Annotated in this window: 60 protein-coding genes and 6 riboswitches (1 of these 66 only partly in view); of the genes, 22 read left to right on the top strand and 38 right to left on the bottom strand. The window is 42.6% G+C overall.

Annotated elements, in window-relative coordinates:
- Positions 1–446: 446 nt before the first annotated feature.
- Positions 447–1,193, bottom strand: a complete 747-nt coding sequence (locus tag MKY50_RS07615; RefSeq protein ID WP_076457774.1) for an SDR family NAD(P)-dependent oxidoreductase — start codon at positions 1,191–1,193, stop codon at positions 447–449.
- A gap of 168 nt (positions 1,194–1,361) precedes the next feature.
- On the opposite strand from MKY50_RS07615, the gene MKY50_RS07610 reads away from it, so the two are divergent.
- A complete protein-coding gene (locus MKY50_RS07610) occupies positions 1,362–1,718 on the top strand; it encodes a winged helix-turn-helix transcriptional regulator (protein ID WP_003245808.1) in 357 nt (118 codons plus the stop codon).
- Between the two features lie 580 nt (positions 1,719–2,298).
- Here MKY50_RS07610 and queF read toward each other — a convergent pair.
- From queF to MKY50_RS07585, 5 genes are all read right to left on the bottom strand, one after another.
- Entirely contained in the window at positions 2,299–2,796 is a 498-nt protein-coding gene (gene queF / locus MKY50_RS07605; RefSeq protein ID WP_003218613.1) for a preQ(1) synthase, read from the bottom strand.
- Positions 2,797–2,813: 17 nt separating this feature from the next.
- The gene (gene queE, locus MKY50_RS07600; RefSeq protein ID WP_003232460.1) at positions 2,814–3,545 is read right to left on the bottom strand and encodes a 7-carboxy-7-deazaguanine synthase QueE; all 732 of its coding nucleotides are present in this window, start codon (positions 3,543–3,545) and stop codon (positions 2,814–2,816) included.
- Positions 3,538–3,987: a 6-carboxytetrahydropterin synthase QueD gene (gene queD / locus MKY50_RS07595; RefSeq protein ID WP_003232462.1), complete on the bottom strand. Its 450-nt coding sequence runs from the start codon at positions 3,985–3,987 to the stop codon at positions 3,538–3,540. Before queD ends, queE begins: the two co-directional genes overlap by 8 nt.
- Positions 3,980–4,639 carry a 7-cyano-7-deazaguanine synthase QueC gene (queC, locus tag MKY50_RS07590; RefSeq protein WP_003245417.1) on the bottom strand — a complete coding sequence of 220 codons (660 nt, stop codon included), beginning with the start codon at positions 4,637–4,639 and terminating at the stop codon, positions 3,980–3,982. Before queC ends, queD begins: the two co-directional genes overlap by 8 nt.
- A 129-nt stretch (positions 4,640–4,768) precedes the next feature.
- Positions 4,769–4,813, bottom strand: a riboswitch (PreQ1 riboswitch).
- A gap of 138 nt (positions 4,814–4,951) precedes the next feature.
- A complete protein-coding gene (locus MKY50_RS07585) occupies positions 4,952–5,995 on the bottom strand; it encodes a YkvI family membrane protein (RefSeq protein ID WP_032721430.1) in 1,044 nt (347 codons plus the stop codon).
- Positions 5,996–6,361: 366 nt separating this feature from the next.
- Here MKY50_RS07585 and clpE point away from each other — a divergent pair, with 366 nt between their 5' ends.
- The 3 genes from clpE to motB all read left to right on the top strand — a co-directional run bounded on the left by clpE (position 6,362) and on the right by motB (position 10,413).
- Entirely contained in the window at positions 6,362–8,461 is a 2,100-nt protein-coding gene (gene clpE / locus MKY50_RS07580) for an ATP-dependent protease ATP-binding subunit ClpE (RefSeq protein ID WP_038427619.1), read from the top strand.
- 382 nt (positions 8,462–8,843) lie between these two features.
- A complete protein-coding gene (gene motA, locus MKY50_RS07575) occupies positions 8,844–9,656 on the top strand; it encodes a flagellar motor stator protein MotA (RefSeq protein ID WP_003238984.1) in 813 nt (270 codons plus the stop codon).
- Entirely contained in the window at positions 9,628–10,413 is a 786-nt protein-coding gene (gene motB / locus MKY50_RS07570) for a flagellar motor protein MotB (protein ID WP_003232473.1), read from the top strand. Before motA ends, motB begins: the two co-directional genes overlap by 29 nt.
- Before the next feature lie 39 nt (positions 10,414–10,452).
- Here the strand turns inward: motB and mhqR are convergent, their stop codons facing one another.
- Positions 10,453–10,890: a MarR family transcriptional regulator MhqR gene (gene mhqR / locus MKY50_RS07565; protein ID WP_003232475.1), complete on the bottom strand. Its 438-nt coding sequence runs from the start codon at positions 10,888–10,890 to the stop codon at positions 10,453–10,455.
- A gap of 192 nt (positions 10,891–11,082) precedes the next feature.
- On the opposite strand from mhqR, the gene kinD reads away from it, so the two are divergent.
- Positions 11,083–12,603, top strand: a complete 1,521-nt coding sequence (kinD, locus tag MKY50_RS07560; protein WP_080477770.1) for a sporulation kinase KinD — start codon at positions 11,083–11,085, stop codon at positions 12,601–12,603.
- Positions 12,604–12,630: 27 nt separating this feature from the next.
- Here kinD and MKY50_RS07555 read toward each other — a convergent pair whose 3' ends face one another.
- Both MKY50_RS07555 and spo0E read right to left on the bottom strand, forming a co-directional pair.
- Complete coding sequence (locus MKY50_RS07555) at positions 12,631–13,062, bottom strand: hypothetical protein (protein ID WP_015715788.1); 432 nt, start codon at positions 13,060–13,062, stop codon at positions 12,631–12,633.
- Positions 13,063–13,147: 85 nt separating this feature from the next.
- Entirely contained in the window at positions 13,148–13,405 is a 258-nt protein-coding gene (gene spo0E / locus MKY50_RS07550; RefSeq protein WP_003218598.1) for an aspartyl-phosphate phosphatase Spo0E, read from the bottom strand.
- 202 nt (positions 13,406–13,607) lie between these two features.
- On the opposite strand from spo0E, the gene MKY50_RS07545 reads away from it, so the two are divergent.
- Positions 13,608–13,928, top strand: coding sequence for a YkvA family protein (locus MKY50_RS07545; protein ID WP_003232481.1), 321 nt, complete (start codon positions 13,608–13,610; stop codon positions 13,926–13,928).
- Positions 13,929–13,968: 40 nt separating this feature from the next.
- On the opposite strand, the gene mtnD is transcribed toward MKY50_RS07545, so the two are convergent.
- The 5 genes from mtnD to mtnE form a co-directional block, all read right to left on the bottom strand.
- The gene (gene mtnD, locus MKY50_RS07540; protein ID WP_003232483.1) at positions 13,969–14,505 is read right to left on the bottom strand and encodes an acireductone dioxygenase; all 537 of its coding nucleotides are present in this window, start codon (positions 14,503–14,505) and stop codon (positions 13,969–13,971) included.
- A gap of 14 nt (positions 14,506–14,519) precedes the next feature.
- Positions 14,520–15,149: a methylthioribulose 1-phosphate dehydratase gene (locus MKY50_RS07535; RefSeq protein WP_003232485.1), complete on the bottom strand. Its 630-nt coding sequence runs from the start codon at positions 15,147–15,149 to the stop codon at positions 14,520–14,522.
- Positions 15,107–15,814, bottom strand: a complete 708-nt coding sequence (gene mtnX / locus MKY50_RS07530) for a 2-hydroxy-3-keto-5-methylthiopentenyl-1-phosphate phosphatase (protein WP_017695070.1) — start codon at positions 15,812–15,814, stop codon at positions 15,107–15,109. The genes MKY50_RS07535 and mtnX overlap by 43 nt, the downstream gene beginning before the upstream one ends.
- A complete protein-coding gene (gene mtnW / locus MKY50_RS07525; protein ID WP_033884236.1) occupies positions 15,811–17,028 on the bottom strand; it encodes a 2,3-diketo-5-methylthiopentyl-1-phosphate enolase in 1,218 nt (405 codons plus the stop codon). Before mtnW ends, mtnX begins: the two co-directional genes overlap by 4 nt.
- Before the next feature lie 84 nt (positions 17,029–17,112).
- Positions 17,113–17,213, bottom strand: a riboswitch (SAM riboswitch).
- 38 nt (positions 17,214–17,251) lie between these two features.
- The gene (gene mtnE, locus MKY50_RS07520; RefSeq protein WP_024572995.1) at positions 17,252–18,448 is read right to left on the bottom strand and encodes a methionine-glutamine aminotransferase; all 1,197 of its coding nucleotides are present in this window, start codon (positions 18,446–18,448) and stop codon (positions 17,252–17,254) included.
- A gap of 94 nt (positions 18,449–18,542) precedes the next feature.
- On the opposite strand from mtnE, the gene MKY50_RS07515 reads away from it, so the two are divergent.
- The 3 genes from MKY50_RS07515 (at position 18,543) to mtnA (ending at position 21,918) form a co-directional block, all read left to right on the top strand.
- The gene (locus MKY50_RS07515) at positions 18,543–19,322 is read left to right on the top strand and encodes a carbon-nitrogen family hydrolase (protein WP_003232495.1); all 780 of its coding nucleotides are present in this window, start codon (positions 18,543–18,545) and stop codon (positions 19,320–19,322) included.
- 83 nt (positions 19,323–19,405) lie between these two features.
- Positions 19,406–19,562: riboswitch (SAM riboswitch) on the top strand.
- A 93-nt stretch (positions 19,563–19,655) separates the two neighbouring features.
- Entirely contained in the window at positions 19,656–20,849 is a 1,194-nt protein-coding gene (gene mtnK, locus MKY50_RS07510) for an S-methyl-5-thioribose kinase (RefSeq protein ID WP_003244973.1), read from the top strand.
- 7 nt (positions 20,850–20,856) lie between these two features.
- Complete coding sequence (gene mtnA / locus MKY50_RS07505; protein WP_032721416.1) at positions 20,857–21,918, top strand: S-methyl-5-thioribose-1-phosphate isomerase; 1,062 nt, start codon at positions 20,857–20,859, stop codon at positions 21,916–21,918.
- A gap of 33 nt (positions 21,919–21,951) precedes the next feature.
- Here mtnA and MKY50_RS07500 read toward each other — a convergent pair whose 3' ends face one another.
- The 3 genes from MKY50_RS07500 to kinE form a co-directional block, all read right to left on the bottom strand.
- Positions 21,952–22,077: a hypothetical protein gene (locus MKY50_RS07500; protein WP_003232500.1), complete on the bottom strand. Its 126-nt coding sequence runs from the start codon at positions 22,075–22,077 to the stop codon at positions 21,952–21,954.
- An 89-nt stretch (positions 22,078–22,166) separates the two neighbouring features.
- Positions 22,167–22,664 (bottom strand): methylated-DNA--protein-cysteine methyltransferase, encoded by a 498-nt coding sequence (gene ogt / locus MKY50_RS07495; protein ID WP_029946306.1) that lies wholly within the window; start codon positions 22,662–22,664, stop codon positions 22,167–22,169.
- Complete coding sequence (gene kinE, locus MKY50_RS07490; protein WP_003232504.1) at positions 22,661–24,877, bottom strand: sporulation two-component system sensor histidine kinase KinE; 2,217 nt, start codon at positions 24,875–24,877, stop codon at positions 22,661–22,663. The genes ogt and kinE overlap by 4 nt, the downstream gene beginning before the upstream one ends.
- A gap of 252 nt (positions 24,878–25,129) precedes the next feature.
- Here kinE and MKY50_RS07485 point away from each other — a divergent pair, with 252 nt between their 5' ends.
- Positions 25,130–26,152: an acyltransferase family protein gene (locus tag MKY50_RS07485; protein WP_003245573.1), complete on the top strand. Its 1,023-nt coding sequence runs from the start codon at positions 25,130–25,132 to the stop codon at positions 26,150–26,152.
- Positions 26,153–26,192: 40 nt separating this feature from the next.
- Here the strand turns inward: MKY50_RS07485 and MKY50_RS07480 are convergent, their stop codons facing one another.
- From MKY50_RS07480 to htpX, 4 genes are all read right to left on the bottom strand, one after another.
- On the bottom strand, positions 26,193–26,375 hold the full coding sequence (locus MKY50_RS07480) for a hypothetical protein (protein ID WP_029317708.1): 183 nt from the start codon (positions 26,373–26,375) through the stop codon (positions 26,193–26,195).
- A gap of 2 nt (positions 26,376–26,377) precedes the next feature.
- On the bottom strand, positions 26,378–26,533 hold the full coding sequence (locus MKY50_RS07475) for a hypothetical protein (protein WP_003232510.1): 156 nt from the start codon (positions 26,531–26,533) through the stop codon (positions 26,378–26,380).
- A gap of 144 nt (positions 26,534–26,677) precedes the next feature.
- On the bottom strand, positions 26,678–28,027 hold the full coding sequence (gene ktrD, locus MKY50_RS07470; RefSeq protein WP_003244672.1) for a Ktr system potassium transporter KtrD: 1,350 nt from the start codon (positions 28,025–28,027) through the stop codon (positions 26,678–26,680).
- 173 nt (positions 28,028–28,200) lie between these two features.
- Complete coding sequence (htpX, locus tag MKY50_RS07465) at positions 28,201–29,097, bottom strand: protease HtpX (protein WP_029317707.1); 897 nt, start codon at positions 29,095–29,097, stop codon at positions 28,201–28,203.
- A 170-nt stretch (positions 29,098–29,267) separates the two neighbouring features.
- Here htpX and htpK point away from each other — a divergent pair, with 170 nt between their 5' ends.
- Positions 29,268–29,969 carry a transcriptional regulator HtpK gene (gene htpK, locus MKY50_RS07460; RefSeq protein ID WP_015252224.1) on the top strand — a complete coding sequence of 234 codons (702 nt, stop codon included), beginning with the start codon at positions 29,268–29,270 and terminating at the stop codon, positions 29,967–29,969.
- 130 nt (positions 29,970–30,099) lie between these two features.
- On the top strand, positions 30,100–30,294 hold the full coding sequence (gene sspD, locus MKY50_RS07455) for an acid-soluble spore protein SspD (RefSeq protein WP_003218568.1): 195 nt from the start codon (positions 30,100–30,102) through the stop codon (positions 30,292–30,294).
- 10 nt (positions 30,295–30,304) lie between these two features.
- Here the strand turns inward: sspD and rsgI are convergent, their stop codons facing one another.
- The 4 genes from rsgI to MKY50_RS07435 all read right to left on the bottom strand — a co-directional run bounded on the left by rsgI (position 30,305) and on the right by MKY50_RS07435 (position 34,182).
- Positions 30,305–31,450, bottom strand: a complete 1,146-nt coding sequence (rsgI, locus tag MKY50_RS07450) for an anti-sigma-I factor RsgI (RefSeq protein ID WP_015252225.1) — start codon at positions 31,448–31,450, stop codon at positions 30,305–30,307.
- Positions 31,447–32,202 carry an RNA polymerase sigma factor SigI gene (sigI, locus tag MKY50_RS07445; RefSeq protein WP_003245855.1) on the bottom strand — a complete coding sequence of 252 codons (756 nt, stop codon included), beginning with the start codon at positions 32,200–32,202 and terminating at the stop codon, positions 31,447–31,449. The genes rsgI and sigI overlap by 4 nt, the downstream gene beginning before the upstream one ends.
- Positions 32,203–32,465: 263 nt before the next feature.
- On the bottom strand, positions 32,466–33,260 hold the full coding sequence (locus MKY50_RS07440; RefSeq protein ID WP_445662040.1) for a TerC family protein: 795 nt from the start codon (positions 33,258–33,260) through the stop codon (positions 32,466–32,468).
- Between the two features lie 105 nt (positions 33,261–33,365).
- A riboswitch (yybP-ykoY riboswitch) is annotated at positions 33,366–33,469 on the bottom strand.
- Between the two features lie 47 nt (positions 33,470–33,516).
- Entirely contained in the window at positions 33,517–34,182 is a 666-nt protein-coding gene (locus MKY50_RS07435; protein ID WP_024572507.1) for a DedA family protein, read from the bottom strand.
- A 180-nt stretch (positions 34,183–34,362) separates the two neighbouring features.
- Between MKY50_RS07435 and MKY50_RS07430 the strand changes: the two genes are divergently transcribed.
- The 3 genes from MKY50_RS07430 (at position 34,363) to MKY50_RS07420 (ending at position 39,576) form a co-directional block, all read left to right on the top strand.
- The gene (locus tag MKY50_RS07430; protein ID WP_341116429.1) at positions 34,363–36,765 is read left to right on the top strand and encodes an EAL domain-containing protein; all 2,403 of its coding nucleotides are present in this window, start codon (positions 34,363–34,365) and stop codon (positions 36,763–36,765) included.
- A gap of 87 nt (positions 36,766–36,852) precedes the next feature.
- The gene (ku, locus tag MKY50_RS07425; RefSeq protein WP_003245346.1) at positions 36,853–37,737 is read left to right on the top strand and encodes a non-homologous end joining protein Ku; all 885 of its coding nucleotides are present in this window, start codon (positions 36,853–36,855) and stop codon (positions 37,735–37,737) included.
- Between the two features lie 3 nt (positions 37,738–37,740).
- Positions 37,741–39,576, top strand: a complete 1,836-nt coding sequence (locus tag MKY50_RS07420) for a DNA ligase D (RefSeq protein ID WP_038427615.1) — start codon at positions 37,741–37,743, stop codon at positions 39,574–39,576.
- Positions 39,577–39,601: 25 nt separating this feature from the next.
- Here MKY50_RS07420 and MKY50_RS07415 read toward each other — a convergent pair whose 3' ends face one another.
- Both MKY50_RS07415 and MKY50_RS07410 read right to left on the bottom strand, forming a co-directional pair.
- Positions 39,602–40,615 carry a glycosyltransferase family 2 protein gene (locus MKY50_RS07415; protein WP_015252230.1) on the bottom strand — a complete coding sequence of 338 codons (1,014 nt, stop codon included), beginning with the start codon at positions 40,613–40,615 and terminating at the stop codon, positions 39,602–39,604.
- 12 nt (positions 40,616–40,627) lie between these two features.
- Entirely contained in the window at positions 40,628–42,322 is a 1,695-nt protein-coding gene (locus tag MKY50_RS07410; protein WP_014479610.1) for a DUF6044 family protein, read from the bottom strand.
- A 192-nt stretch (positions 42,323–42,514) separates the two neighbouring features.
- Between MKY50_RS07410 and MKY50_RS07405 the strand changes: the two genes are divergently transcribed.
- Positions 42,515–43,327 (top strand): metallophosphoesterase, encoded by an 813-nt coding sequence (locus tag MKY50_RS07405; RefSeq protein WP_003245342.1) that lies wholly within the window; start codon positions 42,515–42,517, stop codon positions 43,325–43,327.
- Between the two features lie 27 nt (positions 43,328–43,354).
- Here the strand turns inward: MKY50_RS07405 and MKY50_RS07400 are convergent, their stop codons facing one another.
- A complete protein-coding gene (locus MKY50_RS07400) occupies positions 43,355–43,906 on the bottom strand; it encodes a YkoP family protein (protein ID WP_069323056.1) in 552 nt (183 codons plus the stop codon).
- Positions 43,907–43,997: 91 nt separating this feature from the next.
- On the opposite strand from MKY50_RS07400, the gene MKY50_RS07395 reads away from it, so the two are divergent.
- Positions 43,998–45,119 carry an MGDG synthase family glycosyltransferase gene (locus MKY50_RS07395; RefSeq protein WP_069322546.1) on the top strand — a complete coding sequence of 374 codons (1,122 nt, stop codon included), beginning with the start codon at positions 43,998–44,000 and terminating at the stop codon, positions 45,117–45,119.
- Between the two features lie 14 nt (positions 45,120–45,133).
- Here the strand turns inward: MKY50_RS07395 and MKY50_RS07390 are convergent, their stop codons facing one another.
- The 3 genes from MKY50_RS07390 to MKY50_RS07380 form a co-directional block, all read right to left on the bottom strand.
- Complete coding sequence (locus tag MKY50_RS07390; protein ID WP_003232536.1) at positions 45,134–45,598, bottom strand: MarR family winged helix-turn-helix transcriptional regulator; 465 nt, start codon at positions 45,596–45,598, stop codon at positions 45,134–45,136.
- A 132-nt stretch (positions 45,599–45,730) separates the two neighbouring features.
- Positions 45,731–45,913, bottom strand: a complete 183-nt coding sequence (gene ykoL / locus MKY50_RS07385; RefSeq protein WP_015252233.1) for a stress response protein YkoL — start codon at positions 45,911–45,913, stop codon at positions 45,731–45,733.
- Between the two features lie 87 nt (positions 45,914–46,000).
- Positions 46,001–46,156 carry a hypothetical protein gene (locus MKY50_RS07380; RefSeq protein ID WP_015252234.1) on the bottom strand — a complete coding sequence of 52 codons (156 nt, stop codon included), beginning with the start codon at positions 46,154–46,156 and terminating at the stop codon, positions 46,001–46,003.
- A 194-nt stretch (positions 46,157–46,350) separates the two neighbouring features.
- Here MKY50_RS07380 and tnrA point away from each other — a divergent pair, with 194 nt between their 5' ends.
- Entirely contained in the window at positions 46,351–46,683 is a 333-nt protein-coding gene (gene tnrA, locus MKY50_RS07375; RefSeq protein WP_003232541.1) for a MerR family transcriptional regulator TnrA, read from the top strand.
- A 42-nt stretch (positions 46,684–46,725) separates the two neighbouring features.
- On the opposite strand, the gene mgtE is transcribed toward tnrA, so the two are convergent.
- The 7 genes from mgtE to ykoG form a co-directional block, all read right to left on the bottom strand.
- A complete protein-coding gene (mgtE, locus tag MKY50_RS07370; RefSeq protein WP_003232543.1) occupies positions 46,726–48,081 on the bottom strand; it encodes a magnesium transporter in 1,356 nt (451 codons plus the stop codon).
- Positions 48,082–48,098: 17 nt separating this feature from the next.
- Positions 48,099–48,221, bottom strand: coding sequence for a hypothetical protein (locus MKY50_RS07365; RefSeq protein ID WP_009967087.1), 123 nt, complete (start codon positions 48,219–48,221; stop codon positions 48,099–48,101).
- A 91-nt stretch (positions 48,222–48,312) separates the two neighbouring features.
- Positions 48,313–48,478, bottom strand: a riboswitch (M-box (ykoK) riboswitch).
- 107 nt (positions 48,479–48,585) lie between these two features.
- Positions 48,586–48,723, bottom strand: a complete 138-nt coding sequence (locus MKY50_RS07360) for a transcriptional regulator SplA domain-containing protein (protein WP_003218541.1) — start codon at positions 48,721–48,723, stop codon at positions 48,586–48,588.
- An 82-nt stretch (positions 48,724–48,805) separates the two neighbouring features.
- Positions 48,806–49,318, bottom strand: coding sequence for a PepSY domain-containing protein (locus MKY50_RS07355; protein ID WP_230488548.1), 513 nt, complete (start codon positions 49,316–49,318; stop codon positions 48,806–48,808).
- Positions 49,319–49,409: 91 nt separating this feature from the next.
- Positions 49,410–50,090 (bottom strand): PepSY domain-containing protein, encoded by a 681-nt coding sequence (locus MKY50_RS07350; protein ID WP_230488549.1) that lies wholly within the window; start codon positions 50,088–50,090, stop codon positions 49,410–49,412.
- Positions 50,087–51,451 (bottom strand): two-component system sensor histidine kinase YkoH, encoded by a 1,365-nt coding sequence (gene ykoH, locus MKY50_RS07345; protein ID WP_151262147.1) that lies wholly within the window; start codon positions 51,449–51,451, stop codon positions 50,087–50,089. Before ykoH ends, MKY50_RS07350 begins: the two co-directional genes overlap by 4 nt.
- A 3-nt stretch (positions 51,452–51,454) precedes the next feature.
- Positions 51,455–52,141: a two-component system response regulator YkoG gene (ykoG, locus tag MKY50_RS07340; protein WP_341116421.1), complete on the bottom strand. Its 687-nt coding sequence runs from the start codon at positions 52,139–52,141 to the stop codon at positions 51,455–51,457.
- 101 nt (positions 52,142–52,242) lie between these two features.
- A riboswitch (TPP riboswitch) is annotated at positions 52,243–52,355 on the top strand.
- Between the two features lie 95 nt (positions 52,356–52,450).
- Between ykoG and thiU the strand changes: the two genes are divergently transcribed.
- The 4 genes in view from thiU to thiX are tightly spaced (at most 1 nt apart) and all read left to right on the top strand, a layout consistent with a single transcriptional unit that may run on beyond the window.
- Positions 52,451–53,053 carry an HMP/thiamine ABC transporter substrate-binding protein ThiU gene (gene thiU, locus MKY50_RS07335; protein WP_033884990.1) on the top strand — a complete coding sequence of 201 codons (603 nt, stop codon included), beginning with the start codon at positions 52,451–52,453 and terminating at the stop codon, positions 53,051–53,053.
- Between the two features lies 1 nt (position 53,054).
- Positions 53,055–53,654, top strand: a complete 600-nt coding sequence (locus tag MKY50_RS07330; protein WP_029946399.1) for an ECF transporter S component — start codon at positions 53,055–53,057, stop codon at positions 53,652–53,654.
- The gene (locus MKY50_RS07325; RefSeq protein ID WP_341116416.1) at positions 53,641–55,284 is read left to right on the top strand and encodes an ABC transporter ATP-binding protein; all 1,644 of its coding nucleotides are present in this window, start codon (positions 53,641–53,643) and stop codon (positions 55,282–55,284) included. The genes MKY50_RS07330 and MKY50_RS07325 overlap by 14 nt, the downstream gene beginning before the upstream one ends.
- Positions 55,259–55,841, top strand: the 5' portion of a protein-coding gene (gene thiX / locus MKY50_RS07320; protein WP_213385246.1) for a CbiQ family ECF transporter T component. 182 nt of this gene lie beyond the right edge of the window; 583 of the gene's 765 nt are visible here — the first part of the coding sequence; it begins with the start codon at positions 55,259–55,261; its stop codon lies off the right edge, out of view. The genes MKY50_RS07325 and thiX overlap by 26 nt, the downstream gene beginning before the upstream one ends.

The following is a 55,841-nucleotide window of genomic DNA, read 5'->3' as shown; positions in this document are numbered from 1 at the left end:
TATTGGTATGTATATGTAATATAACTTGTCGCGGTACTAGTCTATAAAAAAACGTTCAGGTGTGAGATCACGAGATAGCTTGTGTGGGATGCCCCACAAAAAAAGAAAGCAACCTACAACATATTTTCCTATGTGGTTATTCAGGACATAAGGATTCCTTTAAATATTTTTAAAAGTATTAGAATACAAGGACAGGGATATTATTATTTTTTATTAAAAGTCAAGAGCCCCCGTTACTTTAAGTACATTTATTCACAGTGTAATCTTTTTTACAGGTCATTTAGTGGTAGCCCCAGGAAAATGCGAATTTACAACGTTAATCAAATTCAAACATAAAAAAGTCGAATTCCCTGTCCTTTAAGGAAAACGACTTTTTTATACGACTTCTTCAAGTAAATCCCCATTAACCTTTTTTGGGGACTATTTGTAATCTCTGCGCAGTGAAATTATACCTGTGCTAGCCCGCCATCTACGAACAATTCAACACCCGTCAAGTAACTGCTTTCGTCTGAAGCAAGGAAAGATACAGCGTTTGCTACTTCTTCAGGTGTCCCAACTTTTCCAGCTGGAACAGTATTTCTGCTATTTTCCAGTACCTCTTCAAGTGCATCACCAAAAAGCTCATCGTAGGCAGGTGTAAGAATACCTCCTGGACTAACCACATTTACACGGATTTCAGTACCTTTTAGGTCAAGAATCCAGTTGCGAACCAGTGCTCTTAATGCTGCTTTAGATGCTCCATATACACTAAACGCTGGGTTGGCAATTGATCCAGCAGTAGAGCCCGTTACAATAATAGAACCTACTTTGTCCGGGAATAGTGATAATGCTTTTTGAACAGTAAAGATGGTTCCTTTAACGTTAATGTCGAACGTTCTATCAACCTGCTCTTCAGTAATTTCACCTAATGGAAGGAAGTTTCCGATGCCTGCATTAGCAAAAAGAATGTCCAACTTACCTTTTTCCTGCTTTATAATGTCATATAGTTTGTCTAAGTCTTCAAGCTTAGAAATATCACCTTGAACGCCGCTTACGTTCTTGCCAATTTGGTTAACAGCTTTATCAAGTTCGTTTTGTCTACGTCCCGTAATATAAACATATGCACCTTCGTTTACAAATTTTTGTGCTGTAGCAAGACCAATCCCACTTGTTCCACCCGTTACAAGCGCTATTTTACCTTCAAATTTACCCATACTTAACACTCCTTTAGAATTAATTTTATTTTATGTCTAGTACCTTTAAGTACTTGAAGAACAACTTACAAGATATAGTATCCTTCAGTAAGCACATTATCGGAAGTACCCACTTTTTTGTGATATAGTAACTAAAAAGTAATAAATGTGGAATGGAGAGCTTTAGACATGAAAAAATTTAGCTGTGGGTTTGAAGTGACAAAGGAAGTTATTGGCGGAAAATGGAAAGGACTTGTATTATACTTTTTAATGAATGGACCAAAGAGAACGAGTGAATTAAAGCGCATTATCCCAAATATAACTCAGAAAATGCTGATTCAAACACTTAGAGAGCTTGAAGCCAGTGGACTTGTGAGCAGAAAGATGTATAATCAAGTACCGCCGAAGGTTGAATATTCATCCACTGAACTTGGAGAATCTCTTAAACCTATCTTGCAGGAGCTCTGTCAATGGGGAGGCTATTATGCGGAGCAAGAGTATGCAGAAGGTGAATATGAAATTGTACAACCAGAACAACTAAGTTAGGATTGATGTAGCTGCTGAAGTAAATGCTAAACAACTTCAATACCATCACCTAACAGATGAAGAACAGTCAGAAATAAATGAGATATTCAATTTTGAAAGTGAAGTTTTTATAAGAAGTGTCATGGACTATATTCAGGAGAACTTTGATGAAATTCAAAAAAGAGCTGTTTCAAATGTTAAAGAGAAGGTTCAGAAACTTAGCCAAAAAATAAATGAAGATATTGATAATAATATTTAATGCCTATGATCTCTAGATAGGCATTTTTTCTTTCGGATAAAAAAGAAAAGACGTACAAATTGTACGCCTTAATCTGCTTCTGTACTATCAATTTTTCACTGCATAAAAGTCACAGTTCAGGTTGCACCTCAGGTCACACTTTTTAATACAATTCCCATAGTAGAGCCAATTTCAGGTGTGACTTTTCCCACTTTTATTGAGCTTAGTGCGGGTCACACTCCGGTCACTTCGGGTCACACTTCGCTGTGACTAGGTCACATTTCCGCTGAAAATCAGCACTGAATGTTCGGATTTTACTGTGACTCCACTTCGTTTCACACTCCATATCACACAACGGAATAATTAACGATTATCAATTGTCTCCGGATACAAATCATGGTTCATCATACGGTATTCGGCCATTTTCTCATACTTCGTGCCAGGCTTTCCGTAGTTTGTGTACGGGTCAATGGAAATTCCGCCTCTTGGCGTGAATTTGCCCCATACTTCAATGTAGCGCGGGTCCATTAATTCAATCAAGTCATTCATGATGATATTCATGCAGTCCTCGTGGAAGTCACCATGGTTTCTGAAGCTGAATAGATACAGCTTTAATGATTTGCTTTCAACCATTTTTTCATCAGGAATGTAGCTGATGTAGATTGTCGCAAAGTCAGGCTGGCCTGTTTTAGGACATAAAGATGTGAATTCCGGGCAATTGAATTTTACAAAGTAATCACGGTTTACATGTTTATTCGGGAAGGATTCCAGCACGTCCGGTGCATATTCGAACAAATAATTTGTACCTTGATTGCCTAGCAATGTTACACCTTCTAATTCTGATTCTTTTCTTGTCGTCATGTTCATCTTCCTTTCTATTATACTCCGCGTTTGTTGCCCCATAACAGGGTGTGCAGCTGCGGGAGCACTCTGACGAGATTCAGCTCCGCATCGACAGCTACCTTATCAACAAGCGCTTCATATTTTCCAAGCAAATGTGCAATCAGTGACTGATCATCTGTCGTATGCACGTCATCATTTCCGACTTGTAAATAAAACGGGATTCCCGGATACCGCTTGTGCACAGTTTTGGCAAATTCCAGATCTTCATCATTAAAGATGACAACCTTCAAGCTGACAGCATGCTGTCTATCATTCTCTTGAAGTGAAGTTAAAATGTGGTCAAGCTTTTGAAAGTTCGTTACCATTTTTGAGCTTGGCGGTTTTGGAGAAATTGTCAGGTCATCAATCAGCGTAAACCAATCCTGATAAACGGTCCCTTGAGTTTCAAGCGCTGCACGGATGTTATTTTCCTTCAACAGTTCAATAAAAGCATCCAGCTGTTTTAACAGAGCCGGGTTGCCGCCTGAGATCGTCACATGAGAAAACGCATCTCCCCCAATGTCCTTAAGCTCCGCAAAAATCTCCTCCGCCGTCATCCAGCGAATATCTTTTTTAGCAGACCCATCCCAAGTGAAAGCGGAGTCACACCAGCTGCAGGAATAATCGCAGCCGGCTGTCCGGACGAACATCGTTTTCTGTCCGATCACCATGCCTTCTCCTTGAATCGTCGGGCCGAAAATTTCTAATACAGGAATTCCTTTAGCCATTCAAACCACCCTTTTTCGGACGGTAGACACAGTAGCTTGTCGGTGTTTCACGGACAAACACCTGTACACAGGTCGGCTTATTCTCCAAAGTGTCTAAATAAGCCTGTACGTTGTCATAAATCGTTTTCGCCACGACTTCAGTTGTCGGCAGCGAATACCGGTCGTCCTGAGAAAAATCTTCATGATCATTTAATAGCGTGTGATCATAGTTTCCGTGCACCAGTTTTTTGAGTACGCTGAAATTGACAAGAAAGCCTGAATCGTCAAGTTCGTCGCCGGCAACGGTTATATTTACGGTATACGTATGCCCGTGAACCCTGCTGCATGCTCCCGCACTTTCCCGAGGGATAAAATGAGCGGCTGAGATATGCATGTCCTTATTCAGTTCAAACGAATAAGGATGCTGGGCCTGCGGATAAATTTGAGATAACAATTTATGCACGCTCTCCTTTCATCACCATATATTCTTCATAACCTTTTGAACGAAGGTGACATGCCGGACATTCGCCGCAGCCGTCTGCGATGATGCCGTTATAGCATGTCAGCGTGTTGTTTTTCACAAAATCCAGCGCGCCAAGCTCATCTGCAAGCTTCCACGTTTCCGCCTTATTGAGCCACATGAGAGGCGTGTGGATCACAAACGGCTTCTCCATTGCCAGATTTACCGTGACATTGCAAGATTTCACGAATTCGTCACGGCAGTCAGGATAACCACTGAAGTCTGTCTCGCAAACTCCTGTAATAATGTGGCGCGCGCCAATTTGGTAAGCCAGGATAGACGCAAAGGATAAGAATACCAAATTGCGGCCTGGAACGAATGTGGATGGCAGTTCGCCGTCTTTTACTTCTATCTCAATATCATTTCTAGTCAGGGCATTCGGTGCAAGCTGATTTAAAAGTGACATATCAAGCAAATGATTTTTCACACCAAGCTTTTCCGCAATGGATTTTGCCACTTCAACTTCCTGCGAATGTCGCTGATTATAATGAAAAGTCACCGTTTCGACTTCTTCGAATTCTTTTAAGGCCCACAGTAAGCATGTTGTGCTGTCTTGACCGCCGCTAAATACGACAATTGCTTTTTCTTTTTTCATGATTCCTCTCCTTCTCCGCAATAAAAACGCCGGCGAGAGACATCGCTACAGCTAATTCACGCAAAAAAACACCTTTTTTCGGAAGGTGCTCTAGAAAAACATAAAAAAGGCCGTATCCAAGGATACAGCTCGTCCTTAGTTTTTTATAGAGGGTGTAGCTAGAACCTCTCCCGCATATCGCACGGATTTTCTTCAATTTTTTCACTTCTGCTATCTTACCATAATGATGTTTTTCTTGACAATAAAAAAGTCAGTCCCCGGTTCCTAGATCAATTATCGCTCTATAGTGACGGTTCGTTTCATTATATATATTTATAAACTGCGCCGCCGAGGAGCTTTTTTGCAAAGCAAAGCGCCTATGAAGGCCAGGCTCACATAGCCAAACAAGGGATAAATCGTTGAAATAAGCCTGCCGTACCCTATTTGGCTCGTAATATAAGCCGTGATCATAATGGCCGCAAAGATATATTTGCTTTTCACTGGAAGAAAGCTTTGCACTTGTTTTTCTAATCCATATAGATTACCGATAACTGATGTGAACACTTCTCCGAAAATAATGAGTAAATAAATCAAATGGACAGATCGTGCAAAGAGATAAACCACTTGTGCCATCGGTATATCATACAAAAATACATCCGGAAGAGTTGACAAAGACAGAAAACTCGCGGACAGCACAATCGTCAGCATCGTCCCTCCGATTAAAGCGCCTTTTTTGATCACTTTCTCCGAGGACATTTCATTCGCCAGCGGAACCAAAACTGCTTGGGCAAGCGATAAATTCAAAGCCCCGTAAGAAAAGGCTGATAACAGCCAATCCCAGCGATGCGGCCAGACCCACTGAGCTGCGTTTCGTGATTCGCTGAATATAAAAGAGTCGGCCACCACAATCATTGAAAAGATGATTAAAAGGGGAACAACAAACACATTGACACCGAAAATGCCTTTTACTCCTCTAGTCATCACAATTAAGCTCAGACCGATTGTAATAAGCATCCCAATCTGAGCGGACATCCCCAGCTGTTCCTCAAAAAGCGCCCCTGCCCCTGAAAGCATGACAGATGTAACTCCGAGGAGAACAAACAGCATAAATACATTGATAATCCGCCCAGCCGCCGCCCCGAACAAAAAGATGTTCATTTCTTGATATGACTTGGCATTGATTCGCTTTGAAATGATCATCAGCTTGGCGCCCAGAAACGTAAACATTCCACCGCTGACGAGAATGCCGAATAAACCGAACCAGCCGAACTTCAGAAAAAACTCAACAATTTCTCTGCCAGTCGCAAATCCAGCTCCGACTACTGTGCCGACATACACAAAAGCAAGCTGACTTGCAGACCCTTTTGATTGTTCCATTTCTCCCCTCCGAACGAACCGCAGTTTTGTCCATAGGTGCCTTTTTATAACCTATGAGACAAGTTCCTTGAAAAGACGAAGAAAACATGTTTTACTTTGTAACAAATCAAAAATTTTTTGTGCGTAAGACTTGAAAGTCAAAAATAGTCAGAGTATACTATTAATCAAAGTTGGTCAAACAAACCGGCCTTTTTTTTAAAATCAATTGGTCAAAGATAGTCAAATATTCAGTCTGCTTTGAGCATATTGGTTTGAATGCCGTTAAGTTTGCCGTATACTAATAGTCAAAGAAGGTCAAATCCAATAGACCTTTTTATTCACTTTCATTGGTCAAAGAAGATCAAATTATTAAGGAGGTTTTGGCAAATGCGTTGTCAACATTGTCATCAAAACGAGGCGACGATTCGCCTTAACATGCAAATAAATTCCGTTCATAAACAGATGGTTCTTTGTGAAACTTGCTATAACGAACTGACCCGTAAACCTTCAATGAGTATGGGTCCTCAATCTTTCGGATTTCCGTTTGAACAGGCATTCCAGCCGAAAGAAAAGAGCGCAGCAAAACAAAGCGGAAAAAAAGGGTTGCTTGATGAGCTGGCTCAAAATATTACAAACGGTGCTAAAGCCGGTCTCATTGATCCCGTCATCGGCCGTGATGATGAAGTGGCGCGAGTGATCGAAATTCTAAACCGCCGCAACAAAAACAATCCGGTTCTTATTGGTGAGCCGGGTGTGGGGAAAACTGCCATCGCTGAAGGGCTCGCTTTAAAAATTGCTGAAGGCGATGTTCCAAACAAACTGAAAAACAAAGAGCTATACTTGCTTGATGTTGCATCCCTTGTTGCAAATACAGGGATCAGAGGCCAATTTGAGGAGAGAATGAAACAGCTGATCACTGAGCTGAAGGAACGAAAAAATGTCATTCTGTTCATTGATGAAATTCACCTTCTCGTCGGCGCAGGCTCTGCAGAAGGATCAATGGACGCCGGCAACATTCTCAAACCGGCCCTAGCCAGAGGCGAACTGCAAGTCATTGGCGCGACAACACTGAAAGAATATCGTCAAATCGAAAAAGATGCCGCGCTGGAAAGACGTTTTCAGCCTGTCATGGTGCAGGAGCCTTCAATTGAACAGGCTATCCTCATTCTGCAAGGGATTAAAGACAAATACGAGGCATACCATGGCGTAACATTCAGTGATGAAGCAATCAAAGCGTGTGTCACTTTATCATCCCGCTACATTCAGGACAGACACCTGCCGGATAAAGCAATTGATTTATTAGATGAAGCAGGTTCAAAAGCCAACCTGTTAATTGATGAACTGAATGATGAGGATGCCGCTGAACGCTTAACTGCAATTGAAGCCGAAAAAACAAAAGCCCTGGAAGATGAAAATTACGAACTGGCGGCAAAACTCCGTGATGAAGAACTCGCATTGGAGAAAAAACTGAACAGCTCCTCCGCTCATACCGCTGTCACTGTGGAAGCTGAGCACATTCAGGAAATTGTTGAACAAAAAACAGGCATCCCTGTCGGCAAACTGCAGGCAGACGAACAAACGAAAATGAAAGAACTCGAAGCAAAACTTCATGAACGCGTGATTGGACAAGAAGCCGCTGTTCAAAAAGTGGCAAAGGCGGTAAGACGAAGCCGCGCCGGTTTAAAATCCAAAAACAGACCAGTCGGCTCCTTCCTCTTCGTCGGCCCTACCGGCGTAGGGAAAACAGAGCTTTCTAAAACACTGGCAGATGAATTATTCGGCACAAAAGACGCTATTATCCGACTCGATATGAGCGAATACATGGAGAAACACGCCGTATCTAAAATTATCGGTTCACCGCCTGGATATGTCGGCCATGAGGAAGCTGGACAATTAACTGAGAAAGTGCGCCGCAATCCTTACAGCATTGTGTTGCTGGATGAGATTGAAAAAGCACACCCAGACGTTCAGCATATGTTCCTGCAAATTATGGAAGATGGCCGTCTGACAGACAGCCAAGGCAGAACTGTAAGCTTCAAAGACACAGTGATCATCATGACAAGTAATGCGGGTGCTGGTGAGAAACAAACGAAAGTCGGTTTCCAATCAGATGACAGTGTCATCGAAGAACAAACATTGATTGATTCACTGAGCATGTTCTTTAAACCTGAGTTCCTCAACCGTTTTGACAGCATTATTGAGTTCCGCTCATTGGAAAAAGAACATCTTGTCAAAATCGTCAGCCTTCTTCTTGGAGAACTTGAAGAAACATTGGCTGAACGGGGCATTAGCTTGAATGTGACAGATGAAGCGAAAGAAAAAATTGCTGAGCTGGGCTACCACCCTTCATTCGGTGCACGTCCGCTTAGAAGAACCATCCAAGAATGGGTTGAGGATGAAATGACCGATCTGCTGCTTGATAATGGCGAGATCACAAGTTTTCACGTGATTTTAGAAGATGATAAAATCAAAGTACGAGCGAAATAACAATCAGCGGTTTCCTTTTAGGAAGCCGCTTTTTTTATACTTTCATACTCTTGACTTAGAAATTACCGTCCCTTCTCCTGAAGCGCTACTTCCCTTCATCCTTTACACTTTTTTTAAGGAGGGATGGAACATGTTTATATACAGTGAATATGTATTTCTACTATTATATGAATACCATCTGAAGGACAGCTTGCAAGCAAGCTGCTAATTTCAGTAGACCCCCGGGCTTTTCAATTTTGGAGAGCCCGTTTTTGTTTATTTCTCCCTTCTATGCCTCTTCCTTGAATATTTCATGAACAAATTCACAATGTCCCTAAAGTTCCGGGCACCAAAACCGATATTAACCATAGACAAGCTAGTAAAAAAGGATTTGGTGAAAACTATGGATAAAACTTCGTTAATCGGTATTATTCTTGCTTTTGTGGCATTGAGCGTCGGGATGGTTCTGAAAGGCGTCAGTTTCAGCGCCCTTGCAAACCCCGCTGCCATTTTAATTATTATCGCCGGGACAATCTCAGCAGTCGTTATTGCGTTCCCAACAAAAGAAATTAAAAAAGTGCCTGCGCTGTTTCGAGTGTTATTTAAGGAAAATAAACAGCTCACAATAGAGGAACTCATTCCTATGTTCTCTGAATGGGCTCAGCTTGCACGCCGCGAAGGTCTGCTTGCTTTAGAAGCAAGCATTGAGGATGTAGATGATGCTTTCTTGAAAAACGGGCTCAGCATGGCTGTTGACGGGCAAAGCGCGGAATTTATAAGAGATATTATGACAGAGGAAGTCGAAGCAATGGAGGACAGGCACCAAGCCGGAGCCGCTATTTTTACACAAGCAGGAACGTACGCTCCGACACTTGGAGTACTCGGCGCTGTAATCGGGCTGATTGCCGCTCTCTCTCATATGGACAATACAGATGAGCTGGGACACGCCATCAGTGCCGCCTTTGTTGCCACACTTCTCGGTATCTTTACAGGGTATGTGTTATGGCATCCTTTCGCAAATAAATTAAAACGAAAATCAAAACAAGAAGTAAAACTGCGTGAGGTCATGATTGAAGGTGTTTTATCCGTTTTAGAAGGACAAGCACCGAAAGTCATCGAACAAAAGCTTTTAATGTATCTTCCTGCGAAGGACCGCTTGAAATTTGCAGAACAAGGAGAGGCGCAAAATGGCGAGAAAAAAGAAGAAGAAGCATGAGGACGAGCACGTTGATGAATCATGGCTCGTTCCTTACGCCGACATCCTTACTCTTCTCCTGGCATTGTTTATTGTGCTGTACGCGAGCAGCTCGATTGACGCAGCTAAGTTTCAAATGCTCTCAAAATCATTTAATGAAGTCTTTACAGGCGGCACCGGTGTACTGGACTACTCCAGTGTCACTCCTCCTGAAAACGAGTCAGACGGCATCGATGAAGTGAAAAAGGAAAAAGAAGAGAAAGAGAAAAACAAGAAAGAAAAAGAAAAAGCAGCTGATCAAGAAGAACTTGAAAATGTGAAGAGCCAGGTGGAAAAGTTCATCAAAGATAAAAAGCTGGAACATCAGCTGGAGACGAAGATGACTAGTGAAGGCCTTCTGATTACGATTAAAGACAGCATCTTCTTTGATTCTGGAAAAGCGACCATCCGTAAGGAAGATGTGCCGCTTGCAAAAGAGATTTCAAATCTTCTTGTGATTAACCCGCCAAGAAATATCATTATCAGCGGACATACTGATAATATGCCAATTAAAAATTCTGAATTCCAATCAAACTGGCATTTAAGCGTCATGAGAGCGGTAAACTTTATGGGGCTCCTGATTGAAAACCCCAAGCTCGATGCAAAAGTGTTCAGCGCCAAGGGTTATGGCGAGTATAAACCGGTGGCTTCCAATAAAACTGCGGAAGGCCGAAGCAAAAACCGGCGGGTTGAAGTTCTCATTTTGCCGAGAGGCGCAGCGGAAACAAATGAAAAATAGCAAAAAAGGAAGCCTTGTGACATATCAGGCTTCCTTTTTTTACTTATTATGAAACTGTTTTGCGTTTAATCCTACTCTTTTTAACATTTCGGTGCACATCTCTACCTCTTCTTCGCTTAATACGCTGATCATTTCATCAATTTCAGCAGCGTGATCAGGGAAAATATCGTTCAAAAGACCGATGCCTTTTTCAGTAATTTGCGCAAATGTCACTCGTCTGTCTGTAGGAGACGCTTTCCGAATGAGAAGTTCTTTTTGCTCCAGCTTATCTACAACGTATGTGATGCTCCCGCTAGCCAAGAGAATTTTATCTCCTATCTGCTGCAGCGGCTGATCGCCTTTATGGTACAAAAGCTCTAGCACAGCAAATTCAGTCGGATTCAGCCCATGCTTATGAATATGCTTATTCATATGATCGTTAATAGACCGATACGCGCGCGACAGCACGATAAATAACTTCAGTGATTTTTCTGTCATGTCTCAATCATCCTTTTAGAAACCGTTACAGAGAAACATTAATAAACAAAGACCAAAATGTCAATAAAAATCTTTCCAATATTTCTCTTCTTTTTTAAAATGTAAGCTTGCCAACACCTTTTTCTAATTTTTTTGGTTATTTTTTCTTATTAAAGAAGAAGAAACAATGATATAATACCTCTAATCAGGTGTATGTTGGAGCGATGCAAATTGAAAATACTAAAAGGCGCCTGCGGGAGAGTCAAACTTTATATCATACTGGTCGTGATTCCGGCAATCGTCATCAGCTTTTTCGTATATGAAAAAGAAAAAGATACAATAGCTGCAGAACATAAACAAGAAGCAAGTGTCCTGCTAAACCTTCACCGCAACAAAATCAATTATTTAATCGGAGAAACAATGGCGAGAATGACCTCCTTGTCCATCGCCATTGACAGACCGGTTGATATAAAGAAAATGCAGTCAATTTTGGAAAAGACCTTTGATTCAGAGCCGAGATTTTCCGGTCTCTATTTTCTCAATGCCAAAGGAGACGTCACCGCAAGCACAACCGAATTAAAAACGAATGTAAACCTGGCCGACAGATCTTTTTTTACAAAAGCAAAGGAAACTAAAAAGACAGTCATTTCAGATAGTTATTCGAGCAGAATTACTGGTCAGCCAATTTTCACAATTTGTGTCCCTGTTTTGGACTCAAAACGTAATGTGACAGATTATCTTGTCGCAGCTATTCAAATTGATTATTTGAAAAATCTCATTAACTTACTAAGCCCTGATGTTTATATTGAAGTTGTGAACCAAGACGGGAAAATGATTTTTGCGAGCGGACAAGCCTCTCATGCAGAAGATCAGAAACCTGTCAGCGGATATCTGGATGATATCAGCTGGAATATGAAAGTCTATCCGAACCCGGTCACCATAGAAGAACTGACGAAAAGCCTAGTGCTTCCACTTTCATGTATTATTGTTCTGCTGAATATCCTATTTATTCTCGTGCTGTATTATTTGCTGAAGCGGCAGACCCAGCTGGAGCGCTCAGAAAATGAGGCGCAAAAATTAGAGCTAATCGGGACGCTTGCTGCCAGCACAGCCCATGAAATCCGTAACCCCCTCACCGGCATAAGCGGCTTTATTCAGCTGTTGCAAAAGAAATATAAAGGTGAGGAAGATCAGCTTTACTTCTCCATTATCGAACAGGAGATAAAGCGCATCAATCAAATAGTGAGTGAGTTTCTTGTTCTCGGCAAGCCGACAGCTGAAAAATGGGAGCTGAACTCACTTCAGGACATTATCGGAGAAATTATGCCGATCATTTATTCTGAGGGCAATCTATACAATGTTGAAGTCGAATTACAGTATTTAACCGAGCAGCCCTTACTCGTAAAATGTACAAAAGATCATATTAAACAAGTGATTTTAAATGTAGCAAAAAATGGCCTCGAGTCAATGCCTGAAGGAGGCAAACTGACGATCTCCCTGGGAGCTTTAGATAAAAAAGCCATAATCAAAGTTGTGGATAACGGTGAAGGGATTTCTCAGGAAATGCTGGATCACATCTTCCTTCCCTTTGTTACTTCTAAAGAAAAAGGAACCGGTCTCGGCCTTGTTGTTTGTAAACGGATCGTGCTGATGTACGGAGGCTCTATTCATATTGAAAGTGAAGTGCGAAGAGGCACAGAGGTGACGATCACCCTCCCCGTATCCGCTTCATAGCCCCCCTGACCATGTCAGGAGGGTTTTTTATCTTCGTGATCGGTCATTGCCATTCGATTTGCTTGCTGGTCTTCCAGAAAAAAGGATTTTGATGAAACGCAACAGCATTTTCAAAAGCAAAAAAAACATAAAAAATACTAAAAAACCCTTTATACCTTCCGTGGCATCTAAAAACTCCATATTCCCTCTCCCCGTCACCTTTTGCTGAATCTCAATCGCAAATACGATGACAATGATGACTGTAACGGTATAGATAAAGGACAAGGCTGTCATACTCCATTTAGAAAGCCATGTAAACACAGCGTGAGTGACGCCGAAAAAGAATATGCCAAAAATGCCGATCACCCAAAAATGCATTTCTTTGTCAGTTAAATGAATGCCAAATATTCCGCATAATGAAATAAAAGCATCATGAAATTGATTGACCATTTCGGTAATGAGAATCGCCAGTTCTTTCATTAGTTCCCTCTTTCATATGAATTTTTCCCAGAAAAAAAGAGCGCTTCCGAAAAGCTCTCTCTTTATATATGCATCTGATAGGCCGCTATTTATTTGCATCATATGCTGGCATAACATCTCTGCGGGGCCACAAGCCTAATTTCTTTACAAGGCCTTGAATCCCTTGGGAATGTTCGTTTTCTTGCATAAGCTGGTGATATTCATTTATTAAACAATCCAGCTCCTGACTGTGCCTGATCGTGTCATGCCCTGTAAATCCCTGCTTTCTAGCGGCATCTATCATTAACTTTCTTTTTTCATCAATAGACACCAACAATCTTTCTTGTTCAGAAGAACCGCCCATTCACTTCACCCCTCGCCGCTAAGAAATAGGAAACAAGTTTGATTGGGTTATTGTGCATTATTACAGATTATACTTTATTTGTAAACATATTTTCATTAAATAAGTTAATTTTTCAGGTATAATAGATATATTGATAGGATTAGAAGAATAATACCCAGGTGAAGAATATCTTAAACACGCCGCCAGGCAGGAGGTATGCCCAATGAAGAAAAAGAAAGCAATTATGCTCGGAGCGGCAGGCGGAAAAGCAATTTTGAAGAGGAAAAACCGAAAAAAATGTATCCAGCACATCACTACTTTTTTTCAGATGCTTCGCGATTGGCGAAATGGCGACTACCCTCGTTCACAGGTTAAAACACTTTTGCTGTTAACTGCCGCAATCCTGTATATCGTCATGCCGCTCGATATCATTCCAGACGTAATCCTCGGTCTTGGGTTCATTGACGATGCAGCTGTTTTAGGTTTGATTTGGACACTGATTAAAAAAGAACTGTCACAGTATGAAAAGTGGCGTTTGCAATAAATATAAAAAGCCCCGTTCGATGAACGGGGCTATCTCATGCTTATTGATTCACGCTGTCTTTTTCATAAATAGGAACCCAGCCTTCAGTTGTGACAAAAATTCTCACCGCGACAACTTTGCGGTCCTCCTGAAGCGTGAAGTAATGGCGGATATTTTCAGGCACGGAGATTAAATCTCCAGGGTTTAAACGGACATCAAAAAACGTGCCGTCCTTGCCTTGAATGACAAAAATACCGTGTCCGCTTACAATAAAACGAACCTCATCGTCTGTATGGTGATGCTCTCTTTTAAAGTTTTCAAGCAGTTCATCAAGTTTCGGATTGCTGTCTGACAATGAAATAACATCCTGTGCTTTATAGCCGCGGCGGGTTGAGATATCTTTAATTTCAGTTTCGAAGGTATCAAGAATTTGCTGTTTTTCTTCTTCTGTCAGGTCATATTTCTCTGAGAGATGTTCCGGAAGCTTCGTGATATCCCATTGCTCATAAATAACCTCTTGACTGTCCAGAAAGCTTGCCACTTCCTCTTGATTTTCAATCGTTGTATTTGCCTCATCATGAATTCGAATTGTAGCCATTTCAATTCCTCCTTTTATTTAACCAGCTGATGCTGGAGTGTTTTCAATTTCAAATGGTAGCTGAACAAAAATTCATACGCTTCAAGCACTCTTTTTGCCTCAAATGCTGTTTTCCCCCAAGCCGTAATACCATGATTTCGGATCAGAACAGCTCCTGAATCTTCTGAAATCTCTTCCGCAAACAGTGCCGCAAGCGTCGGGATATGTGCCGGATTTTCTATAATCGGAACGGTCACTTCTGCGTTCTCTTCCCACAAGCCGAGTGCTTTTATAATTTCCTGGCCTTTGAATGTGATTTTCTTTTGGTCTCCGTATAACTCTGAAATCACATTATTGTTTACCGTATGGACATGCAGGCAGCATCCGGCATTGGTTTTATTGTACAAATGTGTATGCAAAAGCGTTTCTGCTGACGGTTTCAGAGAATGCCCGCTTTCAGCAGGCTCTCCGTTTTGATCGACCAGCAGAAAATCTTCAACCGTCTCTTTGCGTTTATCTTTTCCGCTTGCAGTGACGAGAAATGTTAAAGGCTCATCTGTAACCTTAATTGACAAATTGCCGCTAGTCGCTGGAAACCAATCTCTCTCTGCCAATTCCCGTTTTACTTCAGCGAGCTCTCGCCAGCGTTCTTGTTTTGCAGCCATTCCTGTACCTCCTTTACATTCTCAATTTCCTTTCTGATCTCATAAAAATCTTGATACGGAAGATGATTGAGGTTCTGCTCCCGGCATTCGTTTAATAAATAATCCCTTGCAAAGCATAGGTCAGACAGCTTTGCTGCCTCCACATCTGTAACCGAATCACCGATCATGATGATATATTGGTTCGGTTCAGAAAGTTCATGGATGACCGACGGCTTACAGCACCCGCATTGATTGCTGCATGTGCCCTTGCAGGAATGAGGCCAGTCAATATGGATATAGTCATTGTCAAATGAAGCATGGTTGCAATAAATGCGGTCTTTCTCCACAATGCCTTCAAGCAAAGGATATACAAAGAAGTCCATTCCACCGCTTATGACATAAAACGGAATCTCGTGCTCATTGATAAATGCTACAAATTCCCGAAAGCCTTCCCTGATTTTTGCATCTTCCAATACAAAACTTGTAATCTCTTCTTTTAAACGGCTGGGCAGAAGGCCGAACATCCGCCCGACACCTTCCTTGATCGATAGCGTTTTGGAAAGTACGCCGTCTTTTAATGCCACCCACTCTGGGGGAGCAAATGTTTTCATGATATTTATAATGTTGTCGTTCATCGTGATTGTTCCGTCAAAATCACAAATAACAAAAGGTTTTCGAGTCGTCATACGGCTTCAACCTTTCCCCATTTATCTAGCGCAAGCTTAAGATCCTTGCATTGTTCGGCTTTTTCATCAATCGGCTGGGCCTCTAGGACCGCATCAATAATGGCTCTGAACGCTCGCCCCCCGCCTTGGGCACCGTTCGGATGTCCATGTACGCCTCCTCCGGCGTTAATAATGTGGTCTATGCCGAAATCACGCATTAATAGCGGAACCATGCCGGGATGAATGCCTGCTGACGGAACCGCAAATGTTTGGTTAAAAGCATCCTCTCTCACACATTCTTCATGGATCGCCAGTGCGTCTGCTCTTGGAAGCGCAACCGAACCATATGGAGACGGAAAGAGGCTGAAGTCAGCACCGCAATATCGATTTAATTTTCCGAGTAAAAGAGCGTGAGAAAAACCGTAAAACGGAGAAGACGTAAACGCTCCGCTCACTGCTGGATGCGCCATAATCGGAACTGGGATTTCAGGATCTTCTGCTAGGCCTTGCATAACGTCCAAGCCGTAAGCAAAGACATTAAACAAAAGCGCATCCGCTCCCAGCTCGGCGGCGCGTCTCGCTTTGTCTTTCAGATCAGCCGTACGTCCAGTCAAATTCACCGCATACAGCGTTTTATGTCCGGTTTGCTCATACGTTTCTTTCAATATTTGCTTTCCTTCTGCAATTCTTGTTTCAAAAGGCGCTAGACCTGTCTCAAAGAAAATTTCATCGTCTTTAATCAAGTCAACTCCGCCAAGCGCTTGCTGCCGGAGCTGTTCTTTAATATCACTCAGGTCCCTTCCGATTACGCCTTTAAATATGCTCATTAACAGCGGTCTCTCAAACTCTCCCAGCAGCTTTCGGATGCCGTATACGCCAAACTTCGGTCCCGGCAGTGCACGCTTAAATGCTTCAGAGAAGTGAAGATCGATTAATTTGATTTTTCCGTCCAGGGACAGCTTGCCAAACACTGTTGTCAGCAAAGCCGGAATATCCTGAGAGAAATTGATTTCAGGATAGGCAATTGTGATGACCGCTTGTTTTTCTGATGCAGGAGTTCCCTCTCTCTCCTCAACTTTTATCACACGCCCCTTGTGCTTTTGCATTTGCTCCTGTTTTACAAGGGGCAGATCAGTCCAGGAGCCTACTGTCAATCCTGTTGCGATTTGTTCTGCTTTCTTCTCTGTATCGGCTCCCGGTTCGGTCAGGAGATATGTCGCTAATAACTCACTCATGCCAGAGCTCCTTTCATTTTCATCCATATCAAAAAACCTCTTCAAACTGCAATCGCGTCTAAAGAGGTTTCGTTTCTCGTCCGAATCTTATCTCTCAGCCGCTAGCTGCAAGAATTAGCACCGTGCTTTATAAGTCGGTTGCCGGGCTTCATCGGGCTCGTCCCTCTGCCTGCTCTTGATAAGAAAATATAGATTTTATAAATTATTTTGAATTATCCCATCGTTATAAGGTCTTGTCAATGCTTTTTTGGGTAAACAGGTTCAGTTTGCCAATTCGATAAGCAGCTTCCTTAAGTCTTTCTTCACTTGTTAAAAGTCCGACTCTGACGTAGCCCTCGCCATATTCACCGAAGCCGTTTCCAGCCGCAACTGCCACATTCGCTTTTTCCAGCAAAAGATCTGAGAACTGCTCTGAAGTATAGCCTTCAGGCACAGGCAGCCATGCAAAAAAAGAACCTGCGGGAGCTGTTACATCCCAGCCGATTTCCCGGCATGCCGTGATCCAAGCGTTTCTCCTGCTCTCATACCTGGCATTTTGCTCTGCCACACACGTCTGATCGGCTAACAGTGCCTCTGCTGCAGCCTCTTGAGTCGCTCTGAAAAGACTGACAAACATATGGTCTTGATAAAGATTGATCGCTTCAATGACCGAAGCGTTTCCGACGGCAAAGCCAACCCGCCATCCTGCCATATTATACGTTTTTGACAGCGTGTAAATTTCAATTCCGATATCCTTCGCACCTTCAGTCTGCAAAAAGCTTAAAGGCTTGCAGCCGTCAAATCCTACAGCGCCGTAAGCAAAATCGTGAACGACGCAGATTCCGTTTTCAGTCGCAAAACGCACGGTGTCTTCAAAGAACTCGGAAGTAGCAACAGCTCCAGTCGGATTATTCGGATAATTTAAATACATCAATTTCGCCTGTTCCCTTACTTCAGCGGTTATGCTGCTGTAATCAGGGAGAAACGCCCTGTCCTTTACGAGCGGCATCATTTCCATCTTTGCTTTTGCAAGTGTGACACCCGACCAGTAATCTGGATAACCCGGATCGGGAACTAAGATCGTATCACCGGGATTCAACAAGCATTGCGGGAGCTCGACAAGACCGGCTTTTCCGCCGAATAATACAGCGACTTCGGTTTCCGGATCCAGATCAATGCCGTACTCTCTTTTGTAAAATGCAGCAGCCGCTGACTTCAGACGGTATGAGCCGCGAAAAGACGAATATTTATGATTCTCAGGATCAGCAACAGCTCGTTTCATCTCCTCGACAATATGTTCAGGAGTCGGCTGATCTGGATTTCCCTGTCCTAGATTGATAACGTCATGTCCTTCTGCGAGCTTTCGGTTCACTTTCTGCACCAGAGAAGCGAAGAATTGTTTAGGCAATTCCTTCAATACATGAGACTGTTCAAATTTCATCTATTCTCACCTTCTAAAAAAATCTTGAAATGATAGTCCATCATCATATATGGTTAAATGAAAAAAGTAAAGAAAAATTTGGGGTGTTAAAAAGATGAAATGGACGATATCTTGTCTTCAATTTGATATTTCATACGGCAAACCTTCGGAAAATATAAAAAAGGCTGAATTTTTCATCGAAAAAGAAAGCAAACATGCTGATGTTCTTGTTCTGCCTGAATTATGGACGACCGGATATGATCTGGCCAATCTTGATGAACTCGCTGACGAAGACGGGCGCTCCGCTCAGAGCTGGCTGAAGAAAACGGCAAAAAAACATGGTGTTCATATTGTCGCCGGGTCGGTCGCTGTCAGGAAGAATTCTGATGTTTATAATACAATGTACATTGCGGATAAGGAAGGGCAAATCATTAAAGAGTACAGAAAAGCCCATCTTTTTCAGCTGATGGATGAGCATCTGTATTTATCAGCCGGTTCCGAAGACGGATACTTTGAGCTTGACGGCGTCAAAAGCTCTGGATTGATCTGTTACGATATCCGTTTTCCGGAATGGATCAGAAAACATACGACAAAAGGCGCCAACGTGCTGTTTATTTCTGCGGAATGGCCTCTTCCCCGCCTTGATCATTGGAAAAGCCTGCTTATTGCGCGGGCCATTGAAAACCAATGCTTTGTCGCAGCCTGCAATTGTACCGGTTCAAATCCGGATAATGAATTTGCAGGACATAGCCTGATTATTGATCCATGGGGACGTGTACTTGCTGAAGGCGGCCGGGAAGAAGGCATAGTCCGAGCGGAAATCGACCTTCAAGAAAGCGCAGAAGTTCGGGAGAGCATTCCTGTTTTCGATGATATCAGAAAAGATTTATATTAAAAAATATATTGACAACTAACTAAATTACCTGTTACCATGTTCATCAACTGATAAATTAGAATTGTCAAACAAGTGAATATATTCTCTTATCGAGAGTTGGGCGAGGGATTTGGCCTTTTGACCCCAACAGCAACCGACCGTAATTCCATTGTGAAATGGGGCGCATCTTTTTCGCGCCGAGACGCTGGTCTCTTAAGGCACGGTGCTAATTCCATTCAGATCTGATCTGAGAGATAAGAGAGGCGGACATAGACTGTTAAGCCTCCTTCTCTCTGAGAAGGAGGCTTTTTTACGGCTACATATTAAGTGATTACATAATTGGAGGTTATGATGATGGGAGTCACAAAAACACCTTTATACGAAACGTTAAATGAAAGCTCCGCTGTGGCGTTGGCGGTGAAGCTTGGCCTTTTTCCAAGCAAAAGCACGCTGACATGCCAGGAGATCGGAGACGGCAACTTAAATTACGTTTTTCATATTTATGATCAAGAACATGACAGAGCATTAATCATTAAACAGGCGGTTCCGTATGCAAAAGTGGTGGGAGAAAGCTGGCCGCTGACAATCGACCGTGCAAGAATCGAAAGCAGCGCTCTCATCCGTCAGGGCGAGCATGTGCCTCACCTGGTTCCAAGAGTGTTTTATTCTGATACGGAAATGGCGGTTACCGTCATGGAGGATCTCTCTCACCTCAAAATCGCAAGAAAAGGACTCATTGAGGGTGAAAACTATCCTCATCTGTCGCAGCACATCGGTGAATTTTTAGGAAAAACACTTTTCTACTCATCAGATTACGCGCTTGAACCTAAGGTGAAAAAACAGCTTGTTAAACAGTTTACAAATCCAGAGCTATGCGACATTACGGAAAGACTTGTTTTTACAGATCCTTTCTTCGACCATGACACAAATGATTTTGAAGAAGAGCTTCGTCCTTTTGTCGAAAAGCTTTGGAATAATGACAGCGTTAAAATCGAAGCCGCTAAGCTGAAAAAGTCATTTTTAACGTCTGCAGAAACGTTGATTCATGGTGATTTGCATACAGGAAGCATTTTCGCAAGTGAGCACGAAACAAAGGTGATTGATCCTGAGTTTGCTTTTTACGGACCGATCGGCTTTGATGTAGGGCAATTTATCGCCAACTTATTTTTGAACGCACTCAGCCGTGACGGGGCTGACAGAGAGCCGTTATATGAACATGTCAACCAGGTCTGGGAAACGTTTGAAGAGACGTTTAGTGAAGCCTGGCAGAAGGACAGTCTGGATGTTTACGCCAACATCGACGGTTACCTCACTGATACGCTCAGCCATATTTTTGAAGAAGCAATCGGATTTGCGGGCTGTGAGCTGATACGACGCACGATCGGCCTTGCCCACGTAGCTGACCTGGATACGATCGTGCCGTTTGATAAACGAATCGGCAGAAAACGCCTGGCGCTCGAAACCGGCACAGCCTTTATCGAAAAACGTTCGGAATTCAAAACGATAACAGATGTTATTGAATTATTTAAGTTACTTGTAAAGGAATGATCCATTCATGACCCATTCATTTGCTGTTCCACGTTCTGTTGAATGGAAAGAAACAGCTATTACCATTTTAAATCAGCAAAAGCTTCCTGATGAGACGGAATATTTGGAGCTGACGACGAAAGAGGATGTATTTGATGCGATTGTCACGCTCAAAGTAAGGGGCGCTCCGGCGATCGGCATTACGGCTGCCTTCGGACTGGCGCTTGCTGCCAAAAACATTGAAACAGATAATGTCACGGAATTCCGCCGCAGACTGGAAGACATCAAACAATATTTAAACAGCTCACGGCCTACCGCCATTAATTTGTCATGGGCGCTTGAGAGACTGAGTCATTCGGTCGAAAACGCGATTTCCGTAAATGAAGCAAAAACAAACCTTGTCCATGAAGCCATTCAGATTCAGGTCGAGGATGAGGAAACGTGCCGGTTGATCGGCCAAAACGCCCTGCAGCTTTTCAAAAAAGGCGACAGGATCATGACAATCTGCAATGCCGGCTCAATCGCGACAAGCCGCTATGGAACGGCGCTAGCTCCGTTTTACTTGGCCAAACAAAAAGATTTGGGATTGCACATTTATGCCTGTGAAACAAGGCCTGTCCTGCAAGGTTCACGCCTTACTGCTTGGGAGCTGATGCAGGGGGGCATTGATGTCACTCTGATCACAGACAGCATGGCCGCCCATACGATGAAGGAAAAACAAATTTCCGCTGTTATCGTCGGAGCCGACCGAATTGCAAAGAACGGTGATTCGGCAAATAAAATCGGCACATACGGTCTTGCTATTTTAGCAAACGCCTTTGATATTCCGTTTTTTGTCGCCGCACCTTTATCTACATTTGATACAAAGGTCAAATGCGGCGCTGATATCCCGATAGAGGAACGGGATCCCGAGGAAGTCAGGCAGATTTCCGGAGTTCGGACCGCTCCATCCAATGTGCCTGTCTTTAATCCCGCTTTCGACATTACACCTCATGATCTCATTTCAGGAATCATCACAGAAAAAGGGATTATGACCGGAAACTATGAAGAAGAGATTGAACAGCTGTTTAGAGGAGAAAAGGTGCATTAAAAAACCGCCGGACTTTGCTCATTTGGAGCCGAGTCAGCGGTTTTTTTGTTTCTTTTTGTTAACATTGATGATTTCATCTTTTTGAGCGCTTGATAAGATATGCAGTTTCACAAACAGTTCGGCAAAAACGGCAAGTTTCTCAGAGCGGCTCGGCTTCAATTGCTTTGTCCTCCTTTTTCATCAGACCAACTTTTTTAACTTAATAAAATGATATGTCGGCCGTGAAAAAAGGGAACGTGCCATATGTTTTATTTTTCTTTATAGGAGATTCGCTCGATGTTTAGCAAAAATGCTTTGATCTCCGTTTTGGTTCCGGCGTATCCTGTTAACGCACTGTTTTTGCCGATCACTCTGTGGCACGGGACAAAAATCGGCAGGTCGTTACGTTTATTAGCCTGTCCGACAGCGCGCACCGCTTTCGGACTGCCGACCGCAGCGGCAATATCCGCATAGCTTCGGGATTCGCCATATGGAATCCTCTCCAGCGCCTGCCACACTTTTTGCTGAAAAGGAGTGCCCTTTTGGCTGAGCGGCAGGGAGAATGTCTTCCTTTCGCCTGCGAAATATTCTTGAAGCTGTTGTTTCGCTTCTGCAAGATTAGGTGTTTCCTTGTGCTCAGTATTCTGAACCGTTTCTTTCCAATCCACCCAATCTTCCTGACTGAGAAATAGACGAGTGATCCGGTCCTCCTCTTCGGCAATGATAAGTTCACCGAGCGGCGTTTCGGCTGTCGTATAGTAGTTCATTCATCATTCCTTCTTTCTTCAGCATTCTGTCTGACAGGAAGCGTAATATGGAAAACGGTGCCCTTCCCTTCTTCACTTTCTACCATAATTTCGCCTTGATGTTCTTCAATAATTTTATAGCTTACCATAAGCCCAAGTCCAGTTCCCCGTTCCTTTGTCGTATAAAACGGTTCACCAAGTCGCTTTAATTTATCTTCTGTCATTCCGATTCCCTCGTCTTTTAAGGAGATTAGAACATGATCTTGATCCAATGCCTTTATCGTTACAAAAATATTTCCGCCGTCAGGCATCACTTCGATGGCGTTTTTTAATATATTTATAAAAACCTGTTTCAGCTGATTCGGTTCACAGTAAATCGGGGGAATGTCGTCAATTAAATCAAGTTGCATTTGTACATTGCTGAGATTGGCTTGCGCATTTAGAAGGTCTATCGTGTCCCTCATAATTTGGGTAACATGTTTTTCCTCATACATAATGGCCTGGGGCTTAGCTAAAATCAAGAATTCGGTGATGATGGATTCGATGCGCTTTAGTTCTGAGGTGATCACGTTGAAGTAAAGGGCGTAGTCTCCCTCGACACTCCCTTTCAGAAGCTGAATGAAGCCTTTAAGAGCAGTCATCGGATTTCTGATTTCATGAGCAATGCCGGCTGCGAGTTCGCCGACAACATGAAGGGTATCTGATTTGCGCAGGCGTTCCTCCAATTCTTTTCGCTCTGTTACGTCTTTAAAGATAGCCAAGTTCATATTTTGAATAATATTCCGTTTAAATGAGAATTCGAGTTTTCTGTTATCACCGCTGCTCAGCAAAAATGGAATTTCGTTGTCCATTTCATCAAAATTAATCTGCCTTGCCGGTGATGCCAGATTTTCTATTTCATAAGCAGAAATAATATCTAACAAGCTGTGCTGTTTTATCTCTTCATGTGACAGTCCCAAAATATGGCTTGCTAACGGGTTGGCGTCAATGATCCTGTATTGATTGTCGAACAATACATTGCCGTCCATTGAGCCGTTGAACACTTTTCTGAATTTCAGCTCGCTTTCCCGAAGCTCCTTTTCCATCCGCTTTCTGTCGCTTACATTTCTTAAGATCGTCAAATGCTGATTTTCAAGGATTGTCCGTTTTGAAGTAAATTCAAGCTCTTTGAATTGGCCGTTCCCCATTTGAAACAGCAGCTCTTCTCTGATCTCTCCGTATTTTGCGTATTTCCTCTTCGTTATGCTGTATTTCTGCTGCGAGTCAACGAGAAAATCACACAGCTTTCTTTTCAACAGCAAATTCATCGGCAGCTCAAAAATTTTACAGGCTGATTGATTCGCTTTTACGATTCTTCCGTCATTCGACCAGATGATGATGGCGTCCATTGCATTTTCAAAGATTTCTCTGAAGCGCTCCTCACTTTTAAAGAGCTGTAGCTCCATAGACCGCTTCTCTGTGATATCCCTCATAATGGACATATAAAAACCGCTGATGATGTTTGATGTAATCGTGAATTCAAATAGTTTTTGAACTCCTGAACGAAGCTTGACAGGCAGCTCCCCCTTCGCTTTTCCCTTGCGGTTGAGCGCCTTCCAGATATTGTCGAAATCTTTTCGTGAGCCGCTGTCTATGAACTCATACAACGATAAATGAGACAGCTCATTATGATTGATTTCAAAGCTTTTACAAAAGGACAAATTGGCATCAATAAAACCGCCATCTTTATCAAACAGGACGATTCCGTCAACTGCTCTGTCAAACAAGTCCTTAAAAAGCTGTTCATTCATAGAGAATTCCCGCTCCAGAATCTTCTTAGAAGATATGTCCCTCATGACAACAAAAAAGAAATCCTCACCAATGCCTCTTTTGGCCAGAAACTCTATGTATTTTGTTGCCCCGCAATCAAGCCTGATCGGAACCTCCTTCCATAGAAAGCCTTTTTTAAAAAACTTCTTTACGGAAAGATTCAGTTCATCCTTTGGGATTGAAAACAAAAAATCCAAAACAGAACGCTTTTTCAAATCTTCCGAGTCAACTTGAAGCATCCTTTCTGTTGCTTCATTTGCCTGAACAATCCGCATTTCGTTATCACAAATAAAAATAGCATCGAGCGTATTGTTGACAATCACTTGATGCTGATTCAATTCCTTTTTCAGTCGCGCGTTTTCTTCTTTGAGGCGATTCAGTTCCTCTCGCAGCTCCGAGTTTGTCTGGACACCAAGAGTTTCCATGCATGTACACTCCTTCTTCAAAACCTATCCCTCAATATTTCTACAAAATGCGGGAACTTCCTTCATTTGCCCTATAAATTTCAGAAAATTTCAGCGCCATTACATTACGAAGACATTTTCTACGATCCTTACCATCACTTTACATCGACCTAACAATCAGCATTTTTTTAGATTCCTTTTTCATCTTTTATTTTAAAATATGTACCAGCAGGGAATAATCTCTTAGTGACTGATGAAAGAGAAGGTGATGCTATGAGTAAATCGCGGGACAGTTATTTCGATAACGCAAAATTTTTATTGATATTCCTTGTTGTATTCGGTCATATCCTTCGTTCCTTTATTAATGATAATCATTTTATGCTCTACCTCTACAAGTTCATTTACACATTCCATATGCCTGCATTTATTCTTGTATCCGGTTATTTCGCGAAAGGCTTTAAACGGGCGGGATATGTAAAAAAGCTGGCGGTCAAGCTGATTATTCCGTATTTGATTTTCCAAATCATTTATTCCGTCTTTTATTACATTATGCAAGATGAAAGCATGGCAAATGTGAACCCGATTGATCCGCAATGGTCGTTATGGTTTCTTGTAAGCTTATTCTTTTGGAACCTGCTCCTATATCCTTTTTCAAAGCTTTCAAAGCAGTGGGCGCTGTTTGTCAGCTGCGGAATCGCCGTGCTGATCGGTTATCTGGACTTTGTCAGCAGCACGCTGAGCTTGTCACGGACATTCGTATTCTTACCGATGTTCCTTGTCGGTTTTTATTTAAATAAACATCATTTTGATTTATTGAGATCAAAACGCGGCAAACAAATTGCGCTCGGAGTGCTTGCCGCAGTATTCGTCATCTGCTGGGGCATCGATTTTGACTATTCTTTTCTGTTTGGTTCAAAACCGTATTCTTCATTTGGAGACGTTACCCTGGTAAGCGGACTATCCCGAATCGGCTGGTATGTACTCGCCTTTGGGGCAACCTTCAGCTTTTTAGCGCTTGTTCCGCAAAAACGGTATTTCTTTACCAAATGGGGAACCCGGACATTTTACGTGTATCTGCTTCACGGGTTTATTATTAAGACATTACGACAGGTCGGGCTTGAGGATTGGCTTACTGACTATCAAAGCTTAGTGATCCTCTTGCTTTTAACAGCAGCCCTGACATCAGTCCTCTCCAGCAACTTTGTTAAGACAGTCGCTCAGCCCTTCATTGAGCTGAGGATGACCAGCTTATTGCAATTTGTCAGAGGAACGGGCAAAAATGCTTATTTAAAATAGAAAAGCACCTCTTAAGCGGACGCCGCCTAAGAGGTCTTTTTTATTGGTGTTTTTTATTTTTGTTTTTTTCTTTTTTCTTTTCAGGCTTGGTGACTTCCAGCGTTTCGATGATCTTCCCGGCATTGTAATCCCCAAGTTCACTTGAGAACTCTTCCTCCAGCACCTTTTTATTCATAGGTTTTTTATGATTTTGCATGTCTTTGCTATGACGGTTTTTCTTCACAATTACATGCCTCCCTGCTGGCCCTGTTTGGAATTGCGGTTTGCCCCTCTAAAATTGGGGTCATCATGATATTGTGTCTTATATGAATTAGGGTCCATGCTCTCGGTAGGTGTATTGTTATTTTTAATGGCTTCATTCACTTCAGCTTTACGCTTCATACGAATCCTCCTCGCCAATTTTCAGACATTTTAAGATGCAGGAGCGTAAATTGCACCTGTCGAAGTTAGGTTCTCCAACTGAACAGGAGGCACACATCTTTTTTTTGGCAATCAAAAAACACCGCAAAATATGCGGTGTTTTGCCTATCCGATAATCACTCTTTCTTTCGGATAGTGATAATTCGCTTCAATTTCCTTTCTTCCGATCAGATACAGGAAGGTCAGGATGCCGATTCGCCCGATAAACATGACAATCATAATGACGCATTTTCCAACACTGCTCAAATCTGCCGTAATTCCAAGCGACAGGCCGGTTGTACCGAATGCCGAGCACACTTCAAACAAAAGCTCCAGCAGGGAATGCTTTTCTGTAATGGTCAGAATGAGTGTCGCGCCAAAAACGAGCAGGATCGCCATCATCGTGACAACAAGCGACTTCATCAAGTCAGCAGGGTGAAGCTCCCGTTTGAATACCTTTACGGCCTTATTGCCGCGGGCAAAATGAAACAGCGCAAGAAGGTTCAAAGCAAAAGTCGTTGTCCGTATGCCTCCCCCGACTGAGCTTGGCGACGCTCCAATAAACATCAGCGCACAAATAAAAAAGAGTGTGGAATCTGATAATTGGCTGATATCGATTGTTGCCAGTCCCCCGCTTCGGGTTGCCGTTGATTGAAACAGGGACAAAAACAAAATATCATGCCATGATTTTCCTGCGAACGCATGGTTTGCTTCCAGGGCAAAGATGCCAATGGCTCCAAACAAGACAAGTGAGCCGAACGTAATCGTCGTGATCTTTGTAAAAAGCGTAAATGGATAACGCCGATGCTTTGAAAACAGGAAATCCTTTACTTCAACAAGCACGGGAAATCCAATCGCTCCAAATATAATTAAAAGCATTGTAATAAACTGCACAAAGTAATCGTGGCGAAATGGAATCATCGAATTACCGGTAATATCAAACCCGCCGTTTGTCGTTGCACTGATACTGGCAAAAAATCCGTGTAAATAGGCTTCCTGATAGGAGTCATAGTAGGTTAAGAAATATGTGCCGAGTATCAGCCCGCCAAAAAATTCAATCCACAAGATCAGAAACAGTACCTGCTTCATCAGATTGACAATTCCTGAAAACTGGGATTGGTTTTGATCAACCATAATCAGCTTCCGTTCTTTCAGCCCGATTCGTTTTCCCATGATCAGCCAAATGAACGTTCCGAGCGTCATAATTCCGATTCCGCCAAATTGCAGAACAAATGCTAATATAAAAATCCCTATTGTGCTGAATGTATCAGCTGTATCAACAACTGTCAGTCCCGTTACACTGACTGAACTGACAGCTGTAAAAAGCGCATCAATAAACGTCCAATCCGCCCCCGGTTTATGGGCCGCCGGCAAACTCAGCAATATAACGGCCACAGTAACTGCAAGAAAATAATATAATGCGATCAGCTGGGCCGGTGACAAGGCCTGTATCAATTTTCCAAACTTTAATCTCATGTAAAATCCTTCTGCCTCTCTTTTTAAGTACGGTAATTATTCTAAAGATATTAGGTCCATTTTTAAAGGCTTTTACGAAACATTTTCTTAACTTGCTTATTTTTTTATGATTTTAGTCAATGGATAAAATAAAAAACCTCTGAGAATTCTCTCAGAGGAACAATGTGTTTGTATTATTTAGCTTCCAGCCGTCTGATTCGCTCATCTAAATCAGGGTGAGTAGAGAAAAGTGAAGAGCGCTTCTTGCCATTAATCTTTAACGTTTGGACAGCTGTCTGATCGTCTTCCATAATCCGGGAAGAATAGCTTTTAAGCGTCCGCAGCGCATGAATCATCTTGTCCTTGCCGGCAAGATCCGCTCCTCCTCTGTCAGCATGGAATTCACGATGGCGTGAATACGCAAACACAACCAGGCTGCCAAGTATCGAAAAGACAATCTGAAAAATAATCATTGCAATAAAATGAACGATCGGCGCTAGATCTTCTTTGACAAAACGGCTTGCTATCCAAGCAGCGATACGCGATAAAAAGACGACAAAGGTATTAACGATACCTTGTAAAAGCGTCATTGTTACCATATCACCATTTGTGATATGCGCGACCTCGTGGGCAAGCACACCTTCAACCGCTGCGTCATCCATCTGCTCCAGCAGCCCTGACGATACTGCGACAAGTGAACGGCGTTTTGACGGTCCAGTCGCAAACGCGTTTACTTCAGGTGAACGGTAAATCCCGACTTCCGGCATTTTCGTTAAACCGGCAGAGCGGCTTAATCTGTGAACACGTTCAACCAATTGCTGTTCCTCATAGCTGAGCGAGTGTTTTTTCGGATTCAGCACTCTGACACCCATCATCGTCTTTGCCATCCATCTGGACATCGCAAGAGACGTAAAGGAACCGACAAATCCAACGACTAAACTGAACACAAGAAGCGCCATTGGATCGATACCGCCATCAGCTGTAAAGTACGTCCCGACTCCTGTAACAGAGCTTAAAACAGACAAAACGATCCCGATTGTTGTAAGCACCAAAATATTCGTTAGAATAAACAGAAAAATTCTTTTCGCCATAACAACCTCCGTTATTTTAAGTTCAAAAGAACCCGTATATTTAAATTATAAAACATCCATTTGAAAATGCAAGGAATTCGACGTATGATGTTAATGTAATTTGCTGACGCTTGAATTTTGAACTTATACATAGACCTATATCCGCGTCAAATTGTTTAAAGAGGTGAACAATGAACATTTTTAAACTCTCTCGAACCGATATGGTGCGGCTGCTCTATTCCCTAAAAGGACAAGGAGAACATAGCCCGCTCGACATTCTCGTCCAATCAGCGAACATGTCAGCAGAAAAAGCAGCCAATCATCTAGAAATTCCTGAATTTCTTACAAGATATGAACGAAAAAAACAGAAAAAAGAATACGGACTGTCTACAAATGAAATCGTAGAGCTTGGCAACTTATGCGAGCTGACTTCGTTAAAGTCAACCGCAATTCAAAACTGGGTAAAGCGTGATATCAAAGATCTGATCGGACACCCTGAGCTGGGCAAAAAATACTCAGTTGAACAGGCAGTTATTCTTTTAATTGTACGTGATTTAAAATCCATTTATGACTTTGAACACATACGGGCTATTTTAAAAGTGGCCTTTAACACAATCTCAGACAGATCTGATGATGTCATCAGCCCGATTGCTTATTATGAAAGCTGCGCATATGTGCTTGATGCCATCCATCACCAAGATACTCCTTCTATGAAAGAATCAAATCTGCAGGAGATCGCCGAACAGGAGACAGAGCGTCTCCGTCACCGTTTTGAAGAACTGAATGACAGCCAATGGCTTAAAATCAGACAAATTATCGCCATTACAGTCCTCTCCATTTTGACGTTCCATATTCAGGCAACCGCACATAAAATGACAGCAGACATTCTATAGTCTGCGTCACCTCGGCTTAGAGGCCGGGGTTTTATTTTTCTCCACAACAATTGCCAGCATAAATAAACCCCGTATATTTCAAACTAAATACGCGTTAAGAATTTCTTTATCGAAAAAGGAGATGAAAAAGATGGCGAGCAGAAATAAACTCGTTGTTCCAGGGGTGGAGCAGGCACTAGACCAATTTAAACTCGAAGTGGCTCAAGAATTCGGTGTGAACCTTGGTTCTGATACAGTCGCACGCGCTAACGGCTCTGTAGGCGGAGAAATGACAAAGCGGCTGGTACAGCAAGCACAATCACAATTAAATGGCACAACTAAATAAATTCAGGTCTTTATTCGCCGGGGGCACTCGGCGAATCTTCATTTTGAGCTGAATGATTATCACTGCTGTAGCCGTTTGGATTACGTCGGTCTGAAGCGTTATCCCTTCTGGACGAAGAACGGTTCTTGCCTTGTTCACCATTGTTCCAGTCCCTGTGATATTGGCTTTGACCCTTGTCAGCGCCGTTATTTTCATTTCCTTTATCTTGAGGATCTTGTATTGGGGTTTGCTCATGGTCCCCATCTTTTTCGGTATTTGTATTTTCATCTGATTCCTTTATTTTTTTATCTTGGTCACTATCATCAATCTGGTCATCCGCTTTCTCTTCTTTCTGGTCTCCGGAATCCGCATCATTCAGCTGTTCATTATCTCCTTGCTTGCTGTCCTGGGTGTCAGTTTGATCGGTGTTTTCATCCTCATTTTCATCACTCTTTTGATCCTCTTCCCCGGATGGTTTGCTGGAGTCATCTTTTAAATCTTTATTGTCATTCTTTTCATTTGATTTGATGTAGCTGCCTGTTGAGACGCCTTCTTTCTTCGCTTTTTCCCTCGTTTGCATATCTGACTCGAGAGATTCCATGCGGTATGTCGTTTTATATTTTTCAGTCACATCATTCAGCTGTTTTTTCACAGCCTTTTTATATGTATTGTCTTCTGTGTTTTCATAAACAGTGGAAATCAATATTTCTTTCGATTTCTTTACATACCCGTGTTCACTGCAGTCGGTTATAATATCGTCAATCACCTTTTTAAAATCAGTCTTCTCCCAATCATCTATATCATTCACGACTTTCTGTCCCTCATCGTTTAGAGGCGTCAGTTCAATCACTTCATAATCGCTGTTTAACGCCATTTCGACGCTTGGATTGATATCAATTGTCATATACGCATAGGCCTTATTATTAGAAAAAACGGGGAGAACTATAAAAATAAAGAGCATAATAGCAGTCATCGTAAAAATCCCCATTTTGAAAGGGCGCAGTTTAAAAAAATCAAAAAAGCTGGCCCTTCTGCCCATGCGTGTTTCACTCGGAAGCATGATTTCTTCTCCGATTTCATAGCTGTGTCGATCATTTTTGGCTTTTAAAAATTGTCCGTCAGGGGTCAGCAACGTGACGAATTTTTTATTTTTCTCTACTATAATCCCTCTTCTCATGAGTGCAGCACCCCTTTAAGATAATCTTTTAAATAAATATAATCACCCGTAATGATAATACACATCGCAATAATATATTTTCTGTTTCTCTCAATCGTTTTTCGGCTCACAGAGACAAGCTGTTCAAGCTGTTTGACTGGAAGCTGCTTCTTTGTATACAGGATAGCGGCCAATTCTTCATGTTCAACAAGCGTCATTGCCACCTTTATGGCGTTTTGCCTTGCATCCGTGTGCTTTGGAGAATTTTCAAGCAGTTCTTTAAACGATAAACCATAATCCTTGAGCTGCTTTTGAAAATAGAGGATTTCCTCCCGCCTCTGCTCCTGTTCAATCTGACGGCGGTATTCATCTATGGAAAGCTCGGCTTCAATCAGGCTTTGTGATGACTCCTGATCGTCTCCTTCCTGTAAATCGATATTTATATTTTGTGCGCTTCTGGCTTCTTTTCTAATGTAATCAATGACTTTTCTTTTTATAATAAGCTCAGCAAATGCGAGCAGAGAATTTCCTTTTTCAGGTGAATATTTTTCTATAGCTTCATTAAACGCGATCAGTCCAATACTGAACTCATCGTCTTTTTCATCTATATATCGTTTACAAACGGATGAAACCGTCTTTGCGATAAATGGCTTATATTGCTGTATTAATTCATTTTGCAGATCTTTATTGCCTTTTTGTATACTCTCAACAGCTTTTTCAAGTGTTTGCTTCTTTTTTCCCAATTTAAACAAAAGGCTAAGCACTGGTTTCACCTCAGTTCCTCCCTATAACTACTCATTAATGATAGCTAATTTGATAGGGATTCGCAAAGGAGAAAAAGAAATATTGATTTCCAATGTCTCAATTATGACAAACCATTCTGACGTCCTATACATGTTTTCGTGCCTTTCTAAAGAATTAAGGGGGTTTAATGCGTGTTTTTTGTAACAAAGATGTTATAAAAATGTTATTTTATTTCGCTTATGAAAACGCTTCAAACACAAAAAGACTCTGCTTTTAAGCAGAGTCTTTCAGATTATGCCCGTTCACGGGTGCTGTTTTTTAGTTCGTTTTGTGCACCCTCCGGCTGTTTTTTCCCACCTGACATAAACCAGCCGCAAACCGCGATTGCTGCTAAGACACCCCAGAATATCAGCTTCCATGTTCCAGAATGGATAAAGTGCTCAGAAACAACCGCTATGTCGCGATGGGCAAGCGTATATAAAGCAAGCTTCACTCCGACCCAGCCGACAATCACAAAGGCTGCTGTTTCTAGGCTTGGACGTTCCTTTAATAACTTCACAAACATGGAAGCCGCAAACCGCATGATCACCAGTCCGATGATACCGCCGGCCAAAATGACGAGAAATTGTCCTCCGTCAAGTCCGCCGATCTTCGGGAGTGATGTCCCAGGAAGTGTAACCGCCAGCGCTACTGCTGCTAAGATGGAATCAACAGCAAACGCGATATCTGCCAGTTCAACTTTTAAAACAGTCGGCCAAAAACCGCTTTGCTTCGTCTCTTTATGTGTGTCTTCTTTCTTAAATACATATCTTTTCAATAAGTGGCTTGCTGAGATATACAGCAAATAGATCGCGCCAATCGCTTGAACCTGCCATACGTTGACCAAGAAAGAAATTGCAAATAAAGAGCCAAATCGCAGAACAAAAGCCCCTGCCAATCCATAAAATAACGCTTTTTTTCTTTTTTCCTCCGGCAAATGTTTTACCATTACCGCCATAACCAGCGCGTTATCGGCGGCTAAAATCCCTTCCAGCCCGATCAAGACGAGAAGAACCCAACCATACTCTAATAATAATGCTGCATCCATAAATGATACCCTCCCAAAAAAGTTGTTTTCTTTCTCTTCATCCGATCTTATGCCGGCCGGACCATGCAAAAAAGACCTTTGCCGACATAAGGCAAAGGTCTTGCTAGACATGAATTCAGGCATGCCAACAAAGCCGATGGATACAATCCATGAAATGACGACTTTGTTTCCGGAATACATTCCGGACGCTACTCCCCTTTGGGATTTCAAGAAATATGATTTTATACGTCAATGATATGCGGAGCGCAATGATTTGTCAACGTTTATTTTTCAAAAATACAGATAATTGTTCGGAGTGCGTGCGTTTCTTCCTCTTTTTCATCAGTAAGTAGAGCAGGAAAAGCGCCAAAATCGCTATCCCGATCGGAAGCATATATTGATCAAGAATAGAGCCGACTTCCTTCCAATTTTCACCGAGCTTCACACCGAGATAAACATATACAAATGTAATCGGAAGCATAGCAATGAATGTATAAAGCGAAAACACCCAAACATTCATTTTTGCAATTCCGCACGGTATGGAAATCAATGTCCTGATACCAGGCAAGAAACGGCCGCTGAAGGCGACAAAGCCCCCATGTTTTTTGAAAAAATTATCTGACTTATCAAGCGCTTCAGGTTTAATAAAGAGATACTTCCCAAAACGTTCAAGAAACGGCCTTCCTCCGTACCGGCCTATCCAATACAGCGTAAGCGGACCGGCCACTCCCCCAAGCGATCCTGCCAAAACAACGCCGGCAAGTGTCATATCGCCTTTAGATACCCAATAGCCCGCAAGCGGCAAGACGACTTCGGCCGGGATAAACTCAATACTGAGCGCTAGAAATATTCCAAAATAAGATAAGCTTTTAAATGCTTCAATCCATGACATAACCAGCTCTTCGATAGCCACCAACTCCCTTGTTTCATGTTTATGTATCATACATTTTTGTTTTTTCGGAAAACATCAAGATGATTTTAACACATTTTTCACGGTCAGTTGAACTAAAAATAGATCTCCCTCGTATTTCTATCGTTTTGAAGGCTGAAACTCTGCGGTTAAGCAGCCGATAATAAAGAGAGTCAACAAGACTGGAACACACGATACGGGGGGAATCTCCATTTGGAAATACACGTTACATATAATACGACGCTCATATGTTTATCTATTCTAATTGCCTGTACCGCCTCGTATATTTCCCTTGAACTTTCAAGGAAAGTCACCATCAATACAGGCTTAAAAAGTAAAATTTGGCTGATCGGCGGCTCACTTATTATGGGATTCGGTATTTGGTCAATGCATTTTGTAGGGATGATGGCCGTCCATATGGAAATGCCGATGGAATATGAATTCATGCCTTTAATGGCAGCCATTGGCGCATCTGTTTCGGGATCATTTGTGTCATTATATTTTGTCAGCCGGCACATTCTTACATATTACAGACTGCTTACCGGATCAGTTGTGCTTGGCGCATCTATTGCTTCTATGCACTATATCGGAATGTCTGCCATTTCCCGGGTAATGATTGTTTACGAACCGATTTTATTTACAGTTTCAATTATCATTGCGATTGCAGCCTCTTTCGTCTCGTTAAAAATATTCTTTGACTTGGCCGTGAAAAAACATTCTGAGCATCTTATATTCTATAAAGTCATCAGTTCAATTGTAATGGGTATTGGGATTTCGGGCATGCACTACACAGGGATGCTTGCGGCAACTTTCCATAAGAACATGGCTCCGCCCGGAAGCCATATGGAGGTGCAAACGTTTCATTGGTCAATTTTTGTTACTTTAATTATTTTTTGTATCCAAACGTTATTGTTATTCAGTTCCCATGCAGATCGAAAGTTTATTAAACAGAGCGAACGCATAAAGGATAACGAACAGCGATTTCAGTCTTTAATCGTCCACAATATTGATGCAATCTTTATTTTATCATTAGAAGGAGACATAATATCTTCCAATCACGCTGGTGAGGAAATGATCAGCAAATTTGGCTTCAGCATGCATGACTGGAGGAATTATACATCACAGAAGATTAAGCGCCTTTTTGAGCAAGTTAAAAAAGATAAACAAGCGATGAACAGCGATAGCGATCTTATCACTGAAAAAGGCCAGTTCCACTTAAATATTACGCTTATACCTGTTGAGGTCAATCAGGAACTAGACAGCATTTATGTCATTTGCAAAGACATGACGAAGCAGTACAAAGCAGAAAAAGAAATCCATAGAATGGCTCATTATGATTCACTTACAGACTTACCTAACAGAAGGCATGCCATCTCTCATCTAACAAAGGTGCTGAATCGCGAGCATTCCTTGCATTATAACACCGTTGTATTCTTTCTCGACTTAAACCGGTTTAAAGTGATTAACGATGCATTAGGGCATAATGTCGGTGATCAACTGCTTCAGTTTGCAGCTAAACGCCTGTCATCTGTAGTCCCTGATAACGGATTTATCGCCCGTCTTGGCGGTGATGAATTTATTATTATATTAACAGACGCCAATACAGGAACAGGCGAAGCAGATGTTTTAGCAAGAAAAATTATCCAAATATTCAAAAAACCTTTCAAGATTCAAGATCACACCCTTGTCACATCTGTCAGTATCGGGATTGCGATATCTCCAAAAGACGGGACGGATGGCCTTGAATTGATGAAAAAGGCTGATATGGCGATGTATGCGGCTAAAGAACGAAACAAAAGCAAATACAGATACTATTCTTTTTCAATCGGCAACAAAGAAACCGTCAAGCTTAACCAAGAGATGGTACTCAGAGAAGCAATCGAAAACGATAGATTTGTCTTGCATTATCAGCCGCAATTCAGTGTAAAAAAACAAAAAATGACAGGAGCAGAAGCACTGATACGCCTTGTGACACCAGACGGGCAACTGCGTCCGCCCGGAGAATTCATCGGTGTCGCAGAAGAAACGGGACTTATTATTGATATCGGAAAGTGGATTATAGATGAAGCATGCAAGCAGGCAAGGATTTGGCACGACAAAGGCTATGATCTTTCTGTCGCCATTAATATTTCCGCCAGACAGTTCCAATCCGAAGATCTGATTCCCCTCATCAAGGATACGCTTAATAAATACCAGCTTCCTCCGCAGCTTCTTGAAGTGGAGGTGACGGAAAGCATGACAATGGACAATCTCGATCACTCCAAAAAGGTTTTGTCATCTCTTACAGAATTAGGAATCAGAATCAGTATTGACGATTTCGGTACTGGTCACAGCTCCCTTAGCTATTTGAAGGACTTCCCGATTCACAGGCTGAAGATTGACAAATCATTTATTGACGATATTCAGACCCATCCTAAATCAGAGCAAATTACCGGAGCTATTATTGCCATGGGGCATCAGCTGTCTTTGCAGGTGATTGCCGAAGGTGTGGAAAATGCAGCTCAAAAGCAGCTTCTTTTTGAAAAAGGCTGCGACCATTTGCAGGGCTTCTTTTTCAGCAGGCCAATACCTCCGGAACAATTCGAACAATTCATTATTGAACAGCCGTCGCAATAACAGCGCCGGCTTTTTTTCACCCATAAGTTACTACACATGAATCGTACTCCTTCTCTTCACACTAAAGAAAAAAAGGGGTTTATCGATATGCATACAATGTGGAAGGGATCGATCAGCTTCGGATTAGTAAACATCCCCATCAAGCTATATGCGGCCACAGAAGATAAAGATATTAAACTGCGCAGCCTCCATAAAGAGGATCACGCACCAATCAAATACGAGAAAGTTTGCACAAATTGCGAAAAAACTCTTAGTCCTGATGAAATTGTGAAGGGATATGAATATGTAAAAGGAAAATATGTAGTGCTGACAGACGAAGATTTAAAAAGCTTAAAACAGGAGCATGAGGAGAAAGCAGTTGAGATTGTTGACTTTGTTCAGCTTCAGGAAATTGATCCGATTTATTTTAACCGCTCCTACTTTGTCGGCCCCGGGGATAATGGGACGAAGGCCTATACCCTGCTGCGTGAGGCGCTGCGCTCAACCGGAAAGATCGGTATCGCCAATATGACAATCAGGTCAAAGCAGCAGCTGGCGATTCTCCGCGTTTATGAAAATTGTATCGTCATGGAGTCTATCCATTATCCCGATGAGGTCAGAAGCGCCGCTCAAGTCCCAGGTGTACCTGATCAATCGAATGTAAACGATAAGGAACTGCAAACTGCTATCACATTAATAGATGAACTGACTGCTAAGTTTGAGCCTGAGAAATATGAAGACACGTACCGACAGGCGCTGCTGCAAAGAGTCAACGACAAGCTAGAAAATAAAGAAACGGCTGTCACTCCTGATAAAGCGCCACCTCGTGAAGATGTCATTGACCTGGTAAGCGCTCTGCAAGCCAGCATCGACAGAACCAGAAGGCCGAACCGGGAGACACCGGCTGCCGCACCTGCACAAGCCGCTGAACCGAAAGGAGCCGGAGATAAAAAACAAAAAACAACTAGAAAAAAAGCCTCCGGCACATCATAGCGCATGGCGTTTACCATGCAGCCGGTCTTAACTTCGTCACCGCCAATCGGAGCAGAATGGCGTTACGAAGTAAAATATGATGGGTACCGCTGTATTCTCCGCATCCATTCTTCAGGTGTGACCTTAACCAGCAGAAATGGTGTGGAGCTCAGCAGCACCTTCCCTGAAATCACACAATTCGCCAAAACTGCCTTTCAGCACCTAGAAAAAGAGCTTCCGCTGACACTTGACGGTGAAATCGTATGTTTGGTGAATCCCTGTCGTGCAGATTTTGAACACCTTCAAGTGCGGGGGCGTTTGAAAAGGCCAGACAAGATTCAGGAATCGGCAAACGCGCGGCCGTGCTGCTTTCTCGCCTTTGATTTGTTAGAGCGAAGCGGAGAAGATGTAACGCTTCTTTCGTATTTGGACCGCAAAAAATCGCTGCGTGAACTCATATCCGCAGCAAAGCTTCCTGCATCTCCAGATCCTTACGCAAAAGAAACCATTCAATCCATTCCCTGTTATGATCATTTTGATCAACTCTGGGAGATGGTAATAAAATATGACGGAGAAGGAATTGTAGCGAAGAAAACAAACAGCAAATGGCTTGAAAAGAAGCGGTCGTCCGATTGGCTCAAATATAAAAACTTTAAACAAGCTTATGTTTGCATAACAGGGTTCAACCCTAACAACGGGTTTCTGACGGTATCGGTGTTAAAAAACGGAATAATGACACCGATTGCCTCTGTCTCGCACGGAATGCGCGATGAGGAAAAAAGCGCTATACGCGAGATTATGGAACAGCACGGACATCAAACACCCTCAGGCGAGTTTAAGCTTGAACCTTCGATTTGTGCAGCTGTTCAATACTTAACAATTCTCCATGGCACATTAAGAGAGGTATCGTTTATCGGTTTCGAATTCCAAATGGACTGGACCGAATGCACGTATGCGCAAGTCATACGACACTCCAAACCGGTTCACCCAAAACTCCAGTTCACAAGCCTGGATAAAATCATATTTGAAAAGAATAAAAAAACAAAAGAAGATTTTATTCAGTATATGATTGAAGTCAGTGACTACCTGCTCCCATTTCTGAAAAACCGGGCTGTCACCGTCATCCGCTATCCGCATGGATCTAGGAGCGAATCATTTTTCCAAAAAAACAAGCCGGACTATGCGCCGGATTTTGTTCAGTCCTTCTATGATGGAAGCCATGAACATATTGTCTGTGAGGATATGTCTACATTGTTATGGCTTTGCAACCAGCTTGCTTTGGAGTTTCACGTTCCTTTTCAAACCATTAAAAGCAGGCGTCCGGCTGAGATTGTCATTGATTTAGACCCGCCTTCGCGAGATGACTTTCTTATGGCCGTGCAGGCCGCAAATGAACTGAAGCGGCTGTTGGATTCCTTTGGCATCACATCGTACCCGAAGCTGTCCGGCAACAAAGGCATCCAGCTTTATATTCCCTTGTCTCCCGAGGCATTTACGTATGAAGAAACACGCCAATTTACGCAGCTGATCGCAGAGTACTGCACCAATGCATTTCCCGAGCTCTTTACCACTGAACGCTTGATTAAAAACAGACACTGCAAATTGTATCTTGATTATTTGCAGCATGCAGAAGGAAAAACGATTATCTGTCCCTATTCGACGAGAGGAAATGAGCTTGGGACTGTTGCAGCCCCGCTCTACTGGCATGAGGTGCAATCATCTTTAACACCCGCTCTGTTTACAATTGATACGGTCATCGATCGAATTAAGAAGCAGGGCTGCCCATTTTTTGATTTTTACCGCAACCCGCAAGACGAACCGCTTAGCGCTATATTGCATCAGTTGAAGAAAAAGAGCTGACTAATGAAGTCAGCTCTTTCCGTGTTTAACTGTACTTTTTTTCTAACCGCTCTTTTTCCTGGCGCTGAAGCGGGCTCAGCTGTTCATTATACAAATCAATATCAATCGCGTATTTCGGCCGTCTTTTCACTTCAGAAAAAATCGTTCCAATATACTCTCCGATGATTCCAATTCCCATCAATTGCAGCCCGCCCAAAAACCAAATGGATATGATAAGAGACGCCCAGCCTGCATTCGTATGGCCGAGCAGCTTTTGAATAAACGCGCCAATCCCTGCCACAGCGCTGAGGAAAAACAAAACAAACCCTAAAAGCGTAAAGAATCGAATTGGTGCGACACTGAATGAAGTAATCCCGTTAAAAGCGAAGGATAGCATCTTTTTCAGCGGATATTTCGTTTTGCCGGCAAAGCGTTCCTTGCGGTCATACAAAACTTCGGCCGATTTAAAGCCGATCATGGGGACAATACCTCTTAAAAACAGATTCGCTTCCGGATAACGCTCAAGCTCTTCAAGGGACCTTTTATTCATTAAACGAAAATCAGCATGATTATAAATTAATTTAATCCCAAGTTTATTCATGAGACGATAAAACCCTAACGCGGTCGTGCGCTTGAAAAAGGTATCGGTTTTTCTGCTCCGGCGTACACCGTAAACGATCTCGCAGCCCTCATGATATTTCAGCATAAAATCCCGGATCACAGAGATGTCGTCCTGAAGATCAGCATCGATCGAAATGACGCAGTCTGACCTATTCTTCGCTTTATGCAGTCCGGCTAAAAGCGCTTTTTGGTGGCCGACATTGCAGGCTAATTTTAAGCCGGTAACCTTCTTGTTTCTTATGCTCTCCATAGCAATTAAAGCCCAAGTGCGGTCTTTGCTGCCATCATCGACAAACAGAATTTTACTGTCTTCAGCAATTAATTTTTCTTCAATTAAATCATCTACAACCTCTGTCAGCTGACGGCTTGTTTCTTGAAACACTTCCTCTTCATTGAAACACGGGACGACGATGGTTAATACTGGCTGTGACTGTTTCAATCGATATCCTCCTTATCTTGTTTCATATAAATAAATGCGCCAGGCGGAATCTTTATGGTCAAACGTCTTTACGAGCGCGAGATGGTTTTGTTCAGCATTCATGATCGGAACTGAAGAAAAAATGTACCGTCCGCCCATTTTTTTAAATACATCTGTATTTAATTGAAGGTTGTTGATCGTTTTCTTCGAGTTCTTTTTGAAATCATATCGTTTACCGAGTTCATCGACAAAAAGGTAGCAGCGGCTGCCCCATTCATCAAAGTATTGTTTCAGCCGAGAATTTTTTTCCAGCTCTTTTTCGATGATTTTCCTAAATTCATATTTATATGAAAGCGGATACAGATTGTTATACGTATCTAACGTATAAAACCCGTTATATTGGGCGATAGACGGATGCAGTCCGATGCTCGCCACCCTGTACGAATCCTGCGGACGTCCGATATATTCCTTAATCTCTTTGAATTGCTCCGATGCATAAAACTCCTTGAATGTCGGCGCGTTGTAATGAACGCCATACGTATATTCTTCATTAAAAGGCGCCAACACCATCAGCTGTGCAGCGACTGCGGCGTACACAAGCCATTTCCATCCTTTCCCCATCCGCCAAATGAGATATAAAGCAAGCGCAAAGCTCACGTATATAACAAGCGGCCGAAGAAAATGAAAACGGGCAAAATTAAATTCTGCTAAAAAGGCAAATTTCTGCTTTGGAACAGCCCAAATTTTGTTGAACCAAAACGCATACCATAATGACAATCCGTAATTAAGCACACATAAAAACAGATAAACATTTTCTGGCTTTGTCCGATTTCGTTTGAACAGCAGAGCAGCAAATACGACCAGCAGGATCGGAAGGATGACAACGGTATGAACGGTCATCACATGATTATGGCCATAGACAAAGTTTTTTACGGATAGCCGAAGAGAATGCCAAACGTCATGCCTGGATGAGATAAATTCGATACGATGCATCGGTGCGTGTTCAAACAGCATCGAATAGACAAGCCGATATTCAACGAAAAGATAGATACTCGTCATAAATGCAATACTGCCTAAGAACATCAAATTCCATCTTCTTTTTGTAATGGCATCATACAGCCAAAAACACGCCATCCCTGCCAGGAAAAAGAAGAAGCCTAGAACAAAGCTTGAGTATAGAGGGAGCAAGCCCAGCGTCAGCCACTCTCTCCATGAGATATCCCCTTTTCGGATATTTAAAAAAGCCCACAGTGCCAAAGGGTACCCAAGCGTACTCAGCATTCCCGAAGGCCAGAACGGTGTTAAGGCAAATGCAAGCGATACGCCAATTCGGATGAAAGCCGCTTTTGGTTCCGGGATTATATGTTTCTTCAGCAGCACATACATTCCAAAAAAAGCGACAACTCTTGTAACCGTCTGGCTTATTGCATAGGCGGTCATGGAAGAAAAGAAAGCATGGAGCCAAACAATTCCGCTCCACTCGGTGCCAAAGGCATCCCGGGGCAGCCCGTTAATGATTTGCGGAATGGCAGCGTCAACCTTGCCGACGATTTCTCCGCTATCGGCCAGAACCTTGTACCAAGCGATGTTGGAATCTAAATTATCGTGGACCCGGATATGGGCATCTTCCTTTAAAATAAAAAGCGGGGATACATACAATAAAAGAAGAAATAATGCGATCCAGAGATAATATGTTTCTTTTTTTTGTTGTCTCATCAATCGTAACATTGCTTACACATCCATTTGTTATTCTGACTCCGTCGGCATGTTCTGCCTCATGTGTCAAAATTTATTATCCCTTTTCCCTTCCAAATCATTCATCATATGACAATCCGTTTTTCAACCTGTCTCTACCCATTAATTCCCGCTATCCATAGGGCTTGATCACTTACTATACTGATAGAAGGGAGGGGATATATTTTGTTTACAATCTTACTTTCATTGGCCATACTCGTATTTGTGCCATTTCTATATAAAGCGAACCGCAATACAAAAGATGTGAAAGTCAACACCATTTCAATCGACCAAAAAGACGGCCTTCCAGCCAGAAAAAAATTAAATATCCTTCATTTATCAGATCTTCACTTGGAAAACATTTCAGTCTCACCTGAGGAGCTGTATCATTTAACAAAAGATCAGCCTGTGGACATCATTGCTCTTACCGGGGATTTTCTTGATCGGAAACGTAATATTCCGAAGCTGGCAGGTTACTTGAACGCCTTGCAAAAGCTGAAGCCTGCATATGGAATGTACGCGGTGTTCGGTAACCACGATTATGTATTAAAAGAAGAGGACTTTCAGAGATTGAAGCGAGTTTTAGAGGAAAACGGCTGTATCACGCTGCAAAATGAACATGTTCGAATCGAGACGGCTGCAGGGCCAGTCAATATTATCGGCATTGATGATTACAGTACGAATCGGAGTAATATCACCGGCTCTTATCAAAGTCTGGAAAATGGCTATCATCTTGTCTTAACACATGACCCAAATATTATTCTGGATATGAAAGATGTTCATTATGATTACCTGCTGTCAGGGCATTTTCACGGCGGGCAAATTCACTGGCCAAAACCGTATCATTTGGTGAAAATGGGCAAGCTCGTGCGGATGAACATGATTAAAGGCCTTCATTATCATCACGATAAACCATTTTATATCAGCGAAGGCTTGGGACAAACCGGCGTAAATATCCGTGTCGGAAGCCGCCCTGAAGTGACATTTCATCAGATTTAATCAAAAAAGACTGTGCTGACCGAGGCATCAGTCTTTTTTTTGATAGGTTTTCTGCAGCTTTTCTTTTGAGATAAACAAATAGGATGAATTCGGTAAATGCCGCAATCTCACAGGCTTTGAAGTCAAATATAAAATCGGCACATGAGACACTTTTTTAAAGCATCTGTAAAAAGGGTTCACCGGGGTGATCACATCAAAGCCGAGCCTTTCCACACCTTTGTCAAGCATTGTAATCCCAATGATTCCTTTGATTTTCTCGCTTTTTTTATGATTGTTGATATAGTCAAGAAGAAGCGGCATCGATTGATATACTTTCTGATAAATAATGATTCCTTTTCTGACCGCGCTCTCAATGCTTTGCAGTTCTCTTATCAGCTTAATATTGTGCAGATGAATTTTAACGAGCACATCATTTTTTCTAATATGCGTTCCATCGCTCAGTACGACATGATGTCCTTTATACTTCGTCAGCCTGACTCGAAAAACGCTTTTTTGATCGTTGTCAATCAAGCTTAGCCTTGAAAAAAAGAAATAAATCGGATCAACCATTCTCCAAATGGAAAGGAAACAGGTTTTCATCTTTTCACCTTCCTTGTGATCAAAGACACCCTTATATTTTGTGAACGTTCTCCTCAAAATATAGTTGCCATATTTTTTAAGGAGGACTGTCATGAAAAACATTCTCATTTTTCCTTTTTTAAGCATTTCCACCGGCCATCATCATGTGGCTGATGCATTGCAGGCTGAATTAGAGTCTCAAGGGCTGGCAGCTGAAAAGATTGATATCTTTTCACATGCGTATAGGCGGTTAGAAAAATTGTCCTCCGTGGCTTATTTAAAATGGATTCAATATTTCCCGAAAACGTACAGCGGCATTTACAGGCTCCTCGCCTGCGGAGAATTTCAGCATGACAAACGCTATTTCATGTACGAATGGCTGTTCACACAGCAAATGAGGCACATTCTCCAAGAAAAACAGCCTGATATCGCCTTCTGCACACATGCGCTGCCTTCTTATCTGCTGAACCGATTAAAGCCTGAATATCCGAATCTGACGGTTGTAAATGTATACACTGATTTTTTCGTAAATCAATTATGGGGACGGAAGAACATTGATTACCATTTTGTTCCGAGCACGGAAGTAAAGAAGCAGCTAATATCAGAGGGGATCGATCAGAACAACATATACTTGACCGGTATTCCAGTTCACCGAAATTTTGAAATGGAATCAGCAGATACCTTGCAGCACCACCCGCCATATACCATCATCATCACAGGGGGCAGTATGGGGGTCGGTGGGATTTTAAAATGGGTGCAGGAACTGTCGCCAGGCGGAAAGATCTTATACAAAATATTATGCGGCAGAAACGAAAAGCTCTACTCCTATGTCAAAAGTTTACACCACCCCTTGATTGAGGCGATTCCTTACCTTCACAGCAAAGCAGAGATGAACCGTTTGTACGAACAGGCGACAGGCATCATGACTAAACCCGGAGGCGTGACCATCAGTGAATGCTTACAGAAACGGCTTCCGGTATTTATTTATCATGCACTGCCGGGACAGGAGGAAATGAATTTAAACCTCCTACATGAAAGGAAGCTCGTCACAGATATGAGAAACTGGGACATGCAGAAAGCAGAAGAGTATATCGCGGCATTTTTTCAATCGAACGAACAGAGGAAGGAGTATAAAAAACACGTCAATGGATACCTTGGCGAAATGTCTGATAGGAAGATTGAAGATGTTTTAAAAAGAATCATATGGAATCAAAAAAACACTCTCCTGAAATAGAGAGTGTAGAATAGTTAACGAAACAGCAAATGCTGGCTGTGTATGCCTGCTTTCTTGAGCAGGACGATCAGCTGGTCCTGTTCATCAGGCGAAAGACCTGAAAACGCTCTCGCAATACGCAGTGCATGAATCGGATAAATTTTATCCAAATACTCATTTCCTTTGTCAGTTAAATGTGCGTAAACAGAGCGTTTATCTTTCGGGTCCTGCTCCCTAACTAAAAACCCGTTTCTTTCTAGTTTGTCAATAACATATGTGACGTTTCCGCTTACAAGCAGAAGTCTCGACCCAATTTGCTGTAATTTTTGCGGGCCTCTTGTGTACAGGAGTTCCAGTACAGCAAATTCAGTGGGATTAAAACCGTGCTCTTTGCTATCACGGATACTATGTTCGGACACACTTTTGAAAGCCCTTGCAAAAACTCTGTACAAATTCATCGCACGCTCAACTTCTTCTTCGTTAAACGATAATCTCATCATATCTACCTCGTATATAGGATTTTTATAAAAAAATAATGAAAACCCTTACATATAATAAGAGTTCAGTCCCTTACTATACGTATTCGCTATAATTCGAGAAATTCCTTCTAAAAGCAAAAAAATCCTTATACATTATCTTGTATAAGGATAATTTTTATGATTTGTAATGCTTCGAAAGAAATAAGCATATTCTTTCCGAAGCTCAGAAATCGTCATTTTGTTCATGACCTCTTTATTATAAACCCCAATCTGATAGAGTTTTTCAGAATAATGGCTTCGTTCTTTTTCTAAAGCGGATTTCAATAAATTACTCATAGCGTCCTCCTTCATTTTGAGGTATCCTATACAAAAGATACTCTTTTTAAATGAACGTGGTATGAATCTAATGTAAAGAATTTATGTTTACGAAGATTTTCGGTATTGTCCGTTTTGAACCGATCTTAATAATTGAAAAGCCTGTTCTCCGGCAAGCTGCATAAACGTCTCCAGCATTTCATCACGCCTGATATCCAACTCTATAATTTCTTTTGCCAGTGAGACCGCTTTTTCTTCCTCCATGATTATCCTTCCTCCTCGTTTGATTCGTTACATAAAGGATAAAACGCGCTTGGGTGTTACGCATTATTCTTGTTAATTTTTCTTCCGTATTTTTTCAAAAATCTTCTATTTGATGTTAGAAAATATGACAAGCGTCAGGTTTTTTCTCTTTGTTTTTTATATACTATTATCAAAAGACATCCAGGGGTGGAAAAATGACCACAGAAGATCATTCTTATAAAGACAAAAAAGTGATTTCAATCGGAATTGTGAGTGAATTGACAGGATTGTCCGTAAGACAGATCAGGTATTATGAGGAACGAAAGCTCATTTACCCGCAGCGTTCTTCAAGGGGGACAAGAAAATACTCCTTTGCCGATGTGGAGCGGCTGATGGATATCGCCAATAAGCGTGAAGACGGCGTACAGACGGCAGAGATTTTAAAGGATATGCGCAAAAAAGAACAGATGTTAAAAAACGATCCGCAAGTGCGGAAAAAAATGCTGGAGGGGCAGCTTAATGCTCACTTTCGGTACAAAAACCGTTAAATAATAAAAGTCCGGCTCGCAGTTGAGACGGACTTTTTACGTTTATAATGAGTGAATGAATGCAGTGGCAATGCCAAAGTAGATTAATAAAGATAAAATATCGTTTAACGTTGTAATCAGCGGTCCAGAAGCAATCGCCGGGTCTACTTTCAGTTTGTGCAAAATAATAGGGATAATCGTTCCTGACATCGTGCCGATGATTAAGGTTAAGAACAGTGAAGAGGCGACAACAAATCCCAAAAGCGCATTCCCCTGCCATATGATAGAAACAATCGCAATCAGCACAGAACAAACCGCTCCGATAAAAATACTTGTTCTGAACTCCCGGAAGATCAGGCGCACAATCGTTTTTTTGTTCATTTCTTCTTTAGACAAACCTCTGATAACAACCGCGAGAGATTGTGTTCCCGTATTTCCTGTCATCCCTGACACCATCGGCATGAAAAACGCAAGCGCGACAACCTGCTTCAGCGCGTCTTCAAAATAGCTGATAATGCTTCCTGAAATCAGTCCGATAAACAAGAGTAAAATCAGCCATGGCAGGCGCCGGTATGCCGCCACGTAAGCTTTTGTGTCAAAGGTGATGTCTTTACCGGAAGCGGCAAATTTTTCGTAATCCTCATCAGCTTCCCGAATAACGACGTCGATAATATCATCGACCGTCACAATGCCGACAAGCACGTTGTTTTCTTCTACAACCGGTATTGCCAAAAAATCGTAACGTTCAATCAGGCGGGCAACTTCTTCCTGGTCCTGAAGAGCATCTGCTGATATGACGCGGGTAAACATTAAATCCTGCACCTTTTCTTCAGGTTCACCCAGAATCAAATCGCGGTAGGAAAGAACCCCAACCAGCTGTTTGCTTTCATTAATAACATATAAGTAGTTGATCGATTCAGCTATTTCAGCGAAGCTTTTCAGTTTGACGACCGCGTCTTTTACCGTGTAATGCTGAGGAATCCACACATACCGGTTTGTCATCATGCGTCCCGCTGAATCAGCCGGGTAATTCATCAAGAGCTGTACAGCTTTTGATTCTGACGCTTCCATGCTGGACAAAAGCTGTTCCTTCAGTTCTTCGTCCATTTCTTCAAGCAATTGAGCGAGGTCATCGTTGTCCATTTTGTTCATCGCCAGTGTTGCTTTTGTTTTTCCGACTTTATTTAAGACGACAAGCTGAAATTCGCGTTCCAGCTCCCCGATCATATCAGTGATATCGTCTACAGTTAAATAAGATAAATAGCGGGCGCGGTGTTTTTCCGGCATTTCTTTAAAAATAAATGCCATGTCATAGGGCTGAAGCTCATCAATAACACTTCTGAAATCCCTGATTTTCCCGTCTCGCAGTAAAATAATGATGCGTAAAATGAGTTCGTCATAGGTCATGTTTTGAACCATCGGGACTCGTACCTCCTCTACGGAGACGTGCCGGCCTCGCCAGAAGGTGCGGCAGTTCGTCTCCTCATCGTGTAATCAATTGTCTTGCTGTCATAGTATATGGGTACTTCTTCAGATTGACTCGAATGGGGAGAATCCATACTCCGCACCTCCTTTGATTGGTTTCGTTTTAAAGGCATAAAAAAAGCCTTCGGGATTGAAGGTGAAAGAAGCACGGCAAAAAAAGCGTGCGGGCGCCTTCAATCGTAGAGCTTTAGCACTGTATGGCATAGGACAAGCATCCAGCTGCATTAAAAATCACCTTATGTCGATGATTTCTGTTGACCCATTGGCGTCTTTGGACATTTTTGGGCAGCAGCGTATCTCCATACAGGAGCCTCACCTAACGAAGTTCCTAATTGAATTGACACACTGAGATTACAGAAAAAAACAAGCTGTGTCAACTCAAAAAAGTAATAAATGCGCTTACATCACAATTACGGAACAAAACAAGGGCCAAAGCCCTTATTCTGTTGTTTGTGTCTCGTCATCTTCAGAAAGCAAATGATACGTTTCATGAAGAAATAAGGCATACTCTCCTTCCTTCGTCGGATGAGGGACATATTCAGCCTGATTGATGTATTGCTCCTCTTTCTTTTCCATGCGTTTCGCCTCCTTTTCTACTTAGATTGTCCAAAAGAAGGTTTCTTATCATGAAAAACCCCCGCTGCAGCGGGGGTTTTGATTAGTCATCTATCTCCTGTTTGATAATGCGTCCATCTTTTGCGGAAATTTCAAATTCTGTCTCAGTTCCTTGCTTTGTTTGGATTTCCATTTCATAGATGTAAGCACCGTCATCTTCGTCAAGCTTACTTTCTGTTACGGTTCCACCTGTTTGCTTTAAAGCAATTGCTTCTGCTTCTTCTTTGGTTATGGCGACTTGTTCTGCTTTCTCCTTTAGCGGGTCATTAAGCGCTTGTTTTGTATGAATATCTACATAAACGTCGTAGTCTTCACCTTCTTTTTCAATCTCCACTTCATAGACTTCTTTACCGTTGTAAAGGTCTCTGTCAATGTCTTCTACTGTGCCGTCAACAACTGTTTTAGCAATTGCTTCTGCTTCTTGTTCAGTGAGTGCATCCGTCTTAGAAGAAGCCTGTCTGTTTTCATTGTTTTCTTTGGCAAACGCGTTGTAGCTGAATCCTCCGGCCGCTAGGCACCCTGCTAAAAGACCGACCATCCATTTTTTCTTGAGCATTTGTGAGTCCTCCTTTGTTTTGTATGAGTACAGTTTACACACTCAACATGAAAGGAAAACGAGAGCAAGATGAGAATTTGATGAGAAACCGTCAGTCTTCATACACAATGTTAGCTACCTTTCCTGTGTAGGCATTGATTTTCACTGTCGCTTCCTTATTATCAGGAAGATCAACGTCTACTTCAAAGATGAGAGTGCCCTCACTTTCTTCGAGATCTGCGTCATCCGCTGTTCCACCCGTTTTTCGCTCTGCAATTGTTTTGGCTTCTTTTTTCGTAATCGGCGTTTTTTGTTGAGCTTTGCTGCTGATTTGATCGGCAGACAAGACTGTTTTTGCCTGCATGTCTACCTTCACTTCGTATGTTTTCCCGTCTTCTTTTTGTATGGTATAAGTGGCAACTCGACTTTGTCGTGTTTGTTTTTTGACCGTTCCCGGCACTCGCTCAAGCGCGAGATGCTCGGCTTCTTTTTCTGTCATGGCAGATGGATTCACTGCTTTTACTCTATTCATTGAAAGAATGTCAGCCGATATTGCGTCTGCTTTTACAAAGTAAGTTCCCTTTGGATTTTCAAGGGTTATATCATATGTTTTTTTATCCTTTGATTGAGTTGCTTTCGTGACCTTGCCTTCATAGGAGGCTTCGACTTTTTTTACGACAGTCTCCTTTGACAATACGTTCTCATGGGTTTGCCGAATGATGAGAAACGTACAGATGATGACAACTAAAATGGCTGCTGCAGCAAAAGATACTATTTTTATTGTTTTAGTCATCGGCCTCCCCCATTCTGTTCGCTGAATTGCATGGTGACAGCTGTTCCTTGTCCCGGCTTGCTTTTGACAGACAGCTCAATGCCATGCTCATCGGCGATTTGCTTGGCAATGGAAAGGCCTAAACCCGTTCCGCCTGTTTTTCGATTTCGTGCCTCATCTGCCCGGTAGAACCGTTCGAACAAATGCGGGATATGCTCCTCAGGTATTCCGATGCCTTCATCCCTCACTGACAGAAATGGCCGTCCATTCCTCGTTCCGGCTGACATCTCAATAGGCTTTTCACTATACTTTATTGCATTATCAAGCAAAATGGTCAACAGCTGCTTGATGCGTTCTTCATCAGCCTTTACAAGCAGGCTCTCTTTATCTGTTTCAAGCAATATGTCACGCTGATAAACGGGCTGGAGCGTTTGCATAACCGCGCGCGCCGCTTCAATCAGATCGATTGTTTTCAGATCAAGCTCAAGCTCTTGATGACTTTTGGCCAGCGCCAAAAGCTGATTGGTCAGTTTTTTCATATGCACCGCTTCTGAGTGAATGGCTTCTATCGACTCCTCAAGCACCTCCGGCTTTTTTGCCCCCCACCGCTTCATCAGGCTGCTGTAGCTTTCTATAATGGTGAGCGGGGTTTTCAATTCGTGTGAAGCATCTTGAACAAATTGCTGCTGTTTATCATAGTGCTCCTTCAGCATCATTGCCATTTCATTAAATGTCAGCCCCATTTGATACAATTCATCGTTGGACTGTCCTTCTAAAGAAATCGTTTTAAATTCTTTGTCTCGCTGTATGTCTTTCATTGTGATCATTAATCGTCTGATCGGATTGATGATTCGGCGGGCTAGCAAGCTGCCTGCAAAAAAAGAAGCAATGCAGACAGCAGCACTTGCAGCGATTAAGATGATTTTCAACAGAAACAGACTCTCTTCTGTGTTCTCAAGCCTTTCAACCAGCTGAAGAGAAACCACTTGTCCATCGGTCCAAATCACCGGAACAGCAGCCTCGGCAAACAGCTTGCCGTCATGTTTCCTCACATCTGCCGTTTCTCCGCTATGAAAAGAGAGAGGAAAATCTTTATAGGCTTTTTCTTTTGTGATCGTCATAACGGCTTTTTGATCACCATTCACTACACGCACCATGCCATTTGCCGGAAGATAGGCCTGCAGCATATCCTGCAAAGCCACTCCTTCTGTTTCAGCGGCACGCAGCGCTTCGGCAATGTTATCCGTCTCATCAGCAAGCCGGGATGCATCCTTTGATGTCAGCGCAGACGAAAAAATGAGATAGACTGCGGTATGAACCAAAATTAATAAAATCAACAGTGATATTGATGTGTATAGATGAATCTTTGTCTTCAGCTTCATCGTTTACCCCTTAATGGCATAGCCGACCCCGCGAATCGTATGGATCAGCTGTTTTTCGTAAGGATAGTCCAGTTTTTTTCTGATGTATCTTATGTAGACGTCCACGACATTTGTATCACCGATATAATCAAATCCCCATACCGAGCTTAGAATTTGCTCCCGTGTCAGCACTTGCTGCGGATGCTTTAGCATATAGACGAGTAAATCAAATTCTCGCGGCGTTAATTCCACCTCTTTGTCTCCGCGTCTCACTTCACGGGTTTTTTCGTTCACCCGTAGATCGTCATATGTTAGAAAGGTGCCGATATCTTCCGTTTTTGTTCCATTTTGCCGCAGCACCGCCCTGATTCTCGCAAGCAATTCCTCGATTTCAAACGGCTTGGTGACATAGTCATTTGCACCGATGTCCAGACCTGTTACCTTATCAGGAATACTGTCTCGCGCCGTTAATAATATGACCGGTGTCTGCGAATCCGTTTTTCTCAAGCGGCGCAGCACTTCCAGTCCGCTAAGCCCCGGAAGCATGACATCAAGAAGCACCAAGGAATACCCGCCCTCCGCTGCCGCATCCAGACCTTCTGTGCCATTTTGTTTGATGGTGACGCTGTATCCTTCATATTCCAATTCAAGCTGAAGAACCCTGGCGATTTTTTCTTCATCTTCCACAATTAATATGTGTCCTTTTTCCAAATTTGATCATCCTCTCCCGTCCCTATTTGAAAAAAATGATTTCGTTGTTTACAAAATGATTCTTATCATCTATTATGATGTCAAAATAAAAAATTGTATACGGAAAGCACTAGGGGTGCTGTTTTGGCTGAGATAAAGCGCGAAAGAAACGCGCTTTGATCCCTTATGACCCGATCTGGATAATACCAGCGTGGGGAAGTGCAGGTTGACCGAATGGTGTATTTTTTGTGCGCTTAATCGATCTATGACTGCATATTCCCTTAGGATATGCAGTTTTTTATTTTACCAAAAAAACAGGAGGTCGGAGAAATGGAGCATATTTGCGGTACAAGCAGAATCGCCGGTTTTCGCTTCTCTTTATATCCGATGACGGATGATTTTATCAGTGTGATCAAGTCTGCGCTGAAAAAAACAGATACATCCAAGGTATGGACGAAAACCGACCATATCAGCACGGTGTTACGCGGATCGATTGATCATGTATTCGATGCTGCAAAAGCCATTTACCTTCATGCAGCAAACAGCGAAAAACACATCGTCATGAACGGCACGTTTTCCATTGGATGCCCGGGTGACACACAGGGGGATACATATCTTTCCAAAGGCGATAAGCGTGTCAATGAAGATGCTGTCCGAGGCTTGAAGGCGGAAGCGCCGTGCCAATTTGCCCTTTATCCAATGAACGAGCCGGATTATATGGGATTGATTATGAAGGCTGTCGACATTGCAAAAGCCCAAGGCACTTTCGTACAGAGTGTCCATTACGCGAGCGAGCTTGACGGGGATGCGCATGACGTATTCAGCACATTGGAAGCCGTTTTCCGCATGGCCGAGCAGCAAACAAACCATATCACCATGACTGTGAATCTTTCGGCTAACAGTCCATCAAGAAAAAACAGAAAGCAGGGATAAAATGAAAAGCTGGAAAGTAAAAGAAATTGTCATCATGTCCGTTATCAGTATCGTATTTGCCGTTGTTTATTTATTATTTACACATTTCGGAAACGTGCTTGCAGGTATGTTTGGGCCAATCGCCTATGAACCGATTTACGGCATTTGGTTTATCGTTTCTGTGATCGCCGCGTACATGATTCAAAAACCGGGTGCGGCGCTCGTTTCTGAAATCATTGCCGCTCTCGTTGAGTGCCTGCTGGGAAATCCGTCTGGCCCGATGGTCATCGTGATTGGCATTGTTCAAGGGCTCGGGGCTGAGGCTGTATTTCTTGCAACACGCTGGAAAGCATACTCTCTCCCTGTCCTTATGCTGGCCGGTATGGGGTCTTCAGTAGCCAGCTTTATCTATGATCTCTTTGTTTCTGGCTATGCAGCCTATTCACCAGGTTATCTGCTCATTATGCTTGTGATCCGTCTCATTTCCGGCGCGCTTTTGGCGGGGCTTCTCGGAAAAGCTGTCAGCGACTCTCTCGCTTATACAGGTGTGTTAAACGGAATGGCACTCGGAAAGGAACTGAAAAAGAAACGGAAGCGGGCGTCAGAACATGCAAGCCTTTGATGAGCTTCTGACGGTTGAGCAGCTCAGCTTCTCTTATGAAGAAGACGAGAAACCGGTTTTTCAAGACATTTCGTTTGAGCTTCAAAAAGGAGAATGTGTTTTATTATTAGGACCGAGCGGATGCGGTAAAAGCTCGCTCGCCCTTTGTTTAAACGGTCTATATCCGGAGGCTTGCGACGGCGTTCAGTCCGGACATGTCTTTCTATTTCAAAAGCCGGTCACAGATGCTGAAACCTCCGAAACGATTGCTCAGCATGCCGGGGTCGTTTTTCAGGATCCTGATCAGCAGTTCTGCATGCTGACGGTGGAGGACGAAATTGCGTTCGGGCTGGAAAATCTGCAAATTCCAAAAGAAGCAATGACAGAGAAAATCAACGCCGTATTAGAAAAATTACGCATTACCCATTTAAAAGAAAAAACGATCTCAACCCTTTCAGGAGGACAAAAGCAGAAAGTGGCTCTCGCCTGTATTTTGGCGATGGAGCCTGAGCTTATTATTTTAGATGAGCCGACCTCTCTTTTAGACCCTTTCTCAGCGCGGGAGTTCGTTCATCTGATGAAGGATCTTCAGCGGGAAAAAGGTTTCAGCCTCCTCGTCATTGAGCACCAGCTTGATGAATGGGCGCCTTGGATTGAGAGAACGATCGTACTCGACAAATCAGGCAAAAAGGCGCTGGATGGCCTGACGAAAAATCTATTTCAGCATGAAGCGGAGACACTAAAGAAATTGGGCATCGCCATTCCAAAGGTCTGTCATCTGCAGGAAAAGCTGAGTATGCCGTTTACTTTATCAAAAGAGATGCTGTTCAAAGAGCCTATTCCTGCCGGGCATGTCAAAAAGAAGAAAGCCCCTTCTGGGGAGAGTGTGCTTGAAGTCAGCAGCCTTTCGTTCGCGAGAGGACAGCAGGCGATTTTCAAAGACATCAGCTTTTCGTTGCGCGAAGGCTCTTTAACGGCGCTTGTCGGTCCGAACGGAACTGGAAAATCGACGCTCCTATCAGTTCTGGCCCGTCTCATGAAACCGCAAAGCGGCAAAATCCTTCTCTATGATCAGCCGCTGCAGAAATATAAAGAAAAAGAATTGCGTAAACGGATGGGATTTGTTTTTCAAAACCCTGAGCATCAATTCGTCACCGATACGGTGTATGATGAGCTTCTGTTCGGCCAGAAAGCAAATGCTGAAACTGAGAAAAAAGCGCAACACCTGCTGCAGCGTTTTGGTCTTGCACATTTGGCTGATCATCATCCGTTTGCGATCAGCCAAGGGCAAAAACGGCGACTGAGCGTTGCTACTATGCTCATGCATGACGTAAAGGTTTTATTATTAGACGAACCAACCTTTGGCCAGGATGCCCGCACAGCGGCTGAATGCATGGAAATGATTCAGCGTATCAAGGCAGAGGGAACCGCTGTCCTTATGATTACACACGATATGGAGCTAGTCTCTTCGTATGCTGACAGCGTGCTTGTCCTTCACGATACAGGCCTGGCCTTTGACGGATCTCCAGCGCAGTTGTTTTCTCAAGAAACAAGGCTTGTCAAAAAAGCAAAGCTCACCCTTCCCCTTCTATATGAATGGATGGCATTTCAAGAGGAGGTGCGTGATGAAGCAGCCGTTACATCTCATTAATCCGACTGTGAAAGCGGCGGCGGTTTTTTGTTGTGTCGTCATGCTGTCGTTTATTTACAACCCTTACACTCCGGCATGTTTTTATATCATCATCGTTGCGGGCGTTCTACTATCGGCCGGAATCCCATTGAAAAAATGGTTGTTGTTCACGATTCCGTTTTTGGTTTTAGCATTCGGATGCGTGTGGACAGCCGCAGTTTTTGGAAAGGTGCCGACAACACCGGATAATTTTTTGTTTCAAGCAGGCCCTATCTCAATTAACAGCGATAATGTGTCTGTCGGCATCTCCCTTGGGTTTCGTATTTTATGCTTTTCCGCCTTATCGATGATGTTTGTTTTTACAACCGATCCGATTTTATTTATGCTGAGCCTTGTCCAGCAGTGCAGGCTCTCACCAAAGCTCGCGTACGGTGTCATTGCAGGCTTTCGCTTTCTTCCGCTGTTAAAGGATGAGATCCAGCTGATTCAGCAGGCTCATAAAATCAGAGGAGGAGCGGCGGAGAGCGGCATCATTAAGAAAATCAGTGCGTTAAAACGATATACCATACCGCTATTGG

This window comes from Bacillus sp. FSL R7-0685 (assembly GCF_038002425.1).
Taxonomy (GTDB): domain Bacteria; phylum Bacillota; class Bacilli; order Bacillales; family Bacillaceae; genus Bacillus; species Bacillus subtilis.
Note: the sequence above shows the minus strand (reverse complement) of the source record. Positions and strands in the feature narration are given on the sequence as shown.

What these genes read in the sequence shown, in the direction of transcription:
- MKY50_RS07615 (WP_076457774.1), bottom strand. Translation starts at nt 1,193, where the DNA reads ATGGGTAAATTTGAAGGTAAAATAGCGCTTGTAACGGGTGGAACAAGT.
- MKY50_RS07610 (WP_003245808.1), top strand. Translation starts at nt 1,362, where the DNA reads ATGAAAAAATTTAGCTGTGGGTTTGAAGTGACAAAGGAAGTTATTGGC.
- queF (WP_003218613.1), bottom strand. Translation starts at nt 2,796, where the DNA reads ATGACGACAAGAAAAGAATCAGAATTAGAAGGTGTAACATTGCTAGGC.
- queE (WP_003232460.1), bottom strand. Translation starts at nt 3,545, where the DNA reads ATGGCTAAAGGAATTCCTGTATTAGAAATTTTCGGCCCGACGATTCAA.
- queC (WP_003245417.1), bottom strand. Translation starts at nt 4,639, where the DNA reads ATGAAAAAAGAAAAAGCAATTGTCGTATTTAGCGGCGGTCAAGACAGC.
- MKY50_RS07585 (WP_032721430.1), bottom strand. Translation starts at nt 5,995, where the DNA reads ATGGAACAATCAAAAGGGTCTGCAAGTCAGCTTGCTTTTGTGTATGTC.
- clpE (WP_038427619.1), top strand. Translation starts at nt 6,362, where the DNA reads ATGCGTTGTCAACATTGTCATCAAAACGAGGCGACGATTCGCCTTAAC.
- motA (WP_003238984.1), top strand. Translation starts at nt 8,844, where the DNA reads ATGGATAAAACTTCGTTAATCGGTATTATTCTTGCTTTTGTGGCATTG.
- motB (WP_003232473.1), top strand. Translation starts at nt 9,628, where the DNA reads ATGGCGAGAAAAAAGAAGAAGAAGCATGAGGACGAGCACGTTGATGAA.
- mhqR (WP_003232475.1), bottom strand. Translation starts at nt 10,890, where the DNA reads ATGACAGAAAAATCACTGAAGTTATTTATCGTGCTGTCGCGCGCGTAT.
- kinD (WP_080477770.1), top strand. Translation starts at nt 11,083, where the DNA reads ATGTTGGAGCGATGCAAATTGAAAATACTAAAAGGCGCCTGCGGGAGA.
- MKY50_RS07555 (WP_015715788.1), bottom strand. Translation starts at nt 13,062, where the DNA reads ATGAAAGAACTGGCGATTCTCATTACCGAAATGGTCAATCAATTTCAT.
- spo0E (WP_003218598.1), bottom strand. Translation starts at nt 13,405, where the DNA reads ATGGGCGGTTCTTCTGAACAAGAAAGATTGTTGGTGTCTATTGATGAA.
- MKY50_RS07545 (WP_003232481.1), top strand. Translation starts at nt 13,608, where the DNA reads ATGAAGAAAAAGAAAGCAATTATGCTCGGAGCGGCAGGCGGAAAAGCA.
- mtnD (WP_003232483.1), bottom strand. Translation starts at nt 14,505, where the DNA reads ATGGCTACAATTCGAATTCATGATGAGGCAAATACAACGATTGAAAAT.
- MKY50_RS07535 (WP_003232485.1), bottom strand. Translation starts at nt 15,149, where the DNA reads ATGGCTGCAAAACAAGAACGCTGGCGAGAGCTCGCTGAAGTAAAACGG.
- mtnX (WP_017695070.1), bottom strand. Translation starts at nt 15,814, where the DNA reads ATGACGACTCGAAAACCTTTTGTTATTTGTGATTTTGACGGAACAATC.
- mtnW (WP_033884236.1), bottom strand. Translation starts at nt 17,028, where the DNA reads ATGAGTGAGTTATTAGCGACATATCTCCTGACCGAACCGGGAGCCGAT.
- mtnE (WP_024572995.1), bottom strand. Translation starts at nt 18,448, where the DNA reads ATGAAATTTGAACAGTCTCATGTATTGAAGGAATTGCCTAAACAATTC.
- MKY50_RS07515 (WP_003232495.1), top strand. Translation starts at nt 18,543, where the DNA reads ATGAAATGGACGATATCTTGTCTTCAATTTGATATTTCATACGGCAAA.
- mtnK (WP_003244973.1), top strand. Translation starts at nt 19,656, where the DNA reads ATGGGAGTCACAAAAACACCTTTATACGAAACGTTAAATGAAAGCTCC.
- mtnA (WP_032721416.1), top strand. Translation starts at nt 20,857, where the DNA reads ATGACCCATTCATTTGCTGTTCCACGTTCTGTTGAATGGAAAGAAACA.
- ogt (WP_029946306.1), bottom strand. Translation starts at nt 22,664, where the DNA reads ATGAACTACTATACGACAGCCGAAACGCCGCTCGGTGAACTTATCATT.
- kinE (WP_003232504.1), bottom strand. Translation starts at nt 24,877, where the DNA reads ATGGAAACTCTTGGTGTCCAGACAAACTCGGAGCTGCGAGAGGAACTG.
- MKY50_RS07485 (WP_003245573.1), top strand. Translation starts at nt 25,130, where the DNA reads ATGAGTAAATCGCGGGACAGTTATTTCGATAACGCAAAATTTTTATTG.
- MKY50_RS07475 (WP_003232510.1), bottom strand. Translation starts at nt 26,533, where the DNA reads ATGAAGCGTAAAGCTGAAGTGAATGAAGCCATTAAAAATAACAATACA.
- ktrD (WP_003244672.1), bottom strand. Translation starts at nt 28,027, where the DNA reads ATGAGATTAAAGTTTGGAAAATTGATACAGGCCTTGTCACCGGCCCAG.
- htpX (WP_029317707.1), bottom strand. Translation starts at nt 29,097, where the DNA reads ATGGCGAAAAGAATTTTTCTGTTTATTCTAACGAATATTTTGGTGCTT.
- htpK (WP_015252224.1), top strand. Translation starts at nt 29,268, where the DNA reads ATGAACATTTTTAAACTCTCTCGAACCGATATGGTGCGGCTGCTCTAT.
- sspD (WP_003218568.1), top strand. Translation starts at nt 30,100, where the DNA reads ATGGCGAGCAGAAATAAACTCGTTGTTCCAGGGGTGGAGCAGGCACTA.
- rsgI (WP_015252225.1), bottom strand. Translation starts at nt 31,450, where the DNA reads ATGAGAAGAGGGATTATAGTAGAGAAAAATAAAAAATTCGTCACGTTG.
- MKY50_RS07440 (WP_445662040.1), bottom strand. Translation starts at nt 33,260, where the DNA reads ATGGATGCAGCATTATTATTAGAGTATGGTTGGGTTCTTCTCGTCTTG.
- MKY50_RS07435 (WP_024572507.1), bottom strand. Translation starts at nt 34,182, where the DNA reads ATGATACATAAACATGAAACAAGGGAGTTGGTGGCTATCGAAGAGCTG.
- ku (WP_003245346.1), top strand. Translation starts at nt 36,853, where the DNA reads ATGCATACAATGTGGAAGGGATCGATCAGCTTCGGATTAGTAAACATC.
- MKY50_RS07420 (WP_038427615.1), top strand. Translation starts at nt 37,741, where the DNA reads ATGGCGTTTACCATGCAGCCGGTCTTAACTTCGTCACCGCCAATCGGA.
- MKY50_RS07410 (WP_014479610.1), bottom strand. Translation starts at nt 42,322, where the DNA reads ATGTTACGATTGATGAGACAACAAAAAAAAGAAACATATTATCTCTGG.
- MKY50_RS07400 (WP_069323056.1), bottom strand. Translation starts at nt 43,906, where the DNA reads ATGAAAACCTGTTTCCTTTCCATTTGGAGAATGGTTGATCCGATTTAT.
- MKY50_RS07395 (WP_069322546.1), top strand. Translation starts at nt 43,998, where the DNA reads ATGAAAAACATTCTCATTTTTCCTTTTTTAAGCATTTCCACCGGCCAT.
- MKY50_RS07390 (WP_003232536.1), bottom strand. Translation starts at nt 45,598, where the DNA reads ATGATGAGATTATCGTTTAACGAAGAAGAAGTTGAGCGTGCGATGAAT.
- ykoL (WP_015252233.1), bottom strand. Translation starts at nt 45,913, where the DNA reads ATGAGTAATTTATTGAAATCCGCTTTAGAAAAAGAACGAAGCCATTAT.
- MKY50_RS07380 (WP_015252234.1), bottom strand. Translation starts at nt 46,156, where the DNA reads ATGGAGGAAGAAAAAGCGGTCTCACTGGCAAAAGAAATTATAGAGTTG.
- tnrA (WP_003232541.1), top strand. Translation starts at nt 46,351, where the DNA reads ATGACCACAGAAGATCATTCTTATAAAGACAAAAAAGTGATTTCAATC.
- mgtE (WP_003232543.1), bottom strand. Translation starts at nt 48,081, where the DNA reads ATGGTTCAAAACATGACCTATGACGAACTCATTTTACGCATCATTATT.
- MKY50_RS07365 (WP_009967087.1), bottom strand. Translation starts at nt 48,221, where the DNA reads ATGGATTCTCCCCATTCGAGTCAATCTGAAGAAGTACCCATATACTAT.
- MKY50_RS07360 (WP_003218541.1), bottom strand. Translation starts at nt 48,723, where the DNA reads ATGGAAAAGAAAGAGGAGCAATACATCAATCAGGCTGAATATGTCCCT.
- MKY50_RS07355 (WP_230488548.1), bottom strand. Translation starts at nt 49,318, where the DNA reads ATGCTCAAGAAAAAATGGATGGTCGGTCTTTTAGCAGGGTGCCTAGCG.
- MKY50_RS07350 (WP_230488549.1), bottom strand. Translation starts at nt 50,090, where the DNA reads ATGACTAAAACAATAAAAATAGTATCTTTTGCTGCAGCAGCCATTTTA.
- ykoH (WP_151262147.1), bottom strand. Translation starts at nt 51,451, where the DNA reads ATGAAGCTGAAGACAAAGATTCATCTATACACATCAATATCACTGTTG.
- thiU (WP_033884990.1), top strand. Translation starts at nt 52,451, where the DNA reads ATGGAGCATATTTGCGGTACAAGCAGAATCGCCGGTTTTCGCTTCTCT.
- MKY50_RS07330 (WP_029946399.1), top strand. Translation starts at nt 53,055, where the DNA reads ATGAAAAGCTGGAAAGTAAAAGAAATTGTCATCATGTCCGTTATCAGT.
- MKY50_RS07325 (WP_341116416.1), top strand. Translation starts at nt 53,641, where the DNA reads ATGCAAGCCTTTGATGAGCTTCTGACGGTTGAGCAGCTCAGCTTCTCT.